General features: G+C 71.1%; 48 protein-coding genes, 8 tRNA genes and 1 riboswitch (1 of these 57 running past the window's edge). Of the genes, 28 read left to right on the top strand and 28 right to left on the bottom strand.

Annotated elements, in window-relative coordinates:
* On the bottom strand, positions 1-200 hold the start of the coding sequence (locus tag ACZ561_RS34115) for a nuclear transport factor 2 family protein (protein WP_471002681.1). The gene continues 205 nt to the left of window position 1, outside the view; the window shows 200 of its 405 coding nt (coding positions 1-200); the start codon lies at positions 198-200; its stop codon lies beyond the left edge, outside the window.
* A 77-nt stretch (positions 201-277) separates the two neighbouring features.
* Here ACZ561_RS34115 and ACZ561_RS34110 point away from each other — a divergent pair, with 77 nt between their 5' ends.
* Together ACZ561_RS34110 and ACZ561_RS34105 are read left to right on the top strand one after the other, a co-directional pair.
* On the top strand, positions 278-1,066 hold the full coding sequence (locus ACZ561_RS34110) for a maleylpyruvate isomerase family mycothiol-dependent enzyme (protein ID WP_471002678.1): 789 nt from the start codon (positions 278-280) through the stop codon (positions 1,064-1,066).
* A gap of 57 nt (positions 1,067-1,123) precedes the next feature.
* Complete coding sequence (locus ACZ561_RS34105; RefSeq protein WP_471002676.1) at positions 1,124-1,954, top strand: META domain-containing protein; 831 nt, start codon at positions 1,124-1,126, stop codon at positions 1,952-1,954.
* Between the two features lie 62 nt (positions 1,955-2,016).
* Here ACZ561_RS34105 and ACZ561_RS34100 read toward each other — a convergent pair whose 3' ends face one another.
* Both ACZ561_RS34100 and ACZ561_RS34095 read right to left on the bottom strand, forming a co-directional pair.
* Entirely contained in the window at positions 2,017-3,444 is a 1,428-nt protein-coding gene (locus tag ACZ561_RS34100; RefSeq protein ID WP_471002674.1) for a sulfatase family protein, read from the bottom strand.
* A 172-nt stretch (positions 3,445-3,616) separates the two neighbouring features.
* A complete protein-coding gene (locus ACZ561_RS34095; RefSeq protein WP_352189727.1) occupies positions 3,617-3,709 on the bottom strand; it encodes a putative leader peptide in 93 nt (30 codons plus the stop codon).
* Positions 3,710-4,014: 305 nt separating this feature from the next.
* Between ACZ561_RS34095 and purF the strand changes: the two genes are divergently transcribed.
* Positions 4,015-5,541, top strand: coding sequence for an amidophosphoribosyltransferase (gene purF / locus ACZ561_RS34090; protein ID WP_376445131.1), 1,527 nt, complete (start codon positions 4,015-4,017; stop codon positions 5,539-5,541).
* A 42-nt stretch (positions 5,542-5,583) separates the two neighbouring features.
* Positions 5,584-6,651 carry a phosphoribosylformylglycinamidine cyclo-ligase gene (gene purM, locus ACZ561_RS34085; protein WP_471002669.1) on the top strand — a complete coding sequence of 356 codons (1,068 nt, stop codon included), beginning with the start codon at positions 5,584-5,586 and terminating at the stop codon, positions 6,649-6,651.
* Between the two features lie 141 nt (positions 6,652-6,792).
* On the opposite strand, the gene ACZ561_RS34080 is transcribed toward purM, so the two are convergent.
* Together ACZ561_RS34080 and ACZ561_RS34075 are read right to left on the bottom strand one after the other, a co-directional pair.
* Complete coding sequence (locus ACZ561_RS34080; RefSeq protein WP_376445136.1) at positions 6,793-7,050, bottom strand: DUF3073 domain-containing protein; 258 nt, start codon at positions 7,048-7,050, stop codon at positions 6,793-6,795.
* 312 nt (positions 7,051-7,362) lie between these two features.
* Positions 7,363-8,457 (bottom strand): Leu/Phe/Val dehydrogenase, encoded by a 1,095-nt coding sequence (locus ACZ561_RS34075; protein WP_471002666.1) that lies wholly within the window; start codon positions 8,455-8,457, stop codon positions 7,363-7,365.
* 158 nt (positions 8,458-8,615) lie between these two features.
* On the opposite strand from ACZ561_RS34075, the gene ACZ561_RS34070 reads away from it, so the two are divergent.
* Both ACZ561_RS34070 and bldC read left to right on the top strand, forming a co-directional pair.
* Entirely contained in the window at positions 8,616-9,482 is an 867-nt protein-coding gene (locus ACZ561_RS34070) for a DUF8083 family protein (protein ID WP_471002663.1), read from the top strand.
* A gap of 536 nt (positions 9,483-10,018) precedes the next feature.
* Positions 10,019-10,225 carry a developmental transcriptional regulator BldC gene (bldC, locus tag ACZ561_RS34065; RefSeq protein WP_003949541.1) on the top strand — a complete coding sequence of 69 codons (207 nt, stop codon included), beginning with the start codon at positions 10,019-10,021 and terminating at the stop codon, positions 10,223-10,225.
* A gap of 322 nt (positions 10,226-10,547) precedes the next feature.
* Here bldC and ACZ561_RS34060 read toward each other — a convergent pair whose 3' ends face one another.
* The 3 genes from ACZ561_RS34060 to hrpA all read right to left on the bottom strand — a co-directional run bounded on the left by ACZ561_RS34060 (position 10,548) and on the right by hrpA (position 14,986).
* On the bottom strand, positions 10,548-10,727 hold the full coding sequence (locus ACZ561_RS34060; RefSeq protein WP_376445143.1) for a DUF6274 family protein: 180 nt from the start codon (positions 10,725-10,727) through the stop codon (positions 10,548-10,550).
* Between the two features lie 125 nt (positions 10,728-10,852).
* A tRNA-Asp gene (locus ACZ561_RS34055) sits at positions 10,853-10,926 on the bottom strand.
* A gap of 109 nt (positions 10,927-11,035) precedes the next feature.
* Complete coding sequence (hrpA, locus tag ACZ561_RS34050) at positions 11,036-14,986, bottom strand: ATP-dependent RNA helicase HrpA (protein WP_471002659.1); 3,951 nt, start codon at positions 14,984-14,986, stop codon at positions 11,036-11,038.
* Positions 14,987-15,085: 99 nt separating this feature from the next.
* Between hrpA and ACZ561_RS34045 the strand changes: the two genes are divergently transcribed.
* The 3 genes from ACZ561_RS34045 to ACZ561_RS34035 are packed head-to-tail and all read left to right on the top strand — an operon-like array spanning position 15,086 to position 17,065.
* A complete protein-coding gene (locus tag ACZ561_RS34045) occupies positions 15,086-15,442 on the top strand; it encodes a hypothetical protein (RefSeq protein ID WP_471002656.1) in 357 nt (118 codons plus the stop codon).
* A 58-nt stretch (positions 15,443-15,500) separates the two neighbouring features.
* Positions 15,501-16,238, top strand: a complete 738-nt coding sequence (locus tag ACZ561_RS34040) for a DsbA family protein (RefSeq protein WP_471002653.1) — start codon at positions 15,501-15,503, stop codon at positions 16,236-16,238.
* Complete coding sequence (locus ACZ561_RS34035) at positions 16,235-17,065, top strand: cytochrome c biogenesis CcdA family protein (protein WP_471002650.1); 831 nt, start codon at positions 16,235-16,237, stop codon at positions 17,063-17,065. The genes ACZ561_RS34040 and ACZ561_RS34035 overlap by 4 nt, the downstream gene beginning before the upstream one ends.
* 212 nt (positions 17,066-17,277) lie before the next feature.
* Here the strand turns inward: ACZ561_RS34035 and ACZ561_RS34030 are convergent.
* The 6 genes from ACZ561_RS34030 to ACZ561_RS34005 form a co-directional block, all read right to left on the bottom strand.
* Positions 17,278-17,351: transfer RNA gene (locus tag ACZ561_RS34030), tRNA-Phe, on the bottom strand.
* Positions 17,352-17,373: 22 nt separating this feature from the next.
* Positions 17,374-17,447 (bottom strand) — tRNA-Asp (locus ACZ561_RS34025).
* A 281-nt stretch (positions 17,448-17,728) separates the two neighbouring features.
* Positions 17,729-18,934, bottom strand: a complete 1,206-nt coding sequence (locus ACZ561_RS34020; RefSeq protein ID WP_471002937.1) for an ABC transporter permease — start codon at positions 18,932-18,934, stop codon at positions 17,729-17,731.
* 38 nt (positions 18,935-18,972) lie between these two features.
* Complete coding sequence (locus ACZ561_RS34015) at positions 18,973-19,656, bottom strand: ABC transporter ATP-binding protein (protein WP_471002647.1); 684 nt, start codon at positions 19,654-19,656, stop codon at positions 18,973-18,975.
* A complete protein-coding gene (locus ACZ561_RS34010) occupies positions 19,653-20,747 on the bottom strand; it encodes a peptidoglycan-binding protein (protein ID WP_471002644.1) in 1,095 nt (364 codons plus the stop codon). The genes ACZ561_RS34015 and ACZ561_RS34010 overlap by 4 nt, the downstream gene beginning before the upstream one ends.
* 420 nt (positions 20,748-21,167) lie before the next feature.
* Entirely contained in the window at positions 21,168-21,665 is a 498-nt protein-coding gene (locus ACZ561_RS34005) for a hypothetical protein (protein ID WP_471002641.1), read from the bottom strand.
* 244 nt (positions 21,666-21,909) lie between these two features.
* On the opposite strand from ACZ561_RS34005, the gene ACZ561_RS34000 reads away from it, so the two are divergent.
* The 3 genes from ACZ561_RS34000 (at position 21,910) to ACZ561_RS33990 (ending at position 23,889) form a co-directional block, all read left to right on the top strand.
* A complete protein-coding gene (locus ACZ561_RS34000; RefSeq protein ID WP_471002638.1) occupies positions 21,910-22,356 on the top strand; it encodes a hypothetical protein in 447 nt (148 codons plus the stop codon).
* A 116-nt stretch (positions 22,357-22,472) separates the two neighbouring features.
* Positions 22,473-23,474 carry a hypothetical protein gene (locus tag ACZ561_RS33995; RefSeq protein ID WP_471002635.1) on the top strand — a complete coding sequence of 334 codons (1,002 nt, stop codon included), beginning with the start codon at positions 22,473-22,475 and terminating at the stop codon, positions 23,472-23,474.
* An 82-nt stretch (positions 23,475-23,556) separates the two neighbouring features.
* Positions 23,557-23,889 carry a helix-turn-helix domain-containing protein gene (locus ACZ561_RS33990; protein ID WP_471002632.1) on the top strand — a complete coding sequence of 111 codons (333 nt, stop codon included), beginning with the start codon at positions 23,557-23,559 and terminating at the stop codon, positions 23,887-23,889.
* Between the two features lie 645 nt (positions 23,890-24,534).
* On the opposite strand, the gene ACZ561_RS33985 is transcribed toward ACZ561_RS33990, so the two are convergent.
* The 4 genes from ACZ561_RS33985 to ACZ561_RS33970 form a co-directional block, all read right to left on the bottom strand.
* Positions 24,535-24,608: transfer RNA gene (locus ACZ561_RS33985), tRNA-Phe, on the bottom strand.
* 22 nt (positions 24,609-24,630) lie between these two features.
* Positions 24,631-24,704: transfer RNA gene (locus ACZ561_RS33980), tRNA-Asp, on the bottom strand.
* Between the two features lie 39 nt (positions 24,705-24,743).
* Positions 24,744-24,816 (bottom strand) — tRNA-Glu (locus ACZ561_RS33975).
* A gap of 109 nt (positions 24,817-24,925) precedes the next feature.
* A complete protein-coding gene (locus ACZ561_RS33970; protein ID WP_471002629.1) occupies positions 24,926-25,276 on the bottom strand; it encodes a metallopeptidase family protein in 351 nt (116 codons plus the stop codon).
* A gap of 256 nt (positions 25,277-25,532) precedes the next feature.
* Between ACZ561_RS33970 and ACZ561_RS33965 the strand changes: the two genes are divergently transcribed.
* The 3 genes from ACZ561_RS33965 to ACZ561_RS33955 all read left to right on the top strand — a co-directional run bounded on the left by ACZ561_RS33965 (position 25,533) and on the right by ACZ561_RS33955 (position 28,701).
* Positions 25,533-26,054, top strand: coding sequence for a hypothetical protein (locus ACZ561_RS33965; RefSeq protein ID WP_471002627.1), 522 nt, complete (start codon positions 25,533-25,535; stop codon positions 26,052-26,054).
* Between the two features lie 200 nt (positions 26,055-26,254).
* A complete protein-coding gene (locus ACZ561_RS33960; RefSeq protein ID WP_471002624.1) occupies positions 26,255-28,471 on the top strand; it encodes a DEAD/DEAH box helicase in 2,217 nt (738 codons plus the stop codon).
* 157 nt (positions 28,472-28,628) lie between these two features.
* Positions 28,629-28,701 (top strand) — tRNA-Lys (locus ACZ561_RS33955).
* Positions 28,702-28,765: 64 nt separating this feature from the next.
* On the opposite strand, the gene ACZ561_RS33950 is transcribed toward ACZ561_RS33955, so the two are convergent.
* The 3 genes from ACZ561_RS33950 to sigJ form a co-directional block, all read right to left on the bottom strand.
* A complete protein-coding gene (locus tag ACZ561_RS33950; protein WP_471002622.1) occupies positions 28,766-28,978 on the bottom strand; it encodes a DUF4287 domain-containing protein in 213 nt (70 codons plus the stop codon).
* 67 nt (positions 28,979-29,045) lie between these two features.
* On the bottom strand, positions 29,046-29,708 hold the full coding sequence (locus ACZ561_RS33945) for a DUF998 domain-containing protein (protein ID WP_471002619.1): 663 nt from the start codon (positions 29,706-29,708) through the stop codon (positions 29,046-29,048).
* A gap of 98 nt (positions 29,709-29,806) precedes the next feature.
* A complete protein-coding gene (gene sigJ / locus ACZ561_RS33940; RefSeq protein WP_471002616.1) occupies positions 29,807-30,697 on the bottom strand; it encodes an RNA polymerase sigma factor SigJ in 891 nt (296 codons plus the stop codon).
* Positions 30,698-30,896: 199 nt separating this feature from the next.
* Here sigJ and ACZ561_RS33935 point away from each other — a divergent pair, with 199 nt between their 5' ends.
* The 8 genes from ACZ561_RS33935 to ACZ561_RS33900 all read left to right on the top strand — a co-directional run bounded on the left by ACZ561_RS33935 (position 30,897) and on the right by ACZ561_RS33900 (position 37,936).
* Positions 30,897-31,376 carry a rhodanese-like domain-containing protein gene (locus ACZ561_RS33935; RefSeq protein ID WP_471002613.1) on the top strand — a complete coding sequence of 160 codons (480 nt, stop codon included), beginning with the start codon at positions 30,897-30,899 and terminating at the stop codon, positions 31,374-31,376.
* 62 nt (positions 31,377-31,438) lie between these two features.
* Positions 31,439-31,512, top strand: a tRNA-Met gene (locus tag ACZ561_RS33930).
* 103 nt (positions 31,513-31,615) lie between these two features.
* Positions 31,616-32,356: a MerR family transcriptional regulator gene (locus ACZ561_RS33925; RefSeq protein WP_471002610.1), complete on the top strand. Its 741-nt coding sequence runs from the start codon at positions 31,616-31,618 to the stop codon at positions 32,354-32,356.
* Between the two features lie 87 nt (positions 32,357-32,443).
* The gene (locus tag ACZ561_RS33920; RefSeq protein ID WP_471002607.1) at positions 32,444-32,824 is read left to right on the top strand and encodes a hypothetical protein; all 381 of its coding nucleotides are present in this window, start codon (positions 32,444-32,446) and stop codon (positions 32,822-32,824) included.
* Positions 32,825-32,886: 62 nt separating this feature from the next.
* On the top strand, positions 32,887-33,918 hold the full coding sequence (locus ACZ561_RS33915) for a PLP-dependent cysteine synthase family protein (protein ID WP_471002604.1): 1,032 nt from the start codon (positions 32,887-32,889) through the stop codon (positions 33,916-33,918).
* Positions 33,915-35,138 (top strand): MFS transporter, encoded by a 1,224-nt coding sequence (locus ACZ561_RS33910; RefSeq protein WP_471002601.1) that lies wholly within the window; start codon positions 33,915-33,917, stop codon positions 35,136-35,138. Before ACZ561_RS33915 ends, ACZ561_RS33910 begins: the two co-directional genes overlap by 4 nt.
* Before the next feature lie 165 nt (positions 35,139-35,303).
* Positions 35,304-36,470 (top strand): PP2C family protein-serine/threonine phosphatase, encoded by a 1,167-nt coding sequence (locus ACZ561_RS33905; RefSeq protein ID WP_471002599.1) that lies wholly within the window; start codon positions 35,304-35,306, stop codon positions 36,468-36,470.
* Between the two features lie 212 nt (positions 36,471-36,682).
* A riboswitch (cyclic di-AMP (ydaO/yuaA leader) is annotated at positions 36,683-36,830 on the top strand.
* Positions 36,831-36,841: 11 nt separating this feature from the next.
* Positions 36,842-37,936 (top strand): M23 family metallopeptidase, encoded by a 1,095-nt coding sequence (locus ACZ561_RS33900; RefSeq protein ID WP_471002596.1) that lies wholly within the window; start codon positions 36,842-36,844, stop codon positions 37,934-37,936.
* A gap of 294 nt (positions 37,937-38,230) precedes the next feature.
* On the opposite strand, the gene ACZ561_RS33895 is transcribed toward ACZ561_RS33900, so the two are convergent.
* From ACZ561_RS33895 to ACZ561_RS33880, 4 genes are all read right to left on the bottom strand, one after another.
* Positions 38,231-39,538 (bottom strand): PrsW family intramembrane metalloprotease, encoded by a 1,308-nt coding sequence (locus tag ACZ561_RS33895; RefSeq protein WP_471002594.1) that lies wholly within the window; start codon positions 39,536-39,538, stop codon positions 38,231-38,233.
* A gap of 58 nt (positions 39,539-39,596) precedes the next feature.
* Positions 39,597-40,316, bottom strand: coding sequence for a tRNA (guanosine(46)-N7)-methyltransferase TrmB (gene trmB, locus ACZ561_RS33890; protein WP_471002932.1), 720 nt, complete (start codon positions 40,314-40,316; stop codon positions 39,597-39,599).
* Between the two features lie 119 nt (positions 40,317-40,435).
* Positions 40,436-41,647, bottom strand: coding sequence for an L-2-hydroxyglutarate oxidase (gene lhgO / locus ACZ561_RS33885; RefSeq protein ID WP_471002591.1), 1,212 nt, complete (start codon positions 41,645-41,647; stop codon positions 40,436-40,438).
* A gap of 69 nt (positions 41,648-41,716) precedes the next feature.
* Positions 41,717-43,162, bottom strand: a complete 1,446-nt coding sequence (locus ACZ561_RS33880; protein ID WP_471002589.1) for an MFS transporter — start codon at positions 43,160-43,162, stop codon at positions 41,717-41,719.
* A 585-nt stretch (positions 43,163-43,747) separates the two neighbouring features.
* Here ACZ561_RS33880 and ACZ561_RS33875 point away from each other — a divergent pair.
* Both ACZ561_RS33875 and ACZ561_RS33870 read left to right on the top strand, forming a co-directional pair.
* Positions 43,748-45,880 (top strand): asparagine synthase-related protein, encoded by a 2,133-nt coding sequence (locus ACZ561_RS33875; protein ID WP_471002586.1) that lies wholly within the window; start codon positions 43,748-43,750, stop codon positions 45,878-45,880.
* Between the two features lie 141 nt (positions 45,881-46,021).
* The gene (locus ACZ561_RS33870) at positions 46,022-46,621 is read left to right on the top strand and encodes a Uma2 family endonuclease (RefSeq protein ID WP_471002929.1); all 600 of its coding nucleotides are present in this window, start codon (positions 46,022-46,024) and stop codon (positions 46,619-46,621) included.
* A 31-nt stretch (positions 46,622-46,652) separates the two neighbouring features.
* Here the strand turns inward: ACZ561_RS33870 and ACZ561_RS33865 are convergent, their stop codons facing one another.
* Together ACZ561_RS33865 and ACZ561_RS33860 are read right to left on the bottom strand one after the other, a co-directional pair.
* Positions 46,653-48,641 carry a sigma-70 family RNA polymerase sigma factor gene (locus ACZ561_RS33865; protein WP_471002583.1) on the bottom strand — a complete coding sequence of 663 codons (1,989 nt, stop codon included), beginning with the start codon at positions 48,639-48,641 and terminating at the stop codon, positions 46,653-46,655.
* A 212-nt stretch (positions 48,642-48,853) separates the two neighbouring features.
* Positions 48,854-49,615: a TetR/AcrR family transcriptional regulator gene (locus tag ACZ561_RS33860; RefSeq protein ID WP_471002926.1), complete on the bottom strand. Its 762-nt coding sequence runs from the start codon at positions 49,613-49,615 to the stop codon at positions 48,854-48,856.
* Positions 49,616-49,970: 355 nt separating this feature from the next.
* Here ACZ561_RS33860 and ACZ561_RS33855 point away from each other — a divergent pair, with 355 nt between their 5' ends.
* Both ACZ561_RS33855 and ACZ561_RS33850 read left to right on the top strand, forming a co-directional pair.
* Entirely contained in the window at positions 49,971-51,335 is a 1,365-nt protein-coding gene (locus tag ACZ561_RS33855) for an NAD(P)/FAD-dependent oxidoreductase (RefSeq protein ID WP_471002581.1), read from the top strand.
* Positions 51,336-51,442: 107 nt separating this feature from the next.
* Positions 51,443-53,068, top strand: coding sequence for an ATP-binding SpoIIE family protein phosphatase (locus ACZ561_RS33850; protein ID WP_471002578.1), 1,626 nt, complete (start codon positions 51,443-51,445; stop codon positions 53,066-53,068).
* A gap of 4 nt (positions 53,069-53,072) precedes the next feature.
* Here ACZ561_RS33850 and ACZ561_RS33845 read toward each other — a convergent pair whose 3' ends face one another.
* Positions 53,073-54,347, bottom strand: a complete 1,275-nt coding sequence (locus ACZ561_RS33845) for an MFS transporter (protein ID WP_471002923.1) — start codon at positions 54,345-54,347, stop codon at positions 53,073-53,075.
* Positions 54,348-54,490: 143 nt separating this feature from the next.
* Between ACZ561_RS33845 and ACZ561_RS33840 the strand changes: the two genes are divergently transcribed.
* Complete coding sequence (locus tag ACZ561_RS33840; RefSeq protein WP_376444049.1) at positions 54,491-55,057, top strand: MarR family winged helix-turn-helix transcriptional regulator; 567 nt, start codon at positions 54,491-54,493, stop codon at positions 55,055-55,057.
* Positions 55,058-55,538 lie beyond the last annotated feature (481 nt).

The following is a 55,538-nucleotide window of genomic DNA, read 5'->3' as shown; positions in this document are numbered from 1 at the left end:
GTGCCGTGGGTGAGCGCGCCGAGCTGCTCGTAGTAGGCGATGCAGTTGTCCACGCCCTTGTGGTGCCCGGATATCCGGTTGTCGCCCGGCGCGTGGTGGGTGCAGTCCGAGGTCATCAGCGAGCGGATGGTGTCCATGTCTCCCTGGGCGAACGCTTCGTAGCCCCGGCGGACCAGGACGGTGTCAGGGTGCTCAGCCATGACGGATCGACCCCTCTCCTACGCGTAGGTGTCTGCTGACGGCCCTCCCTCTCCAGTCTCCGACTACCCTCGCCCCCATGCCACCGGCCAAGAAGCGCACCCGCAGCTACGACTCCACCAAGACCCGGGCCGCGGTGCTCGCCCAGTTCCGGAACGTACGACAAGGGGTGCTCGCGCTGTCCCCCGAGCAGCTCGACGCGCCGACCCGGCTGGGGGAGTGGACCGTACGGCAGCTGGCGGCGCACATCTCGTGGATGGTCGACTCCGTCCCGCACTGCCTGGGGTTGCCCGAGCCGGCGAAGCAGGAACTCGCGCTGCTCGACTGGCCGTTCGTGACCGCCTCCGGCGCCGAGCGGATCGACGAACGCACCCGGGGGATCGAGTCCTCCGATCTGCCGGCGCTGTACGCGCGGACCCTGGAGGCGTACGAGGAGGGGATCGCGGGCGCCTCGGACGACCGGCTCCTCCCGATCAGCTTCGGCGCCATGCGGCTGGCCGACTTCCTGGTGACCCGTACGGTCGAGCTCGTCGTCCACACCGACGACCTCAACGCGGCGACCGGACTGGACATCCCGTACGACCGGCAGGCTCTGGCCGCCTGCACCCGGTTGCTCGCCGACGCGCTCGCGGTGAAGGCCCCGGGCGGGGCGGTCGAGGTGCGGGTCCCGCCCTTCGCGGTGGTGCAGTGCGTGGAGGGGCCGCGCCACACGCGGGGCACCCCGCCCAACGTGGTCGAGACCGATCCGCTGACCTGGATCCGGCTCGCCACCGGCCGTACCGGCTGGTCGGAGGCCCTGGACGAGGCCAAGGTCGGCGCGAGCGGCGAACGTGCCGACCTCTCCGGCCTGCTGCCGCTGATGGGCTGAGCGGCACCGCGCGGGAGGCGGGCGGAACCGTCCGTACCGCTCGCCCGTCCCATCCCCATGCTGAAGACACGTCCCATCGCAGCCACCGCAGTCCTGGCCTCGCTCGTCGTGCTCTCGGCGTGCGGCACCGAGAAGGCCGGTTCCGATCCCGGCGCCGGTACCGTCGCCCCTGACGTGCCCGTCACCGGAGTCCACTGGGTCTTCGACACGGTCACGGTGGCCGGCAAGGAGACCCCGGCGCCCGAAGGCGCCCACATCGAGATCGCCGCGAACGGCCAGGCGTCGGGGAACAGCGGCTGCAACGGCTTCGGCGCCGAGGTGTCGGTCCAGGGGGACAAGGTCACCGTGCAGCAGGGCCAGGGCACCGAGATGGCGTGTCCGGGTGAGCGGGGCGCCTTCGAGGCCGTGCTCCAGAAGGTCTTCGCCGGCACGCTGAAGGCTCGGCTGGAGGGCGACCGGCTCACCCTCACCTCGGACGACGGCAAGAACACCGTCGCGCTGACGTCCGAGCCGCCCGCCCCGCTGAACGGCACCGTCTGGGCCATCGACTCGCTGGTCTCCGGCGAGACGGCCTCCTCACTGCCCAAGGGCAGCGAGGGCAAGGCCGACTTCGTCATCGACAAGGACGGCCGGGTCCGCGGCAACCTGGGCTGCAACCGGTTCACGGCCATGGCGAAGGTCACCGCGGAGACCCTCACCGTCACGGGACCGGTCGCGACGACGCGCATGATCTGCTCCGGTCCGCAGATGGAGCTGGAGACGAAGCTGTACGAGCTCCTCGACGGACCCCTCTCGTACGAGCTGCGCCACCGCACCCTGACCCTCACCGGCGCCGACGGCGAGGGCTTCGCCGCGACCGCGAAGCCCGCACCGAGCGCGACCCCGTAGGGCCCCGGGGCCTTGCAGGCCCAGGGACCCCCAGGCCGCAGGCCCCCGGGACCCCTGGGGCCTCAGGACCCGTACGGCAGCAGCCCCGCGTCCGTCCGCTCCCACGCCGCCCGAAGTCCGGCGAGCCGCTCCTGCTCGTACGGGGCACGGTCCGCCTGCTCGCGGGCGTCCTCGGTCAGGTGGAAGAGCTGGTCGCGGCCGCTCTTGCCCCGGTAGTACTTCCAGTCGCCGCGGCGCAGCGCCCGCTCGCCCCGCACCCGCCAGAACAGGTCGCGCTCGGCGACCTTCTCGCCGCGCAGGAGGTGCCCGGCGAGGCTGGTGCCGTCCAGCGGGTAGGCGGGATGGGGGCGGGCGCCGCCCAGTTCGAGCAGGGTCGCCGTCCAGTCGGGGGTGTACACCGGCAGGTCGCTGACCTGCCCGCCGTCGATCCGGGCGGGCCAGCGCAGGACGGACGGCACGCGGATGCCGCCCTCCTGGAGGGAGCCCTTGTTCCCGGCGAGCGGCCAGTTGTACGAGAACCGCTCGCCGCCGTTGTCGCTGGCGAAGAAGACGAGCGTGTCGTCCTCCTGGCCCGAGCGCTTCAGCGCTCGCAGGACCTCGCCCACCGACCGGTCGAGGTCCTCGACCATCTCCTTGTACTTCTCGATCGAGCCGCCGTCCTGGTGCCAGAGGGCGGAGCGGTCGCCCGCCTTGATGCGCCGGACGATCTCGGCGCTCGCCTCCTCGTCGCCGTCGGCGATCCACGGCCAGTGGGGGGTGGTGAAGTTCAGGTTGAGCAGCCAGGGCTTCTCGTGGTCGCGGGCCACGTACTCGCTCGCCCGCTCGGTCAGGATCCGGGTGTAGTAGCGCAGGTCCTTGTACTGCGCGTCGCCCTCGTAGAGGTCGTACTCGCCGCCGAGGCCGAGCTTGGAGTAGTACTCCAGGGCGCCGCCGAAGTTGCCGAAGAACTCGTCCCAGCCCGAGCGGGTGGGGGAGTAGTCGGGGAGGTAGCCGCAGTGCCACTTGCCGATGAGGGCGGTGGCGTATCCGGCCTCGCGAAGCCGGGAGGCGAGGGTGGGATGGGTCGGCTCCAGGCCGACGGACTTGTCGGCGATCGGCTCGGCGAGCCCGCCCTTCGTGCGGCCGGGGAAGCGGCCCGTGTAGAGGCTGAAGCGGGTCGGGGAGCAGGTCGCGGAGCCGGAGTAGGCGTTCGTGAAGCGGACGCCCTGGCGGGCGAGGCGGTCCAGGTGCGGGGTCCGGATGTGCGGGGACCCGTAGGAGGACAGGTCGGCCCAGCCGAGGTCGTCGCCGAGGATGAAAAGGATGTTCGGCCGCCGGGAGTGCCGGCCGCGGGCGGCACGGAACGGCCGCTCCCCGGCCTGCGCGGTGCCGGCAGCGGCCTGCGCGGTCCCGGCCTGCGCAGTGCCGGCACCCAGCGCGCCGAGGGCGGCGGCCCCGACGGCTGCCCCGCCGAAGGCGCGTCGGGACAGGGGGATCTTGGGCGTGGGCATGGGGGCTCCTTGGGAGGTGCGGGATGCGGGGAGGTCCTGGCGGGCGCGGGACGGCGCGCGGCGGTGCGGCCCGGACGCGGGCCGTGGCTCAGGAAAGGGCGCCCCGGACGCCGGGCGGGCGGCGGCCGCGGGGGTCCGGGGGACTTCCGCGATCAGGGGCGCGTGGGTGGGATCAGGCGCAGCGACAGATGGCGCTGGCGACACGGACGAGGTCCACGTGTCGGCGCGCGACGAGGGTGACCGCACGGTCACGCACAGGCTGCATGGCGGGGAGCCTGGCGCAGAGCGCGTGCACCTGTCAACGGCCGTCCCAGTCCCCGGAACGCGCTTTCCGGGCGCCCGTCGGCGGGAACGCGCCCGTCCGGTGCGACTCCCGTCACACTCCCGACCCGCACGGAGCACCGTACGAGCGTCCGCTTGCGTTCGCCCGGTCGGGCGGGAGCCCGTTCCCGCCTAGGCGGGAGGGTGTCTACGCACGTCAATGGATCAGTTTGTGTGATCCCACCACCGCGGCACCCCTTGGATTTCCCCAATTCGGACCAGTGGTCGACCTCGCCTACACTCGGAGGCGTGCCACGTGGTGACGGTCGACTCAATCACGATCTGCTCCCCGGCGAGAAAGGCCCCCAGGACGCTTGTGGCGTCTTCGGTGTCTGGGCTCCGGGCGAAGAGGTCGCAAAGCTCACGTACTTCGGGCTCTACGCCCTCCAGCATCGGGGTCAGGAATCCGCGGGAATCGCGGTCAGCAACGGCTCCCAGATCCTCGTCTTCAAGGACATGGGCCTCGTGTCCCAGGTCTTCGACGAGACCTCTCTCGGTTCCCTCCAAGGTCATATCGCGGTCGGTCACGCCCGCTACTCGACCACCGGTGCCTCCGTGTGGGAGAACGCGCAGCCGACGTTCCGGGCGACAGCCCACGGCTCCATCGCGCTCGGCCACAACGGCAACCTGGTGAACACGGCGCAGCTCGCCGAGATGGTCGCGGACCTGCCCAAGCAGGAAGGCCGCACCACCCGTGTGGCGGCCACCAACGACACCGACCTCCTGACGGCGCTCCTCGCCGCCCAGGTCGACGAGGACGGCAAGCCGCTCACCATCGAGCAGGCCGCCGCGAAGGTCCTCCCCGATGTCCGGGGCGCCTTCTCCCTCGTCTTCATGGACGAGCACACGCTCTACGCGGCCCGTGACCCGCAGGGCATCCGCCCGCTGGTCCTCGGTCGCCTCGAGCGCGGCTGGGTCGTCGCCTCCGAGTCCGCCGCCCTCGACATCTGCGGCGCCAGCTTCGTCCGCGAGGTCGAGCCGGGCGAGATGATCGCGATCGACGAGAACGGCATCCGCACCTCGCGATTCGCGGAAGCGAAGCCCAAGGGCTGTGTCTTCGAGTACGTGTACCTGGCCCGCCCGGACACGGACATCGCCGGCCGCAACGTCTACCTCTCCCGTGTGGAGATGGGCCGTCGCCTCGCCAAGGAGGCCCCGGTCGAGGCGGATCTGGTCATAGCGACGCCGGAGTCCGGCACCCCGGCCGCGATCGGCTACGCCGAGGCCAGTGGCATCCCCTTCGGCGCGGGCCTGGTGAAGAACGCCTATGTGGGCCGCACCTTCATCCAGCCCTCCCAGACCATCCGCCAGCTGGGCATCCGGCTGAAGCTGAACCCCCTCAAGGACGTCATCAAGGGCAAGCGCCTGGTGGTCGTCGACGACTCGATCGTCCGCGGCAACACCCAGCGCGCTCTGGTCAAGATGCTCCGCGAGGCCGGCGCGGCCGAGATCCACATCCGGATCTCCTCCCCGCCGGTGAAGTGGCCCTGCTTCTTCGGCATCGACTTCGCCACCCGCGCGGAGCTGATCGCCAACGGCATGACGATCGAGGAGATCGGCACGTCGCTGGGCGCGGACTCGCTCTCGTACATCTCCATCGACGGGATGATCGAGGCGACCACGATCCAGAAGCCGAACCTCTGCCGTGCCTGCTTCGACGGCGAGTACCCGATGGAGCTTCCGGACCCCGAGCTGCTCGGCAAGCAGCTGCTGGAGAACGAGCTGGCCGCCGGCCCCGCCGCCACCGCGGCCGCCGACGCGCTCCGTCGGCCGTAAGACCCCCGCAGTACCGCAGTAACGACACGAAAGCTCTCACCTATGTCTGAGACCACCGGTGCCTCCTACGCGTCCGCGGGCGTCGACATCGAGGCGGGTGACCGCGCCGTCGAGCTCATGAAGGAATGGGTGAAGAAGACGCAGCGCCCCGAGGTCCTCGGTGGCCTCGGCGGCTTCGCCGGCCTCTTCGACGCCTCCGCCCTCAAGCGCTTCGAGCGTCCGCTGCTCGCCTCCGCCACCGACGGTGTCGGCACGAAGGTCGACATCGCCCGCCAGATGGGCGTCTACGACACCATCGGCCACGACCTGGTCGCGATGGTCATGGACGACATCGTCGTCTGCGGCGCCGAGCCGCTCTTCATGACCGACTACATCTGTGTCGGCAAGGTCCACCCCGAGCGGGTCGCCGCGATCGTGAAGGGCATCGCCGAGGGCTGTGTCCTGGCCGGCTGCGCGCTGGTCGGCGGCGAGACCGCCGAGCACCCCGGCCTGCTCGGCCCGGACGACTTCGACGTCGCCGGCGCCGGTACGGGCGCGGTGGAGGCGGACCGGCTGCTCGGGCCCGATCGCATCCGTACGGGTGACGCCGTCATCGCGATGGAGTCCTCCGGCCTTCACTCCAACGGGTACTCGCTCGTCCGGCACGTGGTCTTCGACCGCGCCGGCATGACCCTCGACCAGCGTGTCGAGGAGCTCGGCCGGACCCTCGGCGAGGAGCTCCTGGAGCCCACCAAGATCTACTCGCTGGACTGCCTTGCGCTCACCCGGACCACCGAGGTGCACGCCTTCAGCCACATCACCGGTGGTGGCCTCGCCGCCAACCTGGCGCGGGTGATCCCGGACGGGCTGCACGCCACGGTCGACCGTTCGACCTGGACCCCGGGCGCGATCTTCGATCTGGTCGGCAAGGCCGGACAGGTCGAGCGCCTGGAGCTGGAGAAGACCCTGAACATGGGCGTCGGCATGATGGCCGTCGTGCCGGCAGAGTCCGTGGACGTGGCCCTGGCGACCCTGGAGGACCGGGGTGTCGAGGCCTGGGTCGCGGGTGAGATCACCGAGCGCGGCGACCACGCGACCGGCGCCGAGCTGGTCGGCGACTACGCGGTCTGACGCTTCCGATCCGGTGGGCGGGCCACGGCCCCCCACCGGATCCGGCGTCTCCCACAGAGCGGCACGGAGCGTCCCGAGGACGCACAGAAACCCGGTCCGGGTATCCCGGACCGGGTTTCTTGAGCAGCGCTCTTTAAGAGGTCAAGCGCGACGCTGGGACGCGCCGGGACCGGACTCGTCGTCCTCGTCCTCGTCGTCGTCCGAATTGTAGAGATCCGCGTACTGTGCGTACGGGTCGTCTTCCTCGTCGTCGTCCTCGAACGGCTCGCCATTCGGCGGCTGGCTCGAAGTCGAAGCGCCCAGCTCGTTGGCCAGACGCGACAGGTCAGTCCCGCCGCTGCTGTACTTCAGCTGGCGGGCGACCTTGGTCTGCTTGGCCTTTGCCCGGCCGCGCCCCATGGCTCGACCCCCTCGGTGACGGGGCTCGGCGGCCCCAGAGTCTTGACACGCGTTCATGATTCGGAACGGGCTCTCGGCAGAGAGACCGGTCCGTAGGGCTTCAACGGTACCTGCTTCCGTGGCCATACGGTACGCCGCACGCATCACATGACCCGGTACAGAACCATCGAGGTGCCCTGTCCTCGCTGGTCAATCGCGATTTTAACCTCTTCTTGAGGGCCGACCCGCCGACCGGGGTGAGTCATCTCTCGATTGGGGTGAACCTACAAAGTTCACCCCTGGGAGCGCCCCGCGGGCCGGCCCTGTCAAGAATCAGCCGCGGCGAGCCTCGGCCATCCGCTGCTCGGCGATCCGGTCGGCGGCGGCGGCCGGCGGGATGCCGTCCGACTTCGCACGAGCGAAGATCTCGAGCGTGGTGTCGAAGATCTTCGTGGCCTTCGCCTTGCACCGGTCGAAGTCGAAGCCGTGGAGCTCGTCGGCGACCTGGATCACGCCACCGGCGTTGACGACGTAGTCGGGCGCGTAGAGGATCCCGCGGTCCGCGAGGTCCTTCTCGACACCCGGGTGGGCGAGCTGGTTGTTGGCCGCGCCGCAGACGATCTTCGCGGTGAGGACCGGCACGGTCTCGTCGTTCAGGGCGCCGCCGAGCGCGCACGGCGCGTACACGTCCAGGCCCTCGACGCGGATCAGCGCGTCGGTGTCCGCGACGACCGTGACCTGCGGGAACTTGTCGGTGATCCGGCGCACCGACTCCTCGCGGACATCCGTGATGACGACCTCCGCGCCGTCCCTCAGGAGGTGCTCGACCAGGTAGTGGCCGACCTTGCCGACGCCCGCGACGCCGACCTTGCGGTCGCGCAGCGTGGGGTCGCCCCAGAGGGTCTGCGCGGAGGCGCGCATGCCCTGGAAGACGCCGAAGGCGGTGAGGACCGAGGAGTCGCCGGCGCCGCCGTTCTCGGGGGAGCGGCCGGTGGTCCACCGGTTGGTGCGGGCCACGACGTCCATGTCGGCGACGTAGGTGCCGACGTCGCAGGCCGTCACGTAGCGGCCGCCGAGGGAGGCGACCATGCGTCCGTAGGCGAGCAGCAGCTCCTCGGACTTGATCCTCTCGGGGTCGCCGATGATCACGGCCTTGCCGCCGCCGTGGTCGAGGCCGGCCATGGCGTTCTTGTACGACATGCCCCGGGAGAGGTTCAGTGCGTCGGCGACTGCCTCGGCCTCGGAGGCGTACGGGTAGAACCGGGTGCCGCCGAGGGCGGGGCCCAGGGCGGTGGAGTGGAGGGCGATGACGGCCTTGAGGCCGGAGGCGCGGTCCTGGCAGAGCACGACTTGCTCGTGGCCACCCTGCTCCGAATGGAACAGGGTGTGCAGTACGTCAGCAGCAGGAACGCCGGTCACATCGGTCACGGTGGTGACTCCCAAGTACGAAGCGGCGGTTACGCCGGTCCCCCCTGCGGGTGGTGGCGGGACCGGTTCGGCAAGAGAGTAAGTCCTACGCGCGCGTAGATCCGCCGCAGTGCTCAGGATCACCCCCTCCCGGAGTACCTCCGTGGAAGGATCGCGACATGTCGGTCGCCTCTTCGGTCCTCGTCCCGTACGCCTCCTATCTGCGGGTCTACGAGCCGCTGGCGGCCTTCCCGGAGCCGGAGCGGGGACATTGGACCCGGTACGCGAGCCGGGCGGACACCCCGACGGCTCAGGACGAACTGCGTCGCTCGCTGGCGGACTTGGTGCCGACGCCTCCCGTCCCGGTCCCGGTCCACGAGAGCGGTGACGCCTTCGTCGCGTGCGTCGACGGAGTGGTCGTGGTCTGTCCGTGGCGGACCCGGCTGCGGGGCTGGCTGGCCCTGGAGGAGCTGGGGCAGGCGCGGGAGGCGGATCCGGGGCGTTCCCTGCCGGGGGTGGTGCTCGACGCGATGCTGCCGCCGGTGGTGCGCACGCAGGTGACGGCGGACCACGAGCGCTGGCGGGAGCGGAACCCGGACGCGCGTCCGTGGATCCGTACGGCGGTGTGGCAGGTGCCGGTGCGCTGGTTCACGCTCTTCGCGGACGAGGAGCGGGAGTACGTCCCCGGGAGTGAGGGAGCGCCGACGGTGTTCCGCTACCGGACGCCGATGGTGCAGGCGCGCCGCCGGCTGGCGCGGGCGCTCCGGGCGCTGAGGGAGTCGATCGACGAGGGGCCGCTGACAGAGGGTCTGGTCGAGGTGGGCCGGTGGCTGGAGGAGTTCCATCCCCGGGCGCTGGTGGAGCTGGACTACGGCGGTCTGGTGCACGCGGTGTCGGCGGAGTGGCTCGCGGAGGACCGCTCGGCGGCGGATGTGGCCGAGGGGATCGCGGCGCTGCGGGACGGCGACGGGGAGGGTGCGAGCGAGGCGTACGGGCGGCTCGCGGAGCGCTGGCGGGAGATCCGGAACCTGCAGTTCGCCAATTGATCATCGACAGAACACGTCCGGCTGATGTAAATGATCATCTAGCGCCGCGGGTCCTCGGCAGGTCCTTGGGGGGACCTTGGTGAGTCCGTGGCGGGACGTAGGTCCCGATCCGGGCCTTTGGCTCAAGCGTGACGGACAGCACTTACTGCGCCCTTGCGTCCATCACCCTCCCTCGTGCCAAAATAGGACAAGGAGTCCGGGGAGGGTTCCTTCCGTCCAAGTATGGGCGGAACGCTCAGCATTGCACTCTATGGGGGGTCTGAGGACTCCTGATCGCTCTGTGACTGATCGTCACAGCGGCGTGACTGTCCGTTATGGCATGGTCCATCGACTTCCGCCGCTGATGAACACCTGCGAGGGCAATTCCATCGGTTTGGCCGACGTGGCTGGACGGATGGTGTAGTTGTAGTGCCGAGGACAAGCCGTTCGTCCTATAACCGACTCGGCCCGCTTCTGCCATTTCGGGCAACGCGGGTCAAGGTGCAGAATTTAGAGGAAAGAACCGAGAAGGTTCGGTTCTCCCGAGGAGGCCGCTCATGACCGCTCGCACCCCTGATGCCGAGCCGCTGCTGACCCCCGCCGAGGTTGCCACGATGTTCCGCGTGGACCCGAAGACGGTGACCCGTTGGGCGAAGGCAGGAAAGCTCACGTCCATCCGCACGCTGGGTGGACACCGCCGGTACCGCGAGGCTGAGGTCCGCGCACTGCTGGCGGGTATTCCGCAGCAGCGCAGCGAGGCCTGAGGTACGCGCAACACCCCGCTCGACCGGGCATTTCCGGGTCCCCCAACCTGGATCGCCCACCCCAAGCACTGCCGACGGGCACCTGCCCCAACAGGTTCTTCGTCATAGATCGCGCTGGACTCCGCCGGGTCCAGCGCGATCTTTTTTGTGCCCCGTCAGGCCCCTCGAAGTCTGGTGCAATTGCACATATTAAATGGGGCCCGTGTAGGGAGGGTGTAAGTGAACCGGTTTCTGAAACTCGTTCGGTGACTCCCGTCACACTGGCGAAGTCTTGCCAAGGAGCAGCCTCCCACTCCCGGGACAGGCGCCAACCCGCCGTTGGTCATGGGTCGGTGGGACTTTCGTCCTCGGCGCGCTCCAGCTCGATGGCGAGCGTCAGGAGGCGATGGCAGACCGAACACTGCCGGGTGACGTGCCCGTAGCGGGACGCGGCCGCCAGATGGGCGCGCAGCAGTGCGCGTATCTCATGTCTCGACTCACGTGCTGCGGATGCCGCGGCCATGCGCGACCACCTCCTGTGGGCCCCCGATTCCCTGTGTCTGGGGTACCGGCGGCCGGCGGGCGACGTCAATACATGGGAAGGCAACGAAGAAGGCCCGCACCGATCGGTGCGGGCCTTCCTGGAAGCGATCCTGACGGGACTTGAACCCGCGACCTCCACCTTGACAGGGTGGCGAGCTAACCAACTGCTCCACAGGACCTTGCTCGCAGCCCTGCGTGGGGCTGCGAGGAAGACTGTACAGCAGGTCAGAGGGTGAGGTCGAACCGGCGCAAGGCGACACTCCCGGCCGGGCAACGAACGCGTCGCATCTAGGGCGCGAGGGCGTCGATCGCCTTCACGATCCGCTTGTCCGAGACCGGGTACGCCGTGCCCAGCGCGTGCGCGAAATAGCTGACCCGGAGCTCCTCGATCATCCACCGGACGTCGGTGACGTCCTTAGGCACCGGTCGCCCCTGCGGGAGCTGTTCGAGCAGCCAGGCGTACTCGTCCTGCATCTCGTGGACCTTCTCCATGCGGGTGGTGTCCCGCTGGACGCCCGTCGGCATCTGCTGCAGCCGCCGGTCCACCGCCACCAGATAGCGCATCAGGTCCGGCAGCCGCCCCAGTCCGGTCTTCGTGACGAAGCCCGCCGGCATCAGCCACGCCAGCTGCTCGCGCACGTCCGCCAGATTGTTGATGAGGGCCAGGCTGTTCGTGGCCTTCAGGCGCCGCTCACAGGCCTGCCAGGCCGCCAGGATCTGCTGGACCTGGCTCACCGTTCGGACGGTCGTGTCGACGAGGTCCGCACGGACCTTGTCGTACAGCTTCCGGAACGACTCCTCGTCCCAGACCGGACCGCCGTGGTCGGCGATCAGCTTGTCCGCCGCCGCGGTCGCGCAGTCGTCGAAGAGCGCCTGGATCGAGCCGTGCGGGTTACGGGACAGGGCCAGCTTCTGCTGGTTGGTCAGCTTGTCCGAGGCGAACTTCGCCGGGTTCACCGGGATGTTCAGCAGGATCAGCTTCCGGGTGCCCCGCCACATCGCCTGCGCCTGCTCGGCCTCCGTGTCGAAGAGCCGTACGGAGACGGTGTCGCCGGCGTCGACGAGCGCAGGGAACGCCTTGACCGGCTGCCCGGCGCGCCGGGTCTCGAAGACCTTCGTCAGCGGGCCGATCGTCCACTCCGTGAGGCCCGTGCGCTCCAGGGACTGGCCGGACCCGTCCGGGCCCGCCGTGGCCGCCGCGGCGGCCTTGGAGAGGGCCTGGCGGGCCTTGGGGCGCAGCTTCAGCTTCAGCGCCTCCAGGTCCTTGTCCTCGGCGAGCTTGCGGCGCCGCTCGTCGACGATCCGGAAGGTGATCTTCAGATGGTCGGGGATCCGGGACAGGTCGAAGTCGTCCGGCGAGACCGGGACCCCGCCCATGCGGTGCAGCTCGCGGGCGAGCGTCACCGGCAGCGGCTCCTGGCGGGGGACGGCCGAGTCCAGGAAGCGGGTCGCGAAGTTCGGCGCCGGCACGTAGTTGCGGCGGATCGGCTTCGGGAGCGAACGGATCAGCTCCGTCACGACCTCTTCCCGCAGGCCCGGGATCTGCCAGTCGAAGCCCTCGTCCGTGACCTGGTTGAGGACCTGGAGCGGGACGTGGACGGTCACGCCGTCGGCGTCCGCGCCCGGCTCGAACTGGTACGTCACCCGGAACTTCAGCGGCCCCTGCCGCCAGGAGTCCGGGTAGTCGTCCTTCGTGACCCCGGCGGCCTTCTCGTTGATGAGCATCTCGCGCTCGAAGTCGAGGAACTCCGGTTCCTCACGGCGCTTGTGCTTCCACCAGGAGTCGAAGTGCGCGCCCGACACGACGTGTTCGGGCACCCGCTTGTCGTAGAAGTCGAAGAGCGTCTCGTCGTCGACGAGGATGTCCCGGCGGCGGGCGCGGTGCTCCAGCTCCTCGACCTCGGTGAGGAGCTTGCGGTTGTCGGCGAAGAACTTGTGGTGCGTACGCCAGTCGCCCTCGACCAGCGCGTTGCGGATGAAGAGGTCGCGGGAGGCCTCGGGGTCGATCCGCCCGTAGTTCACCTTGCGGTCGGTGACGATCGGAACGCCGTAGAGCGTGACCTTCTCGATCGCCATCACGGCCGCCTGGTCCTTCTCCCAGTGCGGCTCGCTGTACGTCTTCTTGATCAGGTGCTGGGCGAGCGGCTCGATCCACTCCGGCTCGATCTTCGCGTTGACCCGGGCCCACAGGCGCGAGGTCTCCACCAGCTCGGCGGACATGACGAAGCGCGGGGGCTTCTTGAAGAGCGCCGAGCCCGGGAAGACCGCGAACTTGGCGCTGCGGGCGCCCAGGTACTCGTTCTTCGCGCCTTCCTTCACGTCCTTCATGCCGATGTGGCTCAGGAGGCCGGCGAGCAGGGACGTGTGGACGGACTGTTCGGGCGCGGCAGCGTCCGCCGAGGGCTCCTCGAGGTGGAGCCCCATCTGCTTGGCGACCGTACGCAGCTGCGCGTAGATGTCCTGCCACTCGCGGATGCGCAGGAAGTTCAGGTACTCCGACTTGCACATTCGGCGGAAGGAGCTGGACCCGCGCTCCTTCTGCTGCTCGCGGATGTAGCGCCAGAGGTTGAGGAAGGCGAGGAAGTCGCTGGTCTCGTCCTTGAAGCGGGCGTGCTGCTGGTCGGCCTGGGCCTGCTTCTCGGCGGGGCGCTCGCGCGGGTCCTGGATGGAGAGCGCGGCCGCGATCACCATGACTTCCCGTACACAGCCGTTCTTGTCGGCCTCCAGGACCATCCGGGCCAGGCGGGGGTCGACAGGGAGCTGGGAGAGCTTGCGGCCCTGCTCGGTCAGCCGCTTCTTCGGATCCTTCTCCGCGGGGTTCAGGGCCCCGAGCTCCTGGAGGAGCTGTACGCCGTCGCGGATGTTGCGGTGGTCCGGCGGGTCGATGAAGGGGAACTTCTCGATCTCGCCGAGGCCGGCGGCGGTCATCTGGAGGATGACGGAGGCCAGGTTCGTCCGGAGGATCTCGGCGTCCGTGAACTCCGGGCGGGCGAGGAAGTCGTCCTCGGAGTAGAGCCGGATGCAGATGCCGTCGGACGTACGGCCGCAGCGGCCCTTGCGCTGGTTGGCGCTGGCCTGGCTGACCGGCTCGATCGGCAGCCGCTGGACCTTGGTCCGGTGGGAGTAGCGGGAGATACGGGCGGTGCCCGGATCGATCACGTACTTGATGCCGGGGACGGTCAGGGAGGTCTCGGCCACGTTGGTGGCGAGGACGATCCGGCGGCCGGTGTGCGCCTGGAAGACGCGGTGCTGCTCGGCGTGGGAGAGGCGCGCGTAGAGAGGGAGGACCTCGGTGTTGCGGAGCTGCTTCTTCAGCAGTGCGTCCGCGGTGTCGCGGATCTCCCGCTCGCCTGAGAGGAAGACGAGGATGTCGCCCGGGCCCTCGGACTGGAGCTCGTCGACGGCGTCGCAGATCGCGGTGATCTGGTCGCGGTCCGACTCCTCGGAGTCCTCCTCCAGGAGCGGCCGGTAGCGGACCTCGACGGGGTACGTCCGTCCGCTGACCTCGACGATCGGCGCCTCGCCGAAATGGCGGGAGAAGCGCTCGGGGTCGATGGTCGCGGAGGTGATGACGACCTTGAGGTCGGGGCGCTTCGGCAGCAGCTGGGCCAGATAGCCCAGCAGGAAGTCGATGTTGAGGGACCGCTCGTGGGCCTCGTCGATGATGATCGTGTCGTAGGCGCGCAGCTCGCGGTCCGTCTGGATCTCGGCGAGCAGGATGCCGTCGGTCATCAGCTTCACGAAGGTCGCGTCGGGGTTCACCTGATCGGTGAAGCGGACCTTCCAGCCGACCGCCTCGCCCAGCGGGGTCCGCAGCTCCTCCGCGACCCGCTCGGCGACCGTGCGGGCGGCGATCCGGCGCGGCTGCGTGTGGCCGATCATGCCGCGGACGCCCCGGCCGAGCTCCAGACAGATCTTGGGGATCTGCGTCGTCTTTCCGGAGCCCGTCTCACCGGCGACGATCACGACCTGGTGGTCACGTATCGCCTCCAGGATCGCGTCCTTCTTCTGCGAGACCGGCAGCTGCTCGGGGTACGTGACCGCGGGCACGCGGGAGGCCCGCCCGTCGACGCGCTCCTTGGCCTTGCCGGCCTCGGCGGCGATCTCGTCCAGGACGGCCTCACGGGCCTCGGGCTTGCGGATGCGGCGGGCGCCCTCGAGGCGGCGGCCGAGCCGGTGGGCGTCCCGCAGCGAGACCTCGGCCAGGACGGACTGGAGGGCGGCGAAGGAAGTAGACATACGGAATCCAGGATCGCACCCCGGGCCGAGAACGGGCGAACCGATTTCCCCGGTGCCCGGCCCGTAATATTTCGGGCACGTCGAGCTGAGAGGTGGCCCGTGACCAGCACTGCCCGCACCGTCCGCGCGCTCGCGGCGCTCGCCGCGCTGGTGGGAGTGGTGCTCGGGGTCCTGGCCTGCGGTACGACCACGGCGGTGGCGAGCACCGCGGTGGTCGTGGAAGCGGGGAGCGCGTCGCCGGGCTGCGGTCAGGGTCACACCGCCGACGGTGCCTCCCGGCCGGCCACACCACCGCGCCCGAACGGCTTCGGCGAGCTGCTGCCCGCCCTGGCGGCGGAGCGGACGGCCGGCGGGGTCTGGGGCGCGGAACCGGCTCCACGCGACCCGCTGCCGGGTCCCGAGCCGCCGGAGCTCGTACCGCCGTCACCCGTGGAACTGTCGATCCTGCGCGTGTAGAGGGCGACCGCCGCCGTCGTCCGTCCTCTTCTCCCGTCATGTTCAGGAGCCTTTCCGCATGTCCAAGTCCAAGCCGATCGTGATCGTCTCCGGGGTGGCCCTCGCCGCCGCGCTCGCCGGAGTCGCCTCGTACACCGCGACCAAGCCCGCGTCCGGGGGCACCGCGGGATCGTCGGCGGTCGCCGAGGTCTCCGCCGACCCGGCCGCCGGTGTCTACCCCGAGCTGGAGGCGTACGCCCGCCGCGACGCCTCCGACAAGCTGGCCATGGGGCGGGCCGACGCGCCCGTCGTCCTGATCGAGTACGCCGACTTCAAGTGCGGCTACTGCGGGAAGTTCGCCCGCGACACCGAGCCCGAGCTGATGAAGAAGTACGTCGACAACGGCACCCTGCGCATCGAGTGGCGGAACTTCCCGATCTTCGGCGAGGAGTCGGAGGCGGCTGCCCGGGCGTCGTGGGCGGCGGGGCAGCAGGGCCGGTTCTGGGAGTTCCACAAGGCGGCGTACGCCGAGGACGCGAAGGAGAAGGGCTTCGGCAAGGAGCGGCTGACCGCGCTCGCCAAGGAGGCCGGGGTCCCCGACCTCGCCCGCTTCACCAAGGACATGGACGGCGCGGCGGCGAAGACGGCGGTGAGCAAGGACCAGGAGCAGGGGTACTCGCTGGGCGCGACCTCGACCCCGTCGTTCCTGGTCAACGGGCGGCCGATCGCCGGGGCACAGCCGATCGAGACCTTCACGGAGGCCATCGAAGCGGCCGCGAAGGCCGCGAAGGCCAAGCGCGGGGCGGCGGGGGAGTGACCTCCGACATCGGCTATCCGGCGGCTTTCCTCGGCGGCCTGCTCGCCCTGCTCAGCCCGTGCAGCGCCCTGCTGCTCCCGGCCTTCTTCGCGTACTCGATCGACTCGACGAGCCGGCTGCTGGCCCGTACCGGGATCTTCTACGCCGGTCTGGCCACCACCCTCGTTCCGCTCGGCGCGGCCGGTTCGTACGCCGGACGGCTCTTCTACGGGCACCGGGATCTGCTCGTGGCGCTCGGCGGCTGGACGATCATCGTGCTCGGCGTGCTCCAGATCCTTGGGATGGGCTTCGCCTCCCGCCGGATGGCCGAGGTCAGCGGCAGGATCCGCCCCACGACGGCGGTCTCCGTCTACGCCCTCGGTCTGGTCTACGGCCTCGCCGGCTTCTGTGCGGGCCCGATCCTCGGCAGCGTCCTGACGGTGGCGGCGCTGAGCGGAAGCCCGGCGTACGGCGGGCTGCTCCTGGCGGTGTACGCGCTGGGGATGGCGGCGCCGCTCTTCCTGCTCGCGCTGCTCTGGGAGCGGTACGAGCTGGGCCGGCGCCGCTGGCTGCGCGGGCGGACGATCCGCGCCGGCCGCTTCGAGCTGCACACGACCTCGCTGCTGTCGGGGCTCTTCTTCGTCGTGCTCGGCACGCTCTTCCTGGTCTTCGACGGCACGACCGCGCTGCCGGGGCTGCTGTCGGTGGACGACTCGTTCGCCCTGGAGGAGCGGGTGGGGTCGCTGAGCCGGTCGGTGCCGGACTGGGCCCTGCTGGTGGCGGTCGTCGCGGTGGTGGCGGTGGTGCTCGCGGTCCGGGCGTGGCGGGGGCGCCGGCCCGCGGCCTGAGGAGTGGGGCGCCCGGTTCCCCCGGCCGGGTGCCCTGCCCGTCACTCCGGGGTCCCGGGTGCGCCGCCGACCTCCCCGGGGTCCCGGGTGCGCCGCCGACCTCCCCGGGGTCCCGGGTGCGCCGCCGAGCTCTCCGGGGTCCCGGGTGGCCGCCGTCTCCGCCGCGCGCATACGAAGAAGGCCCCGTTCTTTCGAACGGGGCCTTCTCTTTGTGGCTGGGGCCGGGGTCGAACCGGCGACCTATCGCTTTTCAGGCGATCGCTCGTACCAACTGAGCTACCCAGCCACGAGACTGTTTCCAGCCTCAGCGATCCTGACGGGACTTGAACCCGCGACCTCCACCTTGACAGGGTGGCGAGCTAACCAACTGCTCCACAGGACCATGCGATGCGCGAGCACCAGTCTCGCACAGGATGTTGCGTGCCCCCAACGGGAATCGACCAGCTGACCGGGCCGGCAGCGGGCACCCGCTCCGAGACCCGGGTCCCGTCCTGGTGCGCTTGCCGAAAGAACAACGGGTAGCCGCAGACCTGGTCCGTTGCCCTGGGGCCGGCCATGGGCCGGTGTGACCCAGGAGCGCCGGAAAAGGAAGCCGCGCCCCTGAAGGGGAGAACCTTCAGGGGCGCGGTCGGCATTCCGGGCAGGCTCCGCAGGCCTCACCGGTCAGCGTCGAAGGGCCTCCACCGGCTGGATGCGCGAGGCCCGCCAGGCCGGATAGAGGCCGGCCAGCACCCCGGTGATCAGCCCGATCAGCGGGGCGGCGGCGACGGTTGCGGGGTGCACGACCGGCGTCCAGTCCCGGGCCAGAGCGACGGCGACCACCGTCACGGTGCCCAGGCTGGTGCCCACCAGGCCGCCAAGGGTGCCGAGGGCTCCGGACTCGGCCAGGAACTGGGCGGTGATGTGCCGGGCGCGGGCGCCCAAGGCGCGGCGCAGCCCGATCTCGCCGGTCCGCTCCAGCACCGCGACCAGGGTGGTGTTGGCGATGCCGACGGCGCCGATGATGAGGCAGATCCCGGCGAGCAGCAAAAAGAGCTGACTCAGGTCGGAGCCCACGGTCGAGCGCAGGGTCTTGGGGTCCGGAGGCGGGATGGCCTTGAAGTACTCGGGGTGGTCGGGGCGCAGCGCGGTGGCCGCTTCGGTGGCGACCTGCTGGGCGGCGCCCAGTTCGGTGGCGATCAGCATGCCGGACTCGGTGGGGCCGGGGGCGCCCCAGATCTGCTCGGCGGTGGTGCGCGGGACGACGACGGAAAGCAGCAGGTCGGCCTTGCGTTCCACATCGTCGACGATACCGACGACGGTGAACGACTCTTCGCCGATGAACAGCGCGGGATGGGTCTCCAGGGTGGTGATGCCCAGCCGGCTCGCGGTTCCTGCGCCGATCACGGCGACCCGGCCGGCCTGGGCCATCCGCTCGTCGTACAGCCGCCCCTCGGCCAGGGTCGGCACGGCGGCCTTCAGGACGCCGGGCGAGGCTGCGACAACATCGATCCGCTCGCCTCCGGCATTGTCGCCGACGGGCGCGGAGCGGATGGTGCCCATCCGGTTGTCTCGTACGGTCCAGTAGACCCCCGCGGCCTTGACCCCGTTCACCCTGCGCATCCGGGCGTCGGCGTCCGCGGGGAAGGCGGGCCCGGTGAGCTGGTCGGGGTCGTCCACCGTCTCCTCGATCGTCACCTCGGTGGCGGTCAGCGCATTGAACCGGGCGTCGATCTGGGACGAGGTGGTCGCGGTCAGACCGAGGATCGCCACGAATGTGCCGACGCCGAGCACCGTGCCGAGCGCGGTCAGCGCGGAGCGGGCGGGCCGCTGCAGAATTCCGGCCGTGGCCTCGGCGAGCAGGTCGCGGGGGGCGAAGACGGAGGGCATGACGCCGGCGGCGGCGTGTCCACGCCGGATGCGCAGCTTCACGCGGCTACCTGCTGCTCACGAAGGACACCGTCGCGGATGACTACGGTGCGGGCACCACGGGCGGCCACCTCCAGATCGTGCGTGATCAGCAAGATGGTCATCCCGTCGGCGTGCAGTTCGTCCAGCAGCCCCAGGACCGCCCCGGCGTTGGCGGTGTCGAGGTTGCCGGTGGGCTCGTCGCACAGCAGCAGAGAGGGGCCGGCGGCCAGCGCCCGGGCGATGGCAACGCGTTGGCGCTCACCGCCCGAGAGCCGGGTGGGCAGCGAGTCGATGCGGTGGCCGAGGCCCACGCGGACCAGGGCGTCGCGGGCGCGCGGGGCCCGCTCAGCGTGGGGGACGCCGTTGTAGACCATGGCCAGGGTGACGTTCTCCAACGCCGAGCGGTGCGGCAGCAGATGAAAGGACTGGAAGACGAAGCCGATGCGACGACCGCGCAGCGCGGTTCGATCGGCGTCACACAGCGCGCCGGTGTCGTAGCCGTCGAGGAGGTACGTGCCATGGGTGGGGGCGTCCAGCAGCCCGGCTATGTTGAGGAAGGTGGACTTGCCCGAGCCCGAAGGCCCGACGACGGTGACGAAGTCCCCCGGCTCGACGAGCAGGTCACACGGCTTGAGGGCAGGTACGGGCGGCGGCCCCGGATAGGTGAGACCGACCCGGCGGAACTCGATGACCGGCGTCACTGCCCCACCGACCCCTTCTTCACACCCGTGATGACCTGCTCGCCCTCGTTCAACCGGGCGGCCCCCACCGGCTCCACGGCGACGAAGCCGTCGCCCGCGGTGCCCGTGCGCACCTCCACTCGACGCTGCTCGCCGTCCGGCTGGAGCACCGTGACCGTGGTCCGGGCGTCGGCGCCCGCGGTCAGCGCGGTGATGGGCACGACCAGCGCCTTGCCGTCGGTACGGGCCGCCTCGATGGTCAGCCGCACATCCTGCCCGGCCAACTGGGCATCCAGCGCCTTGTCCGGATCGACCCGCAGGAGATAGCCGATCTGCCCCGGCGCCGTCGGCACCTCACGGCCCTGCTCGCCCTCGCCGCCGTCACCCCCGCTGCCGCTGTCCGGCGCTGTCAGCGAATCGGCCAGCGAACCCACCTTCGCCTGCGCCTCGATGCCGGTGAGCTCCGAGTAGATCTGCACCCGCTGCCCCTTGCGCACCAGGCCCTTCTGATGCTCCTGCAGATAGGCCTGTACCGCGAGCTTCCCGCCGGACACCGTCAGCATCGTCCCGTCCACGGGCGCACCCACTCGCCCCGGCACCGCGTCCACCCGGGCGGGAAAGCCCTGCAGGAAGACCACTTCGCCGGCCGGCAGCCGGGGACCCGAGGCGGCCTGCGTGGCAGCCAGATCACCCCGCGCCTCCGCCAGATCGGCCCGCGCGTACTTCACCGCACGCGCCGACCCCTCGCCCTCGGCGTCCCCGGCCTCCTCCACCGCACGCTCAGCCGCAGTCACCGCGTCCTCGGCCGCCTTCAGCCCTTCCCCGTCGTCGTCCACGGCCGGCAGCGGGTCGTAACCTATCGCGGCGTAGAAGGCGTTGAGGGCGGCCTTGGTCCCCGCTCCGAAGGTCCCGGCGGGATCGCCGCCCGTGCCGTGCCCCAGGCCCTTCAGCGCCTCCTGCAGCTGCCTCACGTCGTCGCCCTCGGCGCCGGGCTTGAGATCGCGGTAGACGGGTATCCGCCCGGGCAGGGCGAACACCGGCCGCCCGGAGACCTCGAGCAACACCTGCCCGGCCTTCAGCCGATCGCCCTGCTTGACCGGCAACTTGGTCACGACGGGTGCGGCACCGTCCTCCCCGCCGGCCACCTGCGGCGCCACATCCACACTCTGTCCGGCAACGACCTGCCCGCGCACGATCACCGACGACGTCAACACCCGATGCTCCACCGGTGACGTCAACACCGACCGCTCTGGCGGCCCCGCCTCCGCCGCTGCCTGCGAAGGCGATTTGATCAGCGTGGACGCCACCACTCCGGCCCCCGCAAGCAGCACCGCCCCACCCGCGACAGCGGCGATCCAACGGCGCCTACGCGCGAGCCCGCCGGCGGGACCTCCGCCTGCGGCGGCACTGTCTCCGACCTCCTGGGGCGTCGTCACAACGGGCTCGTCCCCGGTATCCGTTCGTGCGGTCACTTCATCACGTTTCCTCATCGCACCCTGCAGGCATGCTTCACCGTGCCCCACCGGGGTCGGTCAGCCGCCGACGGTGATCCCCTGGTCGCCGTTCTTGCCGGCGCCGCACTTCTTCAAGGCCGCGACGAGGGCGTCGTTACCGTCCATCTCGGCCCTGTCGTAATTCGTCTTGTCGAAGCCCTCGGCCTTCATGCATGCGACGAAGGCCGGGTCTGCCTTCGCTGCCCCACCTTCGTCCTCGGGGGTGTCCCGCGCAGGCAGGAGATCCGCACACTCCCGCTCGGCCTTGGTCAGCGCAGCCTTGTCCCCGCCGTCCTTGGCCACACGGAGTTCGCCTTCGGAGGTGGTCTCGATCTTGACCCCCTTCTCCTCCAGGCATCCGTAGTAGGCACGCTCCTGGTCACTCGCCGCCGAGGGCTTCCCACTCGCCGCGGACCTCTTGCCGGATTCACTCCCGCTGCCCGCGCTGTCCTCCTCGGCACCGCCGCATCCGACCAGGACAGCGGCTGCCAGCAGTGCTACGCACAGTGATTGCGTGAAGCGAGTGGGGGAGGGCATGAGTAGCTCCGCTTTGCTGAGGGGAGGGGGCGGCGTGGCTGCTCCGCGGCACGTCACGCCCGGCCGTCCTCTTTCGGGATCGTCCGCCGCGGAAGGGGTCCGGCCGCGACCGACCCCACCACGTGGTGAGAGACGCCGTCTACTGGCCCAAGGGACAGTAGACGTAGATCAATTGACGATCTGTAATCACACGGACGTCGCACAGTTGTGCGTAACAACGCCTCTGCAGCAAGGAGTTCTGCCCATGACCAACCTCGCCCGCCGCGCGGCCGCCGTCACGCTGACCCTCTCCGCCCTCGGCGGCTTCGGTCTGGCTACCGCCGGCGCAGCGTCCGCCGTTGTGGCCCCGTACGACGGCTACCTGGACTCGACTGAGATGGGTTTCTACTACAACTCGGACCAGGGCGGCTGCGTCTTCGACCTGTACGACAAGGACCAGAACTTCAACAACGACTACTTCAAGGCCTACCCGACCTCTGCCTCGTGCAACGGCAAGGGGCAGGTCGTCGGCAACAACACCGCCTCCTACAAGAACCGCACGGGCCAGTCCTGGTACGTCCACACCGGCCCCAACAGCGGCGGTACGTACCACGGCGAGATTCCCGCCTACTACGTCGGCAACGCGAGCGCCAACTTCAAGAACAACATCGAGTCGACCTGCTACATCGTCGAGTACTGCGCCCCCTACTAGATCGCACCGGGCAGCACCCGCCCGAGCTCTCACCGCCCGCTGTCCCGCTTGCCGTTATCAAGCGGGACAGCGGTTGTTCCACGCTACCCGCACGACCGACCGCGAGGATCCCCGCCATGGCTCTCCCAGCCCGACTCCTGGCCACCACCTGCCTGGTGAGCGCCGCCGCTCTGACCCTCAGCAGCTGCGCAGGCGAGGGGACCGCTGCCGACGGCGCGGGAAAGGAGCCGGCCATCGGCAGCATCGAGAAATTGAGCAGCACCGAAGGCCTGGAGTTCCCCGTCGCGGCCTACGCGGCCACCTCCGATCAGCAGTATCAGGTGAAAAAGGCCCAGAATCGTCTGATCGAGCAATGCATGAAGCGCTTCGGCTTCGAGTACGCCCCTCCGGCCCCGGCACCGCCGAGCCGGAACGAATCGAAATCACGGGCCTTCGGGCTGGCCAGCGCGGAGGATGCCGCCCGGTTCGGCTACGCGCGCCCTCGCCGGGGAACCGACCCGGCACCCACCACGAGACAGTCGGAGGCCCCTCTCAGCAGGACCGGCCAGACGGTGCTCAACGGGGTGGACCTCGCTGCCGAGGCCGAGGCGAAGGCAAAGGGCAAGACAGCTGCCCCCTCCGATGAACCCAAGTCCCAGGCCGAGGCGGAGAAGGCGAAGGGCAGCGGCATCATCGTCAACGGCGAGGAAGTGCCCGTCGGCGGCTGCGGTCGCGAGTCCGCTCTGAAGCTGTACGCCCCGAAGCCGGGATCCGTCGACATCCTCTTCGTCTTCAACCTGGGCGGTGAGGCCGAGTCCAAGGCGCTGGAGGACTCCAGGGTGAGAGAGGCCACGACCAAGTGGTCACAGTGCATGGCTGATTCCGGCTTCACCACCTCCAGCCCCGACAGCGTCCAGTCGGACCTGGGCCTGGGGCAGGGCGGGCTCTCCAGCCCCAGGGCCATCACCGTCGCCAAGGCGGACGTCGCCTGCAAGACCCAGGTCAACTACATCGGCATCCGCTACGCCGTGCAGAGCGCGTACGAGAAGCTTCTGGTGGAAGAGCACGCCGAGACCCTCACCCTGTTCCGGCAACAGACCCAGGACCGGCTCCGCCTCGCAGCGCAACTCAACGGCTGATCGGGTCGGTTACGATTCGGGGTCGCATCAGGATTGCGCGGGCTCTGGCCACCCGTGCGGCTATTGAAGCCCGGGGGGATTCATGCGCTCCGTTGAACAGGTGGACGGGGACTGCTTGCCGGACGGGAACGGTGGTACCTCGGCAGCCGCGGACCTTCTCCTCCACGCGCTCGCCCTCGATCCCCCTCTCACCGAGACCGAGGAGAAAGTCCTCGACCTGCTGCGGGGTGGGCCGACCAATGCGGAGATCGCCACCCACCTGGGTATCACGACCCGTACTGTGAAGTTCCATGTGTCAAACCTCCGGGTGAAGCACGGCGGGCTCTCCCGCCTCCAGCTCTGCCTGCTGGCCGCGTTGCGCCGACTGGACCCTGTGGCGGCCGGGACAGCCGTGGGACGAACCGATCAGAACTGAACAAAGGGATCCGCAGCGTGCGACACATCCGGCGCCGATGGACATCCGGCGCCGTCACCGGCCGGTGCACGGTGGCGCCGGCCACCTCCGGCCCGAAGAGCCACGGGTCCTGGAGTGGGACGACTTCACCTGTCAGGTGGTCGGCACCGCGCCGAACCTCGCCGCCGCCCGGAACGGGTTGCCGAGCTGGCGCTCGACGACGACTCCGCCGCGTGACGGGGCAGGTCAGCCCTTCCGGGCGAGCCGTCGGCCGGGCAGGTCATGCTTTGGTGATGATGGCGTACCTGCACTGATTCGTGAACGGGGCGGGCCTCATCGACCGGGAGTACGGGGGCGGCCGCCGCCGGGTCGACCTGCTGATCCGCCAGCCGTACACTGCCGCCGATGGTTCGCGGGCGGTGCAGCGCGAGGCGCTGGAGCTGAAGGTGTGGCGCCAGTGCCGCACCGGTCCACGCGGCAGCACGGGCTCTGTGCGGGAGCCGATGGGGCCGCGAGGTCAGGAATCACGGTAGCTCGGTGCTGACACGTCAGCACCGTGTCAGCACGCACAGCCCCCTGAGGAGCCGCACGTCTACAGGCCGGATGGGACATTTCCGGCATCACGAATACGCCCCGGACGGCATGCCCGGGGCGTATTCAGTGCAGTGGCTGGGGCCGGGGTCGAACCGGCGACCTATCGCTTTTCAGGCGATCGCTCGTACCAACTGAGCTACCCAGCCACGAGACTGTTTCCAGCCTCAGCGATCCTGACGGGACTTGAACCCGCGACCTCCACCTTGACAGGGTGGCGAGCTAACCAACTGCTCCACAGGACCATGCGATGCGCGAGCACCAGTCTCGCACAGGATGTTGCGTGCCCCCAACGGGATTCGAACCCGTGCTACCGCCTTGAAAGGGCGGCGTCCTGGGCCACTAGACGATGAGGGCTAGGGGCTCACCTGGGCGCTTCTCAGCGCGTCGGGGACGTGAGAAGCATATGGGATGGTGGCCGCTATCGCCAAAACGGTTTACGCCGGCGGCCGGACCGCCGCTCCCGTCAGCCCCAGCCCAGCTCGTGGAGCCGCTCGTCGTCGATGCCGAAATGGTGGGCGATCTCGTGGACCACGGTCACCGCGACCTCGTGGACCACGTCCTCCTGGCTCTCGCAGTAGCGCAGCGTGGGGCCCATGTAGATGGAGATGCGGTCCGGCAGGACGCCGGCGTACCACTCCCCGCGCTCGGTGAGGGGCGTTCCCTCGTAGAGCCCGAGGAGCTCCGGGTCCGAGGGGTCGGGTTCGTCCTCCACGAACACGGCCACGTTGTCCATGACCCGCGTGAGGTCCGGCGGGATCGTGTCCAGGGCCTGGGCCACCAGCTCTTCGAACGCGTCGCGTGTCATCTCCAGCACACCGCCATTGTCCGTGACGGCCGCCCGGTTGCGGGGCGCATGGCCGAAGTGATCCCGGAGCGACTCGGGCGCCGGGTTCTGTCCCGGGGGCGTGTCCCTTGCGGGGCGAAGGGAGTTGGGCAGCGAAACGTGTTCCCTTCCTGGCTTTTCCGCCCCTTGTGTCCTGGAGGTGCCCTCCGTGCGCCCTTTGCCCACCCGTGTGAGATGGGCCGCCGCCGCGCTGGCGGTCGCCGCCTGTGCCGGTATGAGCGGCTGTATGAGTGTGAGTGACGAGGGTGCGAAGCCGGCGCCCAGCAAGTCCGCGGGGAAGCAGGGCGTGGCGGCCGAGTCGGACGGCGGGGTCGGGGTGTCGGGCCGGCACGGTGGGAGCGCCAGGGGCGCGGCCGGGAAGAGCGGGCCGGACGCGGACGGTGCCGGCTCGGCGTCGCCGGTGCCGAGCGGGCCCGTGTCGCCCTCCGGCAAGCCGGCGGTGGACGTGTCGGCGGGTCCCGGGAGCAGGCCGAACCCCGGCCAGGAGCCCGGTGGGACGGGTGGGGTCGGTGAGCCCAGTGCGCCCGGTGGCGAGGTCACGCCACCGGTCGATCCGCCGGAGCCGACGCCCACGCCGACCCCGGAGCCGGAGCCCGAGCCGACCCCGTCCGCGGAGCCCACCACCCAGCCGACCGACGCACCCACCTCGACGCCGGGCGCGGACACCCACATGGGTGCCATGAAGGCGGCGGAGGGGCCGGGCGCGCCGGTGGAGCCGGCCGCATCGCCGCAGGTCGGACCGGTGTGACGGAGTCCGGTTTGCCATAGGTGGGGGAGGGTGCGTATGGTGGTAGATCGTTTGATCCCATTGCCCGGCGCCGACACAGAAGAGCGCCGCGTGGCGCGTACTCTCCCTAGCCGTGGCTGGACCGCATTGAGGCGGTCGATTTGCGATTTTCACGGAGTTGACGGGCGCGTGCCGAGACTCCGGAAGGTTTCGCATTTCGCATGTCCATTTTCAGTTCTGACCACGCCGTCATGCCCGAGAACGACGAGATCGTCGAGGCCGTAGAGGCCACCGAGATCGTCGAGACCGAGGCTTCCGACGTCACCGAGGCCGAGGCCTCCGAGCCCACCGTCACCTTCGCCGACCTGGGCCTGCCCGAGGGCGTCGTGCGCAAGCTCGCGCAGAACGGCGTGACCACCCCCTTCCCGATCCAGGCGGCGACCATCCCGGACGCCCTGGCCGGCAAGGACATCCTCGGCCGCGGCCGCACCGGCTCCGGCAAGACCCTCTCCTTCGGTCTGCCGACCCTGGCCCAGCTGGCCGGCGGCCACACCGAGAAGAAGAAGCCCCGCGCGGTCATCCTCACCCCGACCCGTGAGCTCGCGATGCAGGTCGCGGACGCCCTCCAGCCGTACGGCGACGTGCTCGGCCTGAAGATCAAGGTCGTCTGCGGCGGTACGTCGATGGGCAACCAGATCTATGCCCTGGAGCGCGGCGTCGACATCCTCGTCGCCACCCCGGGCCGTCTGCGCGACATCATCAACCGTGGCGCCTGCTCCCTGGAGAACGTCCAGGTCGCCGTCCTCGACGAGGCCGACCAGATGTCCGACCTGGGCTTCCTGCCCGAGGTCACCGAGCTGCTGGACCAGGTCCCCGAGGGCGGCCAGCGCATGCTCTTCTCCGCCACGATGGAGAACGAGATCGGCACGCTGGTCAAGCGCTACCTGAACAACCCGGTCAGCCACGAGGTCGACAGCGCCCAGGGCAACGTCACCACGATGACCCACCACGTCCTCGTCGTGAAGCCGAAGGACAAGGCGCCGGTCACGGCCGCCATCGCCGCCCGCAAGGGCCGCACGATCATCTTCGTCCGCACCCAGCTGGGCGCCGACCGCATCGCCGAGCAGCTCGTCGAGGCCGGCGTGAAGGCCGACGCGCTGCACGGCGGCATGACGCAGGGTGCCCGTACCCGCGTCCTCGCCGACTTCAAGGACGGTTACGTCAACGCGCTGGTCGCCACCGACGTCGCCGCCCGCGGTATCCACGTCGACGGCATCGACCTGGTCCTGAACGTGGACCCGGCCGGTGACCACAAGGACTACCTGCACCGCTCGGGCCGTACCGCCCGTGCCGGCCGTTCGGGCGTCGTGGTCTCCCTGGCCCTGCCGCACCAGCGCCGTCAGATCTTCCGTCTGATGGAGGACGCGGGCGTCGACGCCTCGCGTCACATCGTGGGTGGCGCCGGCGCGTTCGACCCGGAGGTCGCCGAGATCACCGGTGCGCGTTCGCTCACCGAGGTCCAGGCCGACTCCGCGAACAACGCCGCCAAGCAGGCCGAGCGTGAGGTCGCCGACCTCACCAAGCAGCTGGAGCGTCTGACCCGTCGCGCCGCCGAGCTCCGCGAGGAGGCCGACCGTCTGGTCGCCCGTTCCGCGCGCGAGCGGGGCGAGGACCCGGAGGCCGCTGTCGCCGAGGTGACGGAGGCCGCCGAGGCCGAGGTCGCCGCGGCCGTGGTCGCGTCCGAGCCGGTCCAGGAGCGCCGCGAGGAGCAGCGCCCGGCGTTCCGCGACGAGCGGGGCAACTACGAGCGCCGTGACCGTGGTGGCGACCGTGGCGGCTTCCGCCGCGACGACCGCCGTGACGACCGCGGCGGTGACCGTGGTGGCTTCCGCCGTGACGACAACCGTGGTGGCGGCTTCCGCCGCGACGACCGTCCGTCGGGTGGTTTCCGTCGTGACAACGACCGTCCGTCCGGTGGCTTCCGCCGTGACGACCGTCCGTCGGGCGGCTTCAACCGCGACGACCGTGGTGGCCGTTCCTTCAACCGTGACGACCGTCCGTCGGGCGGTGGCTTCCGCCGCGACAACGAGCGTCGTGACAACGACCGTGGCGGCTTCCGCCGTGACGACCGCCCCTCGGGTGGTTTCAACCGCGACGACCGTGGCGGCTTCCGTCGCGACGACCGTCGTGACAACGACCGTCCGTCCGGTGGCTTCCGTCGCGACGACCGTCCGACCGGCGGCCACCGCGGCAGCGACCGCCCGTTCAACCGCGACCGTCGCGACGACCGCCCCGCGGGCGGCTTCCGCTCCGGTGGCAGCGACCGCCCGTACGGCCGTCGTGACGACCACCGCGGCGGCGACCACCGCGGCACCGGCTCGACCGGCGGCTCCTTCGGCCGCCGCGACGACAAGCCGCGCTGGAAGCGCAACGGCTGACGCTGTGTGACCTGATGAGGGAAGGGCCCGTACGACACCAGGTGTCGTACGGGCCCTTCCCGCTTGAACGGGCTCGAACATGCAGCGGGGCCCGCCGTGTCGGATACCCGATCGGTTCCGGGGATCTATGCGGCTATGCTCGGGGGTGATGTGCCGAGGGCCGTTAGCTCAATTGGCAGAGCAGCGGACTTTTAATCCGTTGGTTGTGGGTTCGAGTCCCACACGGCCTACATCCACCGAAGCGCCCCGCCCGGTTCCGACCGGGCGGGGCGCTTCGTCGTTCGCCGGATGTGGCTACTTGCCGCTGTCCTCGGCCAGAGTGTGGGCGACGAGGGCGTTGGCATGACCGTGACCCAGGCCGTGTTCGGACTTGAGCCAGGAGACGAGCTCCATGTGCTTGGTCAGCGGAGAGGAGCGGATGAGAGTCTTCCACTCGGAGATCGGGCGGCCGTACTTCTTCTCGATCGAGGGGAAGTAGGAGGCAGGGCCCTTCACGGCGTCGGTCATTCGGATACCCGTTTCGTCAGTCAGTGGTCTTGGTCGTGTCGAGGATGGTCGGAGCCCTGCGGTCCGGCTAGTCGGTTCGTGCCCCCGTGGTCAGACGGGCCGTCACCGCGGTCAGCCACAGGAGGCCGAGGCCCGCGCCGGTGGTGAAGGCCAGGACGGAGGCGGCGGAGCCCGCGAAGCCGGCGAGGACGGCCACGGGTGCGAGGCGGGAGGCCAGGGCCCAGCCGCGATGGCCGCGGGCGGCGAGCGGGCGGGCCAGGACGAGGAACGCCGCGCACAGTGCGAGGTAGCCGATCATCCCGACGAACATGTGGGCGGCGCCGTGCGCGCTCATCGTGGGAACCCCCTCGGGGGCGCCGACCGGGAAGCCGGCCCCGGCGTCGGCCGGGAAGGCGGCCGCGGCCAGGAACGAGACCCCGAACACGCCCACCAGGACCGGGGCCCAGGTCCGGCCCGGCTCTCTTCGCAGCGCCTGACGCAGCCCGAGCGCCCCGCCGATCAGCAGGGCGCCGACGAGCAGGAAGTTCACCGTCTGGATCCACCCCAGGTCCCCGAGCGCGAGCTGACTGATCGCGTTGCGGGTGAAGGCGAAGCCCTCGCGCGAGAGCCCCTGGACCACACCCGCACCGAGGAACAGCGGGCCCGCCACCATGCCGCCGACCGACACGGCCCTCGCCGCCGGACGCGGAACGACCACGGACTCGTGCGGAGTGCTGAGCGTGTGGGTCATGACGCGCCTTCCTCGTTTCGGAGTAGTCGCGTATATGACCGACCTCGAGGGGTGAACTCATCGGTGCACGGTGTGCGGTGGGTCACACCCGCCTGCTCTCAGTCCTCCAGGCCGGGCAGCCCCAGCGTCGCCAGGCGCTCCGGGTCGACGATGATCTGGATCTCCACGATGCGCTCGTCGACGACCGTGAAGGACATCAGCCCGGCCGTCCGGCCCTCCACGTAGGAGACGATGCCCGGGGCGCCGTTGACCAGCACCTTGCGGTACGCGCGGCGGAAGCGGGCGAAGGTGAGCGCCTGGTTGACGACCGCCTCGGCGCCGCGGATCAGCCGCGAGGCCGCCGCGAGGACCTTGCCGCCGTCCGCCCGCAGGACCACGTCCGGGTCGAGAACCGCGAGCAGGCCCTCGAAGTCGCCGCCCTGGGAGGCCGCCATGAAGGCGTCGACGATCTGGCGCTGCCGGGTGAGGTCGGGCGCCGGGGCCGGTGCCGCGCTCTGGACGCGGCGGCGGGCTCGGCTGGCGAGCTGGCGCGTCGCCGCCGGGGTGCGGTCCACGATCGGGGCGATCTCGTCGAAGGAGACCGCGAACATGTCGTGCAGGACGAAGGCGAGGCGCTCGGCAGGACCCAGCGTCTCCAGGACCACGAGCAGCGCAAGCCCCACCGAGTCGGTGAGCAGCGCCTCCTGCTCGGGGTCGCGGGGGGTGCCGTCCGCGCCCCGGACCAGCGGATCGGGGACGTAGTACTCCAGCGGGTCCTCGCGGCGGGAGGAGCGTGAGCGCAGCATGTCGAGGCAGACCCGTCCGACGACCGTCGTCAGCCAGCCGCTGAGGTTCTGCACCTCGCTGATGTCGGAGCGGCTGAGCTTGAGCCATGCCTCCTGGACGGCGTCCTCGGCCTCGCTCAGCGACCCCAGCATCCGGTACGCGACCGCCTTCAGATGGGTGCGGTCGGCCTGGAAGCGCTCGGCCAGGAGGTCCTTCTCGTCCATCGGTGTCTCCCTCGTCGATGCCCGTCACCGAGATGACGGACGGCACCCGCGAAACGTGACCGGTCCGCACCCTCGAAACGTCCGCTGCGTGAGATCCCCTGTCGTCCCCCGGCGAACGCCCCGAATTCCCCGGCGGATCGGTCTCCGTACCGGGAATTGCCACTTCAGCGTCGTGATCTTCAACCGTAGATTTTCATGCATGACGACAACCGCGCAGGTCAACGCCGTACTTCGCACCCCGCCCGCCTCTCCCCGGGACGCGGCCGCCTACTTCTCCGCCAGCCTCGCCTTCCACGCCGACGTCTCCGATGTCGCGAGCGCCATCGCCTCCGACGGCGACCCCGGCTTCGTGGTCGTCGACTCCCGCTCCACCGCGTCCTGGGACCAGGGTCACGTCCCCGGCGCGATCCACCTGCCGACCGCGCTGATCGCCGAGCAGGCCGAGCAGCTGCTCGACAGGTCCGTGCCGGTGGTCACCTACTGCTGGGGTCCCGGCTGCAACGGCGCCACGCGCGCCGCGCTCGCCCTGGCCCAACTGGGCTACCAGGTCAAGGAGATGCTCGGCGGCTTCGAGTACTGGGTCCGCGAGGGCTTCCCTTACGAGACGTGGGAGGGCCCCGAGAAGAAGGACGTGGACCCGCTGACGGCCCCGGTCGACGCCGAGGACTGCGGCTGCTGAGGCCGTGCCGGGAAAACCGATTAGGGGATCGGCCCACCATGCCGTAAGGTCATATTCACCGACGCGGGGTGGAGCAGCTCGGTAGCTCGCTGGGCTCATAACCCAGAGGTCGCAGGTTCAAATCCTGTCCCCGCTACTCAGTAGCAAACGAAGGCCCGGATCCACTGGATCCGGGCCTTCGTCGTGTTGCCACCCCTCACGCTTGACCTTTACGCAACGTCAAGATTTAGCGTTTCCCCATGGAGTGGTCGATCCAGGAGATCGCCAAGAAGGCAGGCACCACCAGCCGCACTCTCCGGCACTACGGAGAGCGCGGACTGCTGGAGCCGAGCCGGATCGGCGCCAACGGTTACCGGTACTACGACCAGGCGGCGCTCGTGCAGCTGCAGCGCATCCTGCTGCTGCGCGAGCTCGGGCTCTCGCTGCCCGCCATCGCCGAGGTCCTGGAGGGTCAGCGGGACACGCCCGCGGCTCTGCGCACCCATCTGCTCCTCCTCGAACAGGAGCGGGAGCGGATCGGGCGGCAGATCGAGGCGGTGCGGACCACTCTCCACAAGACGGAGAACGGAGAGGAACTCATGGCGGAAGAAGTGTTCGACGGATTCGATCACACGCAGTACGAGGCGGAGGTCACCGAGCGCTGGGGCCGCGACGCGTACGAGAAGGGCGACCGCTGGTGGCGCTCGCTCAGCGCCGAGCAGAAGCAGGCGTTCGTGGACGAGCAGGCCGGCATCGCCCGCGACTTCGGGCGGGCGGCGCGGGAGGGTCTCGCCGCCGACAGCGACGAGGTCCAGGCGATCGCACGGCGCCAGGTCGCGTGGCTGACGACGACCACGACGCCGACGAAGGAGTACGTGATCGGCCTCGGCCGGATGTACGTCGACGACCCGCGCTTCGGCCGGAACTACGACAAGCACGGCGAGGGCACCGCGCTCCTCGTCCGCGACGCGATGAAGGTCTACGCGGAGCGGAACCTGTAGGGGCGTCGCGCCCGAAGTAAACGGTGTCCGAAACCGGGCACGCCTCTTTGCGGCTGTGCACCGCCGCACCGTAGTGTCACGCGCACCATGCGTGACGAGACAGTGATCGACGTACGACGGCGGGCGCCCGCCGTCCTCGTCCTGCTCGCGCTCCTCGCCCTGCTGGTGAGCGTCTGCCACGGGACGCAGGGGCATCATCCGCTCGCCGTCCCGGACGACACCACCACCGTCACCGCCCCCGCCCTGCCGCACGGCTGCGAGCGCCCCGGGGAGACGTGGTCCTTCGACCTCCATCTGCCCGCCCAGACGGTCCCGCAGCCCGCTGCGTCCGATGCGGGCGGAGCCGTACTCCTCGCCGACGACGAGGCCTTCCCCGCCGATCCGCGGGCGCGCTGCGTCCGTGACCGGGCGGGACCCGGCCCCGAGCCGGGCCGGCTGCTGATCGCCCTCGGAGTGGACCGGAACTGAGCCGGGTCGCACGACACGACCAGGCTCCCTTTCGGCGTACCCACTTCAAGGACGTACTCCTGATGAACAACCTGCTGCCCGGAAGTCCTCTCTCCGTCGCCGCGCAGACCGTCGGCAACACCCCCGTGCTGTGGATGGACGACGGCTACTGGGCCAAGCTCGAAGGCTTCAACTTCGGCGGTATCAAGGACCGCGCCGCCCTCCACATGGTCGAACAGGCCCGCCGCCGCGGAGAGCTGCGGCCCGGCGCGCCCGTCGTCGAGTCGACCTCCGGCACCCTCGGCCTCGGCCTCGCGCTGGCCGGAGTGCTGCACGGCCACCCCGTCCATGTCGTCACCGACCCCGGTCTCGAGCCGATCGTCGAGCGGATGCTCGTCGCCCACGGCGCCACCGTCCATGTCGTTCCGGAGCCGAGCCCGCGGGGCGGCTGGCAGCAGGCGCGGATGGACCGGGTGGCGGAGCTGCTCGCGGCCCTCGACGGGGCGTGGTGGCCGAACCAGTACGGCAACCCCGACAACCCCGAGGCGTACGGCGGGCTCGCGGCGGAGCTCTCCGCGCAGCTCGACCGGATCGACGTCCTGGTCTGCGCGGTGGGGACGGGCGGGCACTCCGCGGGCATCTCCCGCGCGCTGCGCGCCACGTCCAGCCCCGCCCTGGAGCTGGTCGGAGTGGACAGCGTCCACTCCACCGTCTTCGGCCTCCCGGCCGGTGAGCGGCTGATGCGCGGGCTCGGCTCCTCCATCCATCCCGGCAACGTCGACCACGCTGCCTTCGACGAGATCCACTGGGTCGGTCCGGCCGACGCGGTCCGGGCGGCCAGGCGTCTGGCGTCGCGTCAGTTCGCCACCGGCGGCTGGAGCGTGGGCGCGGTGGCGCTCGTCGCCGGATGGCTGGCCCGCACCCGCCCGCGCGGGACACGGATCGCGGCCGTCTTCCCCGACGGGCCCCAGCGCTACTTCGACACGGTCTTCAGCGACGAGTTCTGCGCGGCGCACGGGCTGCTCGACGCCCCGACGCGCGAGGAGCCGGCGGCGTACGAGGGTGATGCCCGGGTCGACGGCTGGACCCGCCGGGTCCTGGAGCGGGTCCGATGAGCACCGAGGCCTCGGCCCCCGCCAAGGGCGGGATCTGGCGTCAGAGCCGTACGTTCGAGCCCGCGGTACGGCTGCTCTTTCTCAACCAGCTGACCATCAACCTCGGCTTCTACATGTTGATGCCGTACCTCGCCGCTCATCTCGCCGGCGGTCTCGGGATGGCGGCCTGGGCCGTCGGGCTCGTCCTCGGCGTACGGAACCTCTCCCAGCAGGGCATGTTCCTGGTCGGCGGGGCGCTCGCCGACCGGCTCGGCTTCAAGCCGCTGATCGTCGCGGGCTGCGCGCTGCGGACGGCGGGATTCGGGGCGCTCGCGTTCGCCCAGTCGCTGCCGGTGCTGGTCGCCGCCTCGGTGGCGACGGGCCTGGCGGGAGCGCTGTTCAATCCGGCCGTGCGGGCGTATCTCGCGGCGGAGGCGGGGGAGCGACGCGTGGAGGCGTTCGCGCTGTTCAACACGTACTACCAGGCGGGGATCCTGCTCGGGCCGCTGGTGGGGGTGGCGCTGACGGGGGTGTCGTTCCGGCTGACATGCGTGGTGGCGGCGGTGCTGTTCGCCGTACTGACGCTGGTACAGCTGCGGCACCTTCCGGTACGGGGGAAGCCGGCGGAGGCGGTCGAGGAGCGGGGCCAGTTCCGTACGGTGCTGACCAACCGCACCTTCTGGCTCTTCTCGCTGGCGATGACCGGCTCGTACGTCCTGTCCTTCCAGGTCTACCTGGCGCTGCCGCTCGCGGCGGACGGCACGGCGGCGACGACCGCGCTCTTCGTCGTCTCCGCGCTCGTCGCGCTGGCCGGCCAGCTGCGGATCACGGCCTGGTGCGCGCGCCGGCTGAGCCGTGAGCGGTGTCTGGTCCTCGGCCTTGTGCTGATGGGCGCGGCCTTCCTGCCGCCCGTGGCCGTGCCGGGCCTCGGGGGGTTGCTGCTGTGCGCGGCGGCCCTGGCGGTCGCGAACGCGGTGCTGTACCCGTACGAGATGGACACGGTCGTCGCGCTCTCGGGCGGGCGGTGGGTGGCCACGCACTACGGGCTCTACAACACCGTCTGCGGGATCGGGATCACGCTCGGGAACCTGGGGACGGGCGCGCTGCTCGATGTGACCGGGTGGTCGGCGACGCCGTGGCTGGTGCTGTGCGGGGTCGGCTTGGCGTGCGCGGGCGCGGTGGGGGTCCTGGGGCGCGGCGGACGGCTGAGCGCGGACGGGGTCCCGGACGCTCGGGGGTAGGGGTCGGGGGCGCGCGGAGGTGAAGGGCGGGGGCGTAGGGGTGAGCGGCTGAGGAGGTGTCACCCACTCGGCCGAGCGGGGGTCGCCGCGCGGCGCGGCTCCCGCCACCCTGGGGTGGGCGCGGTACCGTCCGTCGCCGTGTACGGACCGGGCAGGAGAGCACAGGTGGGGCAGGGGCAGCGAGGCGCGGGCGGCGACGTGAACGGGCGTCCGCGGCCGCGAGCCGAGCAGGCCCGGCGGTTCATCCGAGCCCTGCCCCCGCTCGTCATCCTCGGTGGTGTCGTCTTCGACCTCTCCACCCCGCCCTCGTACACGGCGGCCCCGATGTTCTCGGCCGCTCCGCTCATCGCGGCTCCGTTCTTCTCGATGCTGACGACCCTGCTCACCGGCATCGCCGCGATCCTCGCCGGCATCGGTCTGCACCTCTACAACCACACGGCCTCCGAAGTTCCCTCCCTCACCGAGACATTCACCGTCGCCACCGTCGTCGCCCTCGCCCTGCTCATCAACCGGGTCGTCCTGCGCAGCGGCGAGCGGCTCGCCTCGGCCCGGGTGATCGCGGCGACCGCCCAGAAGGCGGTCCTGCCGACGCCGGCCGAGCGGATCGGCGGCCTTCAGGTGGCGGCTCGTTACGAGGCCGCGCAGGCGGACGCGTTCATCGGCGGCGATCTGTTCGCCGTCCAGGACACTCCGTACGGGGTGCGGCTCGTGGTCGGTGACGTACGGGGCAAGGGGCTGGACGCGGTCGAGGCGGTCGCCATCGTGATCGGGGCCTTCCGGGAGGCTGCCGAGCAGGAGGCGACCCTCGAGGGCGTCGCGCAGCGGCTGGAGCGGGCGCTGGCCCGGGAGGGCACGCGGCGCTCCAGTCTCGACGCCTTCGAGGGGTTCACCACGGCCGTCCTGGCCGAGATCCCGCGCGTGGACGGGCACGTACGGGTGGTGAACCGCGGTCACCCCGAGCCGCTGCTGCTGCACGCGGACGGGGGCCTGGAGCTGCTGGCGCCGAGCGAGCCGGCGCTGCCGCTCGGCATGGGCGAGTTGGCCGCCTGGCCAGACAGGGCGGACGAGAGCCCGTACCCGCCCGGCGCGACGCTGCTCTTCTACACCGACGGCCTGTCCGAGGCGCGCGACGCCAAGGGCACCTTCTACGATCCGGCCGAGCGGCTCGCCGGCCGGATCTTCCCGGGTCCCGAGGAGCTGCTGGACGCGCTCGTCGACGACGTCCGCCGCTACACGGGCGGCGGCTCCACGGACGACATGGCGCTGCTCGCCGTGAGCCGTCCGACGACGGGGCAGCCGGAGCGGCGGCGGACGATGCCGGTGGTGCCGTGACCATCCGTAGTGGAGAGGTACCGCTGAGATAACAACTGACACACTGTCAGTTTCAACTCCTGCAGGCGGGGGTCAACTGAAGCGGGGTCAAATCGGGCTGTACTGACTCAATCCCTTGAATGATCACTCGGAACAGCTTGGAATCCGGCCCTCCTGTCTATTAACGTTCGATAACGCAGCGCGGTCGTCCCAGCCGTCGCAAGAGACGGCACCGTGCGCACGCGCCGAATCCTGAAAAGGAACCGGGGAACCACCACTTGGGGTGAATCGGGCACCGTCGCATCCGTGCGACACCGCCCGTAGGAGACCTTCCTGCTCCGAACCCGTCAGCTAACCCGGTAGGCGAGAAGGAAGGAAAGGAGTACGCCTCCGTGGCGTCCAACACCCCTGCCCCCGAAGACACCTTCGACGGGTTCCAAGCGTTCGGTGCGCCGGGCGCCGCCGGTACGGACGACGCCACGACGTGGGGGGAGTGGAACCCCACCGAGGACTCCCTTCGCCAGCAGGCCCGCTCCGGTGGCCGCCACCGGGTCGTGAAGCAGCGCTCCGCCTTCGCCCGCTCCTCCACCGTCCTCGGCGTCGGTGTCATCGCGGCCGTCGGCGCTGGTGGCATGGCCACCGCCAAGGACAAGCCCCCGGTCTCCATATCGCTCCCGGACCTGAACCTCCCGGACGCCTCCGAACTGCCGGGCGTCGGCGAACTCATCTCCGACGAGGACGGCGCCGACGGTACGGGTTCCGGGACGAACAACCCGCAGCCGCTCACCGCCTCCCTCACCCTCTCGGCCGACAGCGCCGAGAAGACCGACGGCGGTTCCGCGTCCGAGTCCACCGCCGACGCCGGCGAGGCGCTGCGCGCCCGCATCCTCCAGCAGGCCGAGCAGCAGCAGGCCTCCGCCGACGCGGCCGAGAAGGCCGAGGCGGAGAAGCAGGCGGCGGAGAAGGCAGCGGCCGAGGCGGCGGCGAAGGCTTCCGCGGCAGAGAAGGCCGCCGCCGAGGCGAAGAAGAAGGCGGAGGCGGAGGCAGCGGCCAAGGCCGAGGCGGAGCGGCTGGCCAAGCTCGCCGCCAGCTACTCCCTGCCCACGTCCTCGTACACCCTCACCTCCACCTACGGCCAGTCCGGCTCCATGTGGTCCTCCGGCTACCACACGGGCCTCGACTTCGCGGCGCCCACCGGCACGCCGGTCAAGGCGGTCCACGGCGGCACCATCAAGTCGGCGGGCTGGTCCGGCTCGTACGGCTACCGGATCGTCCTGGAGCTGGAGGACGGCTCGGAGGTCTGGTACGCGCACCTGTCCTCGATGACGGTGAGCGTGGGCCAGTCGGTGGGTACGGGCGACACGATCGGCCGCGTCGGCGCGACCGGCAACGTGACCGGCCCGCACCTGCACCTGGAGGTCCACACCGCGGGCGGCGACGGAATCGACCCGGCGGCCTGGCTGCGGGACAAGGGCCTGTCGGTCTGATCCGGCCGGGAATCCGAGGCCGCTGAGGCCGTCGAGTCTTCGACGCGCCCCCACGCTCGCGTGGGGGCGCGTCCCTCGTTGCGCGCCCCGCGACTCCGGCGGTCCTGCGGCACCCGCCGCGACTTCGGCGGTCCTGGCGGCCCCCCCCGCGACTCCGGCGGTCCTGCGGCACCCCCCGCGCCTTCGGCGGCCCCCCGACGTCGGGCGTGCCGGAACACCGCGTCACCCCCGCGGTGCCGTCGGCGTCCGGCCACGCTCGACCTGCGGCTGACCGACCCGGAGGCGCCCCGCGAACTAGCTCCGGTACGGGTTGTAGCCGCCGTAGTCGAGGTACTGGGGCGGCGCCCAGACCTGGCCCGTCGCCCGCGCGGCATAGGTCAGGGCGGGGGATGCGACCGCCTTGCGCTGCCAGAGGTGGTGGAGCAGCTCCTGCTCGCGGGCGAGGAAGTCCGGAGCGCCCGCGCCGCGCTGGGCGCGGTGGCGCAGGAAGGCGAGGGTCGTCGCGAACGCCTCGTACTCCCCGACCGCGACGGCGGCCGCCGGGCCGTACGTGCGGCGGGCGAAGTCGCGGGCGAGGGAACGGGCCCGCATCGAGGAGAGCGCGAGCGGCTCGGCGGGGGAGAGCCAGCCGGCCGCGGCGTACGCCGGGAGCTGCCCGGATATCGTGCGCAGCTCCCGCTGCCTGCTCCATATCGCCAGCCAGGTCAGCAGACCGAACGCGGGCACCATGAAGATGCCGTACACGACGATGAAGCCCCACGGTCCGAGGATGGTCGCCGAGCCGTTCCACAGGGCGTGCACGCCCATCGAGAGGACGAGACCGGCCACCGGAAGCAGGACGCGCCGCACGCGCTGGCGCCGGGTGGCGAGGGCGGCGAAGCCGAAGCCGAGGCCGGTGAGCACGGTGAAGAGCGGATGCGCGAACGGCGACATCACGATCCGTGCGAAGAAGGTGCCGGCGGTCATCGAGCCGATGCCGGTCGTGCCGATCTCCTGGTCCTCGCCGAAGGCCCGGCCGAGATAGAGGATGTTCTCGGTGAAGGCGAAGCCGCTCGCGGTGAGGCCGGCGATCACGACGCCGTCGACGAGACCGGTGAACTCGCGGCGGCGCAGCAGGAAGATCAGCAGTACGGCGGCGGCCTTGGCGCTCTCCTCGACCACCGGTGCCACGACCGTGGCGCCGAGGGTGTCGGCGGACGCGGGGTCGGCCGTGGCGGTGGCTATCCAGCGGACCGCGAAGGAGTTGGCGATGATCGAGACGAGCGCGGCGGCGAAGGCGCCCCAGCAGAACGCGAAGATCAGGTTCCGCCACGGGCCGGGTTCGACGCGGTCGAGCCAGCGGAATGCGGCGACCAGCAGAGGGACGGGCAGGACGGCCAGGCCGAGGCCGACGAGGAACCCCTCGGTGCCGGTCTGGTCCCGCACGATCGCGAGGATCACCAGCGCGCAGAGCGTGAGCAGCGTGACCACGGCGACCGCCCGGACCACCTTGCTGCGCCAGAACGCGCGGCGGGGCCGGTAGCGCCACTGGGCGCGGTCCGGGACAGCCGTGAAGTCGGGCTCCTCGGTGTCCCGGGCAGGGACGGGCACGTGGTTCGACACGTGATCGACCCTAACGACAGCGACTGACACCCCGCGAGGGAGTTCCGCCCTCGACGTCCTACTTCCTGGCGAAGAGCAGGTCGTGCACGAGGTGGCCCTTGTCGAGGCCCTGCCCCTCGAAGCGGGTGAGGGGACGGAAGGCGGGGCGGGGTGCGTAGCCGCCGTCGGCCTGCGTGTTCTCGAAGTCGGGGTGGGCGGAGAGGACCTCGAGCATCTGCTCGGCGTACTCCTCCCAGTCGGTGGCGCAGTGCAGGACGGCGCCGGACTTCATCCGTGTCGCGAGCAGCGTCAGGAACTCGGGCTGGATCAGGCGCCGCTTGTGGTGGCGCTTCTTGGGCCAGGGATCCGGGAAGTAGACGCGGCAGCCGTCGAGGGCATCGGGGCCGAGCATCTCTCGCAGCAGGATGATCGCGTCGCCGTTGGCGACGCGGACGTTCTCGAGCCCGTTGCGGTCGGCGAGACCGAGGAGGTTGCCCTGACCGGGGGTGTGGACGTCCACGGCGAGGATGCCGGTGCCGGGGTCGGCGGCGGCCATCTCGGCCGTGGCCTCGCCCATGCCGAAGCCGATCTCCAGGACGACGGGGAGGTCGCCGAACATCTCCTTCAGATCGAGGATCCGCTTGCCGTCGATGTCGAGACCCCAGTCGGGCCACCGCTTGAGCATCGCCTCGGCCTGCCCCGCGGTGACGCGGCTGCGGCGGGGCTGGAAGCTGCGGATGCGCCGCTCGTGGTGCGAACCGGCGGGATCGGGCAGGGGCCCTTCTCCGGCGGCGAACATCCGACTGCCCCGGCGGGCGACGACGGGCTCGGCGACGGGGCGGGTGGCGGTTTCTTGAGACTCAGACACAATGCCCCCAATTCTACGGGCGCGCTCACCCCACTCCGCTGTGGCGAGGACTACAGAAAGGACAGCGCCCTCGTGGCGATCTCCCGGCCGATCGGGAGCGACGCCGTCGCCGCCGGGCTCGGGGCGTTCAGCACGTGGATCGTCCGGGGGGCCTCACGGATCAGGAAGTCGTCCAGCAGCGTGCCGTCCCGCAGCACCGCCTGCGCCCGTACCCCCGCCGGCGCCCGCCGCAGATCCGTTTCCTCCACCACCGGCAGCAGCCTGCGCACCGCCTCCGTGAAGGCCCGCTTCGACAGCGACCGGCGCAGCTCACCCGCTCCGTACCGCCAGTGCTCCCGCGCGATCTGCCACGATCCGGGCCACGCCAGCGTCCCCGCCAGGTCGCCGGGCCGGACGGCCGACCAGCCGTACCCCTCGCGGGCCAGCGCCGGCACCGCGTTCGGCCCCACGTGCACACCGCCGTCGACGCCCCGCGTCAGATGGACCCCGAGGAAGGGGAAGGCAGGGTCCGGCACCGGATAGACCAGGCCGCGCACCAGCGAGGGGTCCGCCAGCTCGAAGTACTCCCCGCGGAAGGGGACGATCCGCATCCCCGGCTCGTCGCCCGCGAGCCGGGCCACCCGGTCGCAGTGCAACCCCGCGCAGTTCACCAGGACCCGCCCCCGCACCACCGCCCCGGCGGCCGTGCGGACGGCGACGCCCCAGGGCCGGCGGTCGATCGCGGTGACCTCGGAGCCGTACAGGATCCGCGCCCCGGAGGACTCGGCGAGCTGCGCCGCCACCGCTCCGTAGTCGCAGATCCCGGTCGTGCCGACGTGGATCGCGGCGAGCCCCCGCACCCGCGGCTCGTACTCGCTGATCTGCGCGGGGCCCAGCTCGCGCACCGGGATGCCGTTCTCCCGGCCGCGCTGCACGAGCGCGTGCAGCCGGGGGAGCTCGTCCCGCCCGGTCGCGACGATCAGCTTGCCCGTGACCTCGTACGGCAGGCCGTACTCCGCGCAGAACTTGACCATCTCGGCCGCCCCCGCGACCGCGAACCGCGCCTTCAGGGACCCCGGGCGGTAGTAGATCCCGCTGTGGATCACGCCGCTGTTCCGCCCCGTCTGGTGGCGGGCCGGGCCGTGCTCCTTCTCCAGGACCGTCACGCGGGTACCGGGCGCGGAGCGGGTCAGGGCGTACGCCGTCGACAGACCGACGATCCCGCCGCCGACGACGAGCACGTCGCAGTCCACGTCGCGTACGGACCGTGCGGACACCGACACCTGCACCACCTCCCACCCCGATAGTGCACTGACCCACTGACAATCCCGTTAAACCCGGTGGGACACGCGTCACGCCGGAGTCATCAGCAGCGGACGGGCCCGCTCCCGCAGCTCGATGACCCTCGGCTCGTCTCCGTACGGCTCCAGGCGGTGCAGAAGATCCCGTACGTACTCGGTGGTGCGGGCGGACGAGATACGACCCGCCACCTCCACCGCGCGCGTGCCCGCCGCGCAGGCCGCGTCCAGATTGCCCGATTCCAGCTCGGCCACCGCCGACACCACGAGCCGCAGCCCGTGCGAGCGGACGAACTCCTCCGTCGGCCGGGACAGCGCCTGCTCCGTGAAGCGGCGCACCTGGCGCGGCGCCTTCAGGTCCCGGTAGCACTCGGCGGCGTCCGCGCAGAACCGGTCGTACGAGTAGAAGCCCAGCCACGACGGGTCGGCGTCGCCCTGCCGTGAGCGCTCCAGCCAGCCCTCGGCCGCCTTGAGCGCGGCCGCGGCCGCCGGCCCGTCGCCGGCCTTGGCGTGCGCCCGGGCCTCGACGAGCCGGAAGAAGGACATGGTGCGGGCGGTGGCGAGCCCCCGGTTGCGCTCCAGGGCGGCCTGGGCGAGGTCCACGCCCTCGTCGGCGAAGCCCCGGTAGGTGGCCTGGAGGGACATGGACGCGAGGACGTACCCGCCGAGCGGCACGTCGGCCGCGGCGCGCGCCAGCCGCAGCGCCTGGATGTAGTAGCGCTGGGCGGCCTCCTGCTGACCGGTGTCGAAGGCCATCCAGCCGGCCAGCCGGGTCAGCTCGGCCGTCGCGCCGAACAGGGCCCGGCCGACCTCGTCCGAGTACGAGCCGAGCAGCAGCGGGGCGGCATCGACCCGTAAGCACTCAGGGACCATCGAGGAACGCCAGTCGCCGCCCCCGTACTTGGAGTCCCAGCGGCGCGCGTCCTCGGCCGCCTCGCGGAGCTTGGCGACGTCGCTGTGCCCCACGCGCGCGTGGGGGCCGGTCTCGGGCCCTTCGGGCACCGGTCCTTCGGCGGGTTCGAGCAGCCGCTCGACGGATGCGTCGGCGGGCGTTATCAGCCACCGGGAGGCGGGGGTCGCATAGGCGCTGACCGCGAAGGATCCCGCGAGCGACTGCCAGATCCCGCCGCCGCCGGCCCGTCGGCCCGCGAGGTCGAGACGGTACAGCTCGGTGGCCGAGCGGACCGCCTCACCCACGTCGCGCGGGAAGGCGAGACCCACCTCGGGCGCCGGGTCGGCGTCGGCGAGGCCGATCTCGTGCAGCGGCACCGGCCGGCCGAGCTTCTGGCCGATCGCGGCCGCGATCAGATGCGGCGCGGCGCCCTGCGGCACCATGCCCTTCGACACCCACCGGGCCACCGAGGTCTTGTCGTAACGAAGCGTCAGGCCCCGTTGTGCCCCCAGGTCGTTGACGCGCCGGGCGAGGCCGGCGTTGCTGATTCCCGCGAGGGCGAGAACCGTGCCGAGCTTTTCGTTCGGCCCGCGTTGCTCCCTGGACATGACGCCACCCCTCGACACCCAAGACGGCCGCCACGACGCCGGGCATAGGCGTGCGGCATTCGTAAACACAGCGTAGTTCGCCGCATCCCTACCGTTAAGGGGCGGAGTTCCGTATGGCGGGATTGTTGTGTGAACAGACGGATGGGGGACGGATGGCGTAGTGACGTCGGCGCGTGGAACGTGGGGTGGCGCCCGTGGGGCGGCTCCGGGCGCGTGCTCCGGTTGTGTGGCCGTGCGCCCGGCCGTGCGCTCTCGCCCGGTCGGAGCGGGAGCGCTTCCATGAGTGCTGCGTGGGTCGGCCCACCCGGCTGTGGACCGGTGGGCTGGGGGATACCGCCGCCCCGCTCCCCGCGGGCGGCGGACGGCTCCGGGAGGCGGACAGCGCCTCCCGGACTGCCGGACACTTCCCGGACAGACGGCTACTCCTGGCGCTGCTGAGAATGGCCGAATGACGACGGTGGCCGAAGCGGCCGCAACTGTCCCATGCCAGGGGCGCATTCACCTTTGCGCGCGCGACCCCGGAGCCCCTCCTGTGCGCCGTTGTCGTGGCAGCATGTTCCTCCACTGAACTACGTGGAGGCGCCGATGCGATGGCTGGTGGGCTGGAGCAGTGTCGCCGCGAGCTTCGGTCCGACGGGTACGGCCGGCGCCGTGGGGGGTGCGGCCTCCGAGGGGCGCACGGTCCAGCCGGTGGGCGCACAGCTGCTGTGGGGTGACCCCGATCCCCTCTGGGCGGTCGGCGACTGGCGCCCCGACGAGGTCCGGCTGATCAGCATCGACGCACACACCCGCCTTGCCGTACTGGGGTGTTGTGCCGCGAGCGACGAGGAGCTGAGGGTTGGGCTCCTCACCGCGCGCGGGGGCGCGCTGCGCCATCTCACCGCCTGGGCCGGCAGCTACACCGCGGTCGTGAAGGTCGGCCGCCGGATCACCGTCACGGGCGATCTGGCGGGCGCCCGGCCGGTGTTCCACACCCCGTGGGCCAACGGCACGGCGTATGCCACCGCCGCCCTGCCCCTCGCGGACCTCATCGAGGCCCAGCTCGACATCGGGCATCTGGCCGCGCTCCTCGCGTGCCCCGAGACCCCGGAGGCGCTGCGCGACTCGACACCGTACGAAGGGGTGAAGCGGGTGCCGCCCGGGCACGCGCTGATCCTGCGCGAGGGTTCGCGCGAGATCACCGGCTACGAGGCGGTGGCCTCGCTCGCGGTCGCCGCCGCCGAGGTCGAGCCGCGCCGGGCGGTGGAGGGAGTGCGGGACGCGCTGGTCGACGCCGTACGGGCCCGGCTCACCGCTCCCCGGCACGCGCCGGACTTCCCGCTGCCGGACCCCGGGCCCGTCCCCGGCATGGGGCCCGCCGAGCGGCGGGCGGCCCGGGGCGGCGGCCCCGCACCCGGGATCGGCGCGGATCTCTCCGGGGGCAGCGCGTCGGGCACGCTCGCGCTGCTGGCGGCCGGCCTCCCGGGCGTGCCCGGGACGATCCTCGGTCACGGCACGGGCGCGGGGGAGCGGCTGCTCGCCGTCACCTTCAACGACCTCACCGCCCAGGGAGGTCCGGGCGGTGCTCCGGGCCGGGAGGACGAGCTGGAGCGGGCCCGGGCGATCGCCGAGAACCCGCGGCTGCACCATGTGGTCGTGGCGGCCGGCGAGGAGGCGCTGCCCTACGCGGAGCTGGACGGTCCGCTGACCGACGAGCCGGGTCCCTCGCTCGTCGTCGCCGACCGGCACCGGCGGCGCCTCGCGGGCGGCAGCGCGGACCACTTCACGGGCCTGGGGGCCCGTCAGGTCCTGGACGCGCACCCGGCGCGCCTCGCCGATCTGCTGATGGACCGGCGGCGCAGGTCGCTGGTGCGCCCGGTGACGGCACTCGCCAAGGCCACCGGCCCGTCGGCGGGTTCACTGCTGGTGCCGCTGACGGTGTACCGGGCCGCGCGTCGGCTCGCCCGTACCCCCTACCGCTCGGGCCTGGAGGTGGCGGCGACACGGCTCCTGGAGGCCAACCGCCCGGGGCAGGGGGCCTTCGGTCCCCTGGAGGCGTCCCTCTCCGCCCTGACCTGGTCCCGTCCCGGCCCCGCGGCACGCTGGCTCACCGGTGAGGCACTGGCTGAAGTATCGGTTCGCCTGAACCGGGCCGCGACCCTGCCGACATCGGTACAGCGACCGGGGGAGGCACGCGCGCGTGCGGCACTCGCCCGGGCGGCGGCCGACCACCGGGTCCTGGAACAGGCGGCGGAGATCCGCAGCCAGCGCCTGCACGCGCCCTTCCTCGACAACCAGGTCGTACGGGCCTGCCGCGTCCTCCCCGAATCCCTGCGCGTCCAGCCGGGCGCCCGGGCGGCCGTCCTGCGCACCGTCCTCGCGGGGGCGGGCATCCACGACCTCCCGTCGGGCTGGGGCACGCCGAACCCCGTGGTCCCGGCCTCGGCCGTCCGCGCGGGCCTGCGGGCCGCGCTCCCCGACCTCATGGCCCTCTTCTCGGCCCCGCTCCTCGCCGACGCGGGCCTGATCGAGGCCCGCGTGGTCCGCAAGGCCCTCCGCGCGGCCTCCGAGGGCGAACCGGTCCCCCTGGACGGCCTGGCCGACCTCGTCTCCACCGAACTCTGGCTCCACCGCCTCCTCGCCCGCCGCGGCACCTGCTGGACGGGCACGGCGGCCCCTCCGAGGCAACGGGCGGTAGTGGGCCCGCTGGTGCCGTCGACGCGGTCGCTTCCGGCGTGAGGGGTACGGGCGTGCGGGGGTGGCGGGCGGCCGGGGACGAAACGTAACAGCACGCTCGTTCGAGTGAACGTTTCGGATCTGCGCCTGAGGTTGGGCCTAGTCTGGGAGCGTCGCACCGAGCGAAGGAGGTCCGTCATGGCGATGGCTCTGCCTATCCCAGAGGGTGGGTTCCCCGGCCACGAGGTGCCCGACCGTGAGGGGGCGGGTGTCCAGGAGACCTTCGAGCTGTTCAGTGCGCTGGCCCCCAAAGGCTGGCGCGTGGAGCTGATCGAAGGGGAGATCCACGTGACACCACCAGCAAATGGGGAGCACGAGGCGATCGTGACGGAAGTGGTGGAACAGGTGATCGCCCGTCGTGTCGACAACAAGCTGCGCAACTCCACCGGAATCGGCTTGTACGTCCCGGGAGCCTCCGAGACTGGTCATGTCATTCCCGACCTCGTCATTGCACCCAAGGGCAGCTTCGACGATCAGGAGGAATGGCACACACCGGACGCAGTCGTCCTCGTAGCCGAGGTCACGTCCTCCTCCACCGCCAGCCGTGACCGTGTGCAGAAGATCCGTGGCTACGCCCGCGCCGGCATCCCTCTCTACCTGCTGATCGATCGCGACGCCGACGAGGCCATCGTCTGCTCCCGACCCCTGGGTGACGACTACGCGCACAAAGCCAGCCACAAGCTGGGAACGCCCGTACTCCTCCCGGCTCCCCTCAGCTTCGAACTCGACACCTCCGAGTTCTGACCCTCGTACGCGACCGGCATCCGCACCCGGCTCAGGCGCAGCTGATCTGCGACTGCGCCCAGTCCGCCACCGCGGCCCGTCCGAACGGTGTGTGCTCCTCCACGACCAGGCGGATCGTCGTGCGGCCAGCGATGCCCACATGGACCGGGACCGCCGGGTCGCCCGGCCGGAGCACGTCCGAGCGCCAGAGCCGTTCGTCGTCGCCGTAGACGGAGAAGCGGATGCCGCCGGCCCTGAGGGGCACGCTCAGGTCGTCGACGCCGACGACCGCGTCATAGCCGGTGCACCGGCGGTTGAGATCGATGGTGACGGAGGACGGCGCGTGCACGCTCACCCCGTGCGCGTACCGTGTGCCGTCGATCGCCAGACCGTTGCGCTGCCACATCCAACTGCTGTCCCCGAGCCGTACCTCCGGCTCGGTGCCGTCACCGAAGATCCCGTAGTCCAGCCGGTTGACCTGGTACACGGCGGGAGGAGCGGGCGGCGGGGTCGGCTTCGGCGGGTTGGGCTCGGGCTTCGGCGCGGGGGCCGGCGGGGCCGGCTTCGGAGTGGGCGTGGGGCTGGGCTCGGGCGGCGGAGGGGGCGGCGTGGGCGTCGGTGTCGGCTCCGGGGCCTGTACGGGCGGGGCCGGCGGCGGAGTGGGCTCGGGCGTCGGCTTCGGCGGCGGCGTCGGCTCCGGGGGTACGACGGGTACGACGGCGGGCGGCGACGGCACGGGCTGCGCGACCGGCTGCGGATCCCCGGACAGCGCCCACACCAGACCGGCGGTCGCGGCGACCGCCACGGCTGCCGCGATGCCGGCCTTCGCGGGAGCGCCGAGCCCCTCGGCCACGGCGGCGGAGGACGCCCCGGCCGTGCTCGACGAACCGGCCCCCGTCGCGGCGGCGGCCGCACCGGCACCCGCCGCGCCCGCCACACCACCGGCCACGATGCCCGCGGCCTTGAGCGAGTACCCGGCGGCGAACCAGCCGATGACGGCGACCGGCAGCAGCGCGGGGATCCCGGCGTTGACGTGGGCCAGTTCACCGGCGGCGAGCCGGCACTTGGCGCACTCCTCCAGGTGCTTGCGCAGCCCCCGCTCCGCCCGCATCCGCAGCCCGCCGCGCGCATAGGCGCCGAGCCGGTCGGCGTAGCGGGAGCAGTCCCCGCCGGCGGTGAGGGACTGGCTGACATGGGCCTGGAGGTACGCCTGCTTGAGGCCCTCGCGGGCCCGACTGGCGAGCACGGCAGTGGCGTTGGCGGTCAGGCCGAACAGCGGTGCGACCTCGCTCGGCGACTCCTCCTCGACCGTCGTGTGCCACAGCACGGCCTGCCACCGCTCGGGCAGCGAGCGGAACGCCTGCATGGCCAGGGACTGCTCGGCCTCGTGCATGGCAAGGACATCGGCGCCGAGATCGAGCCCCGCTCCGAACGACGCGTTCTGGTCGGAGACCTCGGAGCCGCGAGCGGCCTGCGCCGCGAACACCGCGAAGTCGTCGACCAGATGCTCCCGCTTCTGCGTCCGCGTCCAGTTCGCGGCCACCCGCCGGACCGTGGTCAGGAGGTAGGCACGCACGGCCTGCTCGGGCCCCGCCCCGCCCCGTACGGCCTGGAGTGTCCGGGCGAACACCTCCGCCGTCAGGTCGTCGGCGGTGTGCGCGTCGCGGCAGCACGTCCTGGCGTAGCGCCGTACGGCCTCGGAGTGGCGTCGGAACAGCTCTTCGTACGCGCTGTCGTCGCCGTCCCGCATCAGCTGGATGAGATCGGCGTCGGACAGCGGCAGTTCGACGGGCGGCGGCAGTACGGAGTCGGGCTCACCGGCGCCTTCGCCGACCGGCCGGAGCCCCCGCTCACGCTGCGTGGGCACGCTCGGATCGGCGCGCCCCGGTACGGCGAGACCCTGCGACGCGGCCGTCGTGCGCGTGGGCGCACGAGAGGAGCCTCCTGGCCCGCCCTGGCTCGGCACCTGCCGGGAAGGCAGGCCCCCGGTCTCCGTGGCACCGCCGTTGCCCAGCGGTTCGTCCCGACCGTCACCGCTCATCGCGGAAGCCCCCGTACGCACGCTCAGACCCGAACACGGGCACAGCGTGCCACAGAGCGCAGGTGGGTCGAACCCTCCCGTCCACTTACCACCCGTCCGGGGCGACTTCCTGTATCCGGGCGTAACCGTTCATCCGTTCGTGGAATGCTCAACGGTCCGCCCGGACCATCCGACGTCCCGACCGTCACCCGACGCCGCAGGCCCGGCATCCGCTACCGCGAGCGCAGACCCTCCAGGAGGATGTCCAGGAGCCGGGCCGAGGCCGCCGCCTGCTGCGCCGCGTCCGGCAGCGCGGGCGCCGCCGTGGCTATGACGAGAAGGACGTCCGCCACGGTCACGTCCGTCCGCAGCTCGCCCGCCTCACGGGCCCGGTCGACCAGCCGCCCGACGACCTCCAGGAGCTCCGAGGCTCCGGCGTCGTCCTGCTCGGACTCAGGCACCGCCCGCGGTCCGACGCGATGCTCGGCCTGGTCGCCGAAACCCCGCTGGTGCGGTACGCGCGTCTCGTCCTCCGCCGACCGTGCCGGCAGCACCAGGTCGTCCGCGTCCACGCCCACCCGCAGGATCTGCGGCGGCAGCAGCCTTCCGGCGCCCGAGGCAACCGACGTGCGCAGGAAACGGGAGAGCGCCGACCAGGGCTCTTCCTCCTGACCGAGAGCCGCACGGGCCTGGTCCGTCAGCCGGGAGGTCTCCTCCTCGGCGATCCGGCGCACCAGGACGTCCTTGCTCGGGAAGCGGCGGTAGACCGTGCCGACACCGACCCGGGCCCGACGGGCCACGTCCTCCATCGGCGCCCCGTAACCGAGTTCGCCGAAGACCTCGCGCGCGGCGCGCAGGACGTGCTCCAGATTCCGCTGCGCGTCCACGCGCAGCGGAGCCGAGCGGCCGACGTGCGCCGACGCTCCCGTCCGTCCGTTGACCGAGCCGTCCGTCGTGCCGACGACGGCCTGCCAACGCGAATCCTGCATGTGCATAAGCGTTCCCCCGCTCATGATGTCTCCCCCCGGAGACTCCCCGCCCTGACACGGGATCGACCGGACCGTCCCACGCACTGGTCTACGCGCAGCGATCCGATACCCCGACGAGGTACGAACATAGTTGAGTCGAGGTCAATTCAGAAGGGGGAGTTCCGTACGGTGCGCCCCCCGATCGGAGCAAGGGCCTGAACTCTCCCGATTATGACCCCCCGACTCACCCCACACGCCCACCCTGACCTGCGCACTTCCCGCCGCACCCACCTCACGCGCCACCCCGCGCCTCCACGCCCCACCGGTCACACAATTTGCCGGGCCTGTGGACAAACCCCGAACGGCGTTGCGTCATGGGACAGTGACCGAACCTGTGCGCATTCTCGTTGTCGGCGGTGGCTACGTCGGGATGTACACCGCGCTGCGCCTCCAGCGGCAGCTCAAGGCCGAGCTCAGAAGCGGTGCGGCCGAGATCGTGGTGGTCACGCCCGAGCCGTACATGACGTACCAGCCCTTCCTCCCCGAAGCGGCCGCCGGCTCGATCTCCCCGCGCCACGTCGTCGTCCCGCTCCGCCGCGTCCTCGACAAGTGCCGGATCGTCATCGGCGAGGTCCACGCCGTCGACCACGCCAAGCGGACCGCGACCCTCTCCACCCTCGCCACCGAGGAGGAGGGAACGGGGAACATCCGGCTCACCTACGACGAACTGGTCATCGCGCCCGGCTCGATCTCCCGCACCCTCCCCGTCCCCGGCCTCGCCGACTACGCCATCGGCTTCAAGACCGTCGAGGAGGCCATCGGACTGCGCAACCACGTCATCGAACAGATGGACATCGCTTCCTCCACCCGCGACCCGGGCCTGCGCGACGCCGCCCTCACCTTCGTCTTCGTCGGCGGCGGCTACGCGGGCGTGGAGGCCCTCGCCGAGCTGGAGGACATGGCCCGCTACACCGCGCGGTACTACCACAACGTCAAGCCCGAGGACCTGAAATGGGTCCTGGTCGAGGCGTCGAACCGGATCCTGCCCGAGGTCGGCGAGAAGATGGGCAAGTACGCGATCCGCGAGCTGCGCGGCCGCAACATCGACGTACGTCTCGAGACCCGCCTCGAGTCCTGCGAGGACCGGATCGCCGTCCTCAGCGACGGCACACGCCTCCCGACCCGTACGGTCGTCTGGACCGCCGGCGTCAAACCCGCACCGGTCCTCGCCGCCACCGACCTGCCGCTCAACGGCCGCGGCCGGCTCACCTGCACGGCACAATTGACCGTCGACGGCGTCGAACACGCCTGGGCGGCCGGCGACGCGGCCGCCGTCCCCGACATCACCGCGGAGGAGCCGGGCGCCGAGTGCGCGCCGAACGCGCAGCACGCCCTGCGCCAGACCAAGGTGCTGGCCGAGAACATCGCCGCCTCCCTCCGCGGACAGCCGCTCAAGGAGTACGCCCACAAATACGCGGGCTCCGTGGCGTCCCTCGGCCTTCACAAGGGGGTGGCGCACGTCTACGGTCGCAAACTCAAGGGCTACCCGGCCTGGTTCATGCACCGCGCCTACCACCTCAGCCGCGTCCCCACCTTCAACCGGAAGGCCCGTGTCCTGGCCGAATGGACCCTGTCCGGCCTGTTCAAGCGGGAGATCGTCTCGCTCGGCTCGCTGGAACACCCGCGCGCCGAGTTCGAACTCGCCGCCGCGCCCCCGCCGCCCAAGAACGGCCCGAAGCCCGACTGACACCGATGTCAGTACGGTCGGTCACACTGGACGTGTGACCATAGGTGGGCTCACACCTGCACAGAGTGACTCAGCACGGCCAACGACACCACGAGGCATACAGATCCGTGAACTTCACCCGTTGGAGCGCCCGACTCCCCGGCACGCAGCGCCGCACGGCGGCGCGGGGGACCGAGGGCTCCGTGCCCGCGGCCCGCGGGGAGTACGAGCAGCAGCCTGAGCCCCTCCCCGACGAAGTCCCCGCCCTGGAGGACTTCTCCGTACGGGAGATCATCGGCCGACTCCCCGGCCTCGTCGCGCTCGTGCACGGCTCCGAGCACCGCATCGCCTATGTGAACGACGCGTACGCCGCCGCCTTCGGACCCCGCCCCACCGGGGCCACCGTCGCCGACGTCTGCCCCGAGGCCCACGAGCTGGGCCTGCTGCCACTGATGGACCAGGTCCTGCGCAGCGGGAAGCCCCGCACGGTCAAGTCCCGCAAGACCCAGGACGGCGGCTCGTACACCGTCACCTGCCTGCCCGTGGACTCCCCGCGCTTCGACGGCGGCGCCGTCCTCGTGCACGCCGCCGACGTCACCGACCACGCCGAAGCCGCCGAGCGGCTGCGCGCCAGCGAGCGCCGGCACCGCGAGACCGCCGTCACCCTCCAGCGCTCCCTGCTCCCGCAGGAGCTGGAACAGCCCGACGACCTCCGGATCGCCGCCACGTACCAGCCCGGCGGCACGGACGCGGCGGTCGGCGGCGACTGGTACGACGTCATCACCCTCGGCGCGGGACGCACCGCACTCGTCATCGGCGACGTGATGGGCCGCGGGGTGCGCGCCGCAGCCGTCATGGGCCAGCTCCGCACCGCCGTTCGCGCCTACGCCCGGCTCGACCTGCCCCCGCACGAAGTGCTCCAGCTGCTCGACGGCCTCGCCGCCGAGATCGACGCCAGCCAGATCGCCACCTGTGTCTACGCGGTCCACGACCCCAACGAGGGCAAACTCGTCTACGCCTCAGCCGGCCACCTCCCGATCCTCGTCAGGGACGAGGACGGCACGGTCCGCCGCGCCGAGGACCCCACCGGCCCCCCGCTCGGCACCGGCGGCTGGCTGCACACCTCCGGCACGATCGCCCTGCCCCCCGGCTCCACCGCCGTCCTCTATACGGACGGCCTGGTCGAACGCCGCCGCGAGGACATCGACGAAGGCGTCGCCGCGCTGGAGCGCGCCCTGTCCGGCGCGCTCGGCACCCCGCAGGTCGTCTGCGACCGGCTGCTGCGCTCGCTCGGTGTCACCGCGGAGCACGACGACGACGTGGCGGTCCTGGTGGTCCAGCACCCCGCCCGCAAGGGAGCGGACGCCGAGCTCTTCCACAACGCGGCCCTGGAGCTCCTCGGCGGAGTGGAGGCGGCCCCACGCGCGCGTGCCTTCGCGTCGGGCGTCCTCTCCAGCTGGCGCTTCCCGGTCGAACTGCGCGACCTCGGCGTCCTCGCCACCAGCGAACTGGTGGCGAACTCGCTCAAGCACGGCACCCCGCCGATGCGGCTGCGGCTGCGCCGTACCGACCGGCGTCTGATCATCGAGGTCACGGACGGCGACGACCATCTGCCGCGCCGCCGCAGGGCGGAAACGGAGGACGAGGCGGGTCGCGGAATCTCGATCATCGCGACGATCGCCTCGTCCTGGGGAAGTCGCCGTACGCCTGGAGGCGGCAAAGCGGTCTGGTGCGAGTTCGCCCTGCCCGACTGAGAGGTCAGGCGGAGACGCTCTCCTTCTCCGGCAGATGCTGGGCCACGACCCGGGAGGTCCTCGTGGCCAGGGACGGCTGGTCCTGCACCGGCGTGAGCTGCCTGCCGAGCCGCAGCGCCAGGTACGTGATCCCGAGCGAGAAGAGCACGAAGGTCACGATGTACGGCCCGTGCAGCGAGGCCCCCATGGGCCCGCCCACGGCCGGCCCGACGGCCAGCGCGAGCTGCTTGACCAGAGCGAACGCCGAGTTGTACTGCCCGACCATCGACTCCGGAGCCAGGTCGGCCACCAGCGGCGCCACGGTCGGCGACAGCATCGCCTCACCGAGCCCGAAGAGGGCGTACGTGGAGACGAAGGCGGCGGTCGCCATCGCCTGGCTGCCGTGCCCGAGCCCCGCGTACCCGGCGATCACCCACGCCACGGCCCAGATCAGACCGACGGCCGCGATCACCCGCGAGCGGCGACGACGCTCGACGAACCGCAGCACCACGAACTGCGCGACGACGATGACGGCCGTGTTGGCGGCCAGCGCGATCCCGAGCGTCGACGGTTGGATACCGGCGGCCTCGGTGCCGTACGCCGCGAGACCCGACTCGAACTGCCCGTAGCAGGCGAAGAACAGCACGAAGCCGAGGACGCAGAGCTGGACCATGGCCTTGTGCCCGAGCAGCGCCCGGACGCCGCCGCCCTTGCCGGCGGGACGGGTGCCCTGCAGGGCGGGGGAGCCCGGCATCCGCACGGTCAGCACGATCCCGGCGAGCACCAGGAACATCACGGCTTCGATGGAGAAGAGAAGAAGGAAGCTGTCCGGCCGGCTCGCGTCGACGAGCTGGCCGCCGATCAGACCACCTACGCCGAGTCCGAGGTTCTGCAGAAAGAACTGCATGGCGAAGGAACGCGTACGGGTGGCCGGGTCCGAGCACCAGACGATCATCGTCGCGAGGGCCGGCTGCATCACGGCGGTACCGGCACCGAGCAGCGCGGCCGAGCCGACGGCGGCGGGCACGCTCTCCGAGAGCCCCATGCCCAGAGCGCCGAGGGACGCGAGGACGGCGGCGACCAGAAGGACGGGAACCGGACCACGCCGGTCGATGGCCCGCCCGCTGAAGGGCAGCACCACGAGCGCGGCCATGGCGAAGACGGCGAGCACGATGCCCGCCGTGGAAGCACCCAGGTCCCGCACCTGAGCGACATACACATAGAGGTACGGAACGGTGAAGCCGAGTCCGAACGCGCTCAGCGCGCTGCCTGCCTGGATCCGGCGCATCGCTGCACCCATCGCCTTGGTCACACTCACCCACTTCGATCGACGGTTCAGCCCTGTAGGCATCAACCGTGAAGACTTCAACAGTAAAATTAGATCCTTAACAATACACATGGAAGGACTTCAATGCCAACGAGGACCCGTGGGATACTCCCCGCATGTCCGACAACCCCGAGCAGCCCGGCCCGCAGCCCCTGCAGGAGCCGAGCCTCGACGAACAGATCGCGGCCTACCAGCGCGAGTTCCGCGAGCTCGACCCCCAGGTCGAGAAGGTGGTCTCCGCCCTGGGCCGGCTGAACCGGCGCATGAACGTGGCGTACGGCCGCCAGCTCGCCGACCTCGGCATCAGCAACGCCGAGTGGGAGGTCCTCAAGACCCTCGTCCTGGCCGGCGCCCCCTACCGCCTGGGCCCCGGCGAGCTGGCCAAGCGCCTCGGCCTGACCCCGGCCGCCATGACCCACCGCATCGACCGGATGGCCGGCGAGGGTCTCGTCACCCGCGATCGCGACGAGAACAACCGCGTACGGGTGATCGTGGAGCTCACCGACGAGGGCCGCTCGAAGTGGCTCGAGGCGATGCGCATGGCGACGGACTTCGAGGAGAAGCTCCTCCAGGACCTGACGAGCGAGGAGCGCGGCGGCCTCGGCGACATGCTGATCCGCCTCCTCCGCAGGGTCGAACACACCCAGCCGGACGCGGGCGGCCGGCTCACCGACCTGGACTGAGACCCCCGGCAGGCACCTGGAGGCGACGCCCGAAGAGGCCACCGGGGCGGGGTTGACACGCACCCGCCGTATCCGTAGTGTTCTCCGAGTTGTCACGGGGCCGGAACGGTTCTGCGACAGCCACTCCCGCCGCTGATGCGGCACCTCTACTCAGTACGATCTCCCAGCCGGGAAGAATTTCGGCATGCCGAAATTCATTTCGATTGACTCGATTATGAGTCGCCCGGGAAATCCGCTAGAGTTTGAGCGTCGGAACGGCCCAACAGCCGCAAAGACAACCCACTCTGACTGGGAATCAGGCCCGAAAGGATCTGATAGAGTCGGAAACGCCGGAAGGCCGAAACGGGAAACCGAAGAGGCCGGAAAGCACCGAGGAAATCGGATCGGAAAGATCTGATAGAGTCGGAAACGCAAGACCGAAGGGAAAAGCCCGGAGGAAAGCCCGAGAGGGTGAGTACGAAGGAAGCGTCCGTTCCTTGAG

It is taken from the genome of Streptomyces sp. NPDC039609 (assembly GCF_055596705.1).
This window is presented reverse-complemented; position numbering and strand designations above follow the sequence as displayed.

What these genes read in the sequence shown, in the direction of transcription:
- ACZ561_RS34110 (WP_471002678.1), top strand. Translation starts at nt 278, where the DNA reads ATGCCACCGGCCAAGAAGCGCACCCGCAGCTACGACTCCACCAAGACC.
- ACZ561_RS34105 (WP_471002676.1), top strand. Translation starts at nt 1,124, where the DNA reads ATGCTGAAGACACGTCCCATCGCAGCCACCGCAGTCCTGGCCTCGCTC.
- ACZ561_RS34100 (WP_471002674.1), bottom strand. Translation starts at nt 3,444, where the DNA reads ATGCCCACGCCCAAGATCCCCCTGTCCCGACGCGCCTTCGGCGGGGCA.
- ACZ561_RS34095 (WP_352189727.1), bottom strand. Translation starts at nt 3,709, where the DNA reads ATGCAGCCTGTGCGTGACCGTGCGGTCACCCTCGTCGCGCGCCGACAC.
- purM (WP_471002669.1), top strand. Translation starts at nt 5,584, where the DNA reads ATGTCTGAGACCACCGGTGCCTCCTACGCGTCCGCGGGCGTCGACATC.
- ACZ561_RS34080 (WP_376445136.1), bottom strand. Translation starts at nt 7,050, where the DNA reads ATGGGGCGCGGCCGGGCAAAGGCCAAGCAGACCAAGGTCGCCCGCCAG.
- ACZ561_RS34070 (WP_471002663.1), top strand. Translation starts at nt 8,616, where the DNA reads ATGTCGGTCGCCTCTTCGGTCCTCGTCCCGTACGCCTCCTATCTGCGG.
- bldC (WP_003949541.1), top strand. Translation starts at nt 10,019, where the DNA reads ATGACCGCTCGCACCCCTGATGCCGAGCCGCTGCTGACCCCCGCCGAG.
- ACZ561_RS34060 (WP_376445143.1), bottom strand. Translation starts at nt 10,727, where the DNA reads ATGGCCGCGGCATCCGCAGCACGTGAGTCGAGACATGAGATACGCGCA.
- hrpA (WP_471002659.1), bottom strand. Translation starts at nt 14,986, where the DNA reads ATGTCTACTTCCTTCGCCGCCCTCCAGTCCGTCCTGGCCGAGGTCTCG.
- ACZ561_RS34040 (WP_471002653.1), top strand. Translation starts at nt 15,501, where the DNA reads ATGTCCAAGTCCAAGCCGATCGTGATCGTCTCCGGGGTGGCCCTCGCC.
- ACZ561_RS34020 (WP_471002937.1), bottom strand. Translation starts at nt 18,934, where the DNA reads ATGCCCTCCGTCTTCGCCCCCCGCGACCTGCTCGCCGAGGCCACGGCC.
- ACZ561_RS34005 (WP_471002641.1), bottom strand. Translation starts at nt 21,665, where the DNA reads ATGCCCTCCCCCACTCGCTTCACGCAATCACTGTGCGTAGCACTGCTG.
- ACZ561_RS34000 (WP_471002638.1), top strand. Translation starts at nt 21,910, where the DNA reads ATGACCAACCTCGCCCGCCGCGCGGCCGCCGTCACGCTGACCCTCTCC.
- ACZ561_RS33995 (WP_471002635.1), top strand. Translation starts at nt 22,473, where the DNA reads ATGGCTCTCCCAGCCCGACTCCTGGCCACCACCTGCCTGGTGAGCGCC.
- ACZ561_RS33990 (WP_471002632.1), top strand. Translation starts at nt 23,557, where the DNA reads ATGCGCTCCGTTGAACAGGTGGACGGGGACTGCTTGCCGGACGGGAAC.
- ACZ561_RS33965 (WP_471002627.1), top strand. Translation starts at nt 25,533, where the DNA reads ATGAGTGTGAGTGACGAGGGTGCGAAGCCGGCGCCCAGCAAGTCCGCG.
- ACZ561_RS33960 (WP_471002624.1), top strand. Translation starts at nt 26,255, where the DNA reads ATGTCCATTTTCAGTTCTGACCACGCCGTCATGCCCGAGAACGACGAG.
- ACZ561_RS33950 (WP_471002622.1), bottom strand. Translation starts at nt 28,978, where the DNA reads ATGACCGACGCCGTGAAGGGCCCTGCCTCCTACTTCCCCTCGATCGAG.
- ACZ561_RS33945 (WP_471002619.1), bottom strand. Translation starts at nt 29,708, where the DNA reads ATGACCCACACGCTCAGCACTCCGCACGAGTCCGTGGTCGTTCCGCGT.
- sigJ (WP_471002616.1), bottom strand. Translation starts at nt 30,697, where the DNA reads ATGGACGAGAAGGACCTCCTGGCCGAGCGCTTCCAGGCCGACCGCACC.
- ACZ561_RS33935 (WP_471002613.1), top strand. Translation starts at nt 30,897, where the DNA reads ATGACGACAACCGCGCAGGTCAACGCCGTACTTCGCACCCCGCCCGCC.
- ACZ561_RS33925 (WP_471002610.1), top strand. Translation starts at nt 31,616, where the DNA reads ATGGAGTGGTCGATCCAGGAGATCGCCAAGAAGGCAGGCACCACCAGC.
- ACZ561_RS33920 (WP_471002607.1), top strand. Translation starts at nt 32,444, where the DNA reads ATGCGTGACGAGACAGTGATCGACGTACGACGGCGGGCGCCCGCCGTC.
- ACZ561_RS33915 (WP_471002604.1), top strand. Translation starts at nt 32,887, where the DNA reads ATGAACAACCTGCTGCCCGGAAGTCCTCTCTCCGTCGCCGCGCAGACC.
- ACZ561_RS33910 (WP_471002601.1), top strand. Translation starts at nt 33,915, where the DNA reads ATGAGCACCGAGGCCTCGGCCCCCGCCAAGGGCGGGATCTGGCGTCAG.
- trmB (WP_471002932.1), bottom strand. Translation starts at nt 40,316, where the DNA reads ATGTTCGCCGCCGGAGAAGGGCCCCTGCCCGATCCCGCCGGTTCGCAC.
- ACZ561_RS33880 (WP_471002589.1), bottom strand. Translation starts at nt 43,162, where the DNA reads ATGTCCAGGGAGCAACGCGGGCCGAACGAAAAGCTCGGCACGGTTCTC.
- ACZ561_RS33875 (WP_471002586.1), top strand. Translation starts at nt 43,748, where the DNA reads ATGCGATGGCTGGTGGGCTGGAGCAGTGTCGCCGCGAGCTTCGGTCCG.
- ACZ561_RS33870 (WP_471002929.1), top strand. Translation starts at nt 46,022, where the DNA reads ATGGCTCTGCCTATCCCAGAGGGTGGGTTCCCCGGCCACGAGGTGCCC.
- ACZ561_RS33865 (WP_471002583.1), bottom strand. Translation starts at nt 48,641, where the DNA reads ATGAGCGGTGACGGTCGGGACGAACCGCTGGGCAACGGCGGTGCCACG.
- ACZ561_RS33860 (WP_471002926.1), bottom strand. Translation starts at nt 49,615, where the DNA reads ATGCACATGCAGGATTCGCGTTGGCAGGCCGTCGTCGGCACGACGGAC.
- ACZ561_RS33845 (WP_471002923.1), bottom strand. Translation starts at nt 54,347, where the DNA reads ATGGGTGCAGCGATGCGCCGGATCCAGGCAGGCAGCGCGCTGAGCGCG.
- ACZ561_RS33840 (WP_376444049.1), top strand. Translation starts at nt 54,491, where the DNA reads ATGTCCGACAACCCCGAGCAGCCCGGCCCGCAGCCCCTGCAGGAGCCG.